Origin of the sequence: Pseudomonas sp. NPDC088429 (assembly GCF_044753305.1) — a bacterium.
In the GTDB taxonomy this organism is placed as follows: domain Bacteria; phylum Pseudomonadota; class Gammaproteobacteria; order Pseudomonadales; family Pseudomonadaceae; genus Aquipseudomonas; species Aquipseudomonas rustica.
In genome coordinates this window covers 24,593-80,020 of sequence record NZ_JBIVMX010000008.1, presented here as the reverse complement: position 1 = coordinate 80,020, position 55,428 = coordinate 24,593, and the positions used below count along the sequence as shown (strand labels likewise).

The 55,428-nt window shown below is 60.0% G+C and carries 55 protein-coding genes, 1 tRNA gene and 1 riboswitch (1 of these 57 running past the window's edge); of the genes, 26 read left to right on the top strand and 30 right to left on the bottom strand.

The genetic code is table 11. The features are described 5' to 3' along the window. The 5 genes from ACIP66_RS07485 to ACIP66_RS07465 form a co-directional block, all read left to right on the top strand. A protein-coding gene (locus tag ACIP66_RS07485; RefSeq protein WP_053117911.1) for a citrate-proton symporter crosses the window boundary here: on the top strand, positions 1-1,135 show its 3' portion. 176 nt of this gene lie to the left of the window's left edge; only the last 1,135 of its 1,311 coding nucleotides appear in the window; its start codon lies off the left edge, out of view; it ends in the stop codon at positions 1,133-1,135. After that, positions 1,132-2,589 (top strand): amidase, encoded by a 1,458-nt coding sequence (locus tag ACIP66_RS07480; protein ID WP_400646723.1) that lies wholly within the window; start codon positions 1,132-1,134, stop codon positions 2,587-2,589. The genes ACIP66_RS07485 and ACIP66_RS07480 overlap by 4 nt, the downstream gene beginning before the upstream one ends. 59 nt (positions 2,590-2,648) lie before the next feature. After that, on the top strand, positions 2,649-3,419 hold the full coding sequence (locus ACIP66_RS07475; RefSeq protein WP_400646721.1) for an IclR family transcriptional regulator: 771 nt from the start codon (positions 2,649-2,651) through the stop codon (positions 3,417-3,419). A 156-nt stretch (positions 3,420-3,575) separates the two neighbouring features. Further along, positions 3,576-4,166, top strand: coding sequence for a YceI family protein (locus ACIP66_RS07470; protein WP_212545252.1), 591 nt, complete (start codon positions 3,576-3,578; stop codon positions 4,164-4,166). Between the two features lies 1 nt (position 4,167). Beyond that, the gene (locus tag ACIP66_RS07465) at positions 4,168-5,325 is read left to right on the top strand and encodes a phosphatidylserine/phosphatidylglycerophosphate/cardiolipin synthase family protein (protein WP_159815362.1); all 1,158 of its coding nucleotides are present in this window, start codon (positions 4,168-4,170) and stop codon (positions 5,323-5,325) included. Between the two features lie 141 nt (positions 5,326-5,466). Here the strand turns inward: ACIP66_RS07465 and bglX are convergent, their stop codons facing one another. After that, the gene (bglX, locus tag ACIP66_RS07460) at positions 5,467-7,758 is read right to left on the bottom strand and encodes a beta-glucosidase BglX (RefSeq protein ID WP_159815361.1); all 2,292 of its coding nucleotides are present in this window, start codon (positions 7,756-7,758) and stop codon (positions 5,467-5,469) included. Positions 7,759-8,020: 262 nt separating this feature from the next. Here bglX and ACIP66_RS07455 point away from each other — a divergent pair, with 262 nt between their 5' ends. From ACIP66_RS07455 to ACIP66_RS07440, 4 genes are all read left to right on the top strand, one after another. Continuing rightward, a complete protein-coding gene (locus ACIP66_RS07455; RefSeq protein ID WP_053117924.1) occupies positions 8,021-8,629 on the top strand; it encodes a LemA family protein in 609 nt (202 codons plus the stop codon). Between the two features lie 115 nt (positions 8,630-8,744). Further along, entirely contained in the window at positions 8,745-9,497 is a 753-nt protein-coding gene (locus tag ACIP66_RS07450; protein WP_400646715.1) for a TPM domain-containing protein, read from the top strand. Between the two features lie 33 nt (positions 9,498-9,530). Further along, positions 9,531-10,148 (top strand): TPM domain-containing protein, encoded by a 618-nt coding sequence (locus tag ACIP66_RS07445; RefSeq protein ID WP_053117928.1) that lies wholly within the window; start codon positions 9,531-9,533, stop codon positions 10,146-10,148. Positions 10,149-10,316: 168 nt separating this feature from the next. Then, on the top strand, positions 10,317-11,534 hold the full coding sequence (locus ACIP66_RS07440) for a class I SAM-dependent methyltransferase (RefSeq protein WP_400646712.1): 1,218 nt from the start codon (positions 10,317-10,319) through the stop codon (positions 11,532-11,534). Positions 11,535-11,689: 155 nt separating this feature from the next. Here the strand turns inward: ACIP66_RS07440 and ACIP66_RS07435 are convergent, their stop codons facing one another. Further along, positions 11,690-12,580, bottom strand: coding sequence for a DMT family transporter (locus ACIP66_RS07435; protein WP_400646710.1), 891 nt, complete (start codon positions 12,578-12,580; stop codon positions 11,690-11,692). 324 nt (positions 12,581-12,904) lie between these two features. Here ACIP66_RS07435 and ACIP66_RS07430 point away from each other — a divergent pair, with 324 nt between their 5' ends. Then, on the top strand, positions 12,905-13,486 hold the full coding sequence (locus tag ACIP66_RS07430; RefSeq protein WP_159815792.1) for a DJ-1/PfpI family protein: 582 nt from the start codon (positions 12,905-12,907) through the stop codon (positions 13,484-13,486). 13 nt (positions 13,487-13,499) lie between these two features. Then, positions 13,500-13,805: a ribbon-helix-helix domain-containing protein gene (locus ACIP66_RS07425; RefSeq protein ID WP_159815793.1), complete on the top strand. Its 306-nt coding sequence runs from the start codon at positions 13,500-13,502 to the stop codon at positions 13,803-13,805. Positions 13,806-13,920: 115 nt separating this feature from the next. On the opposite strand, the gene ACIP66_RS07420 is transcribed toward ACIP66_RS07425, so the two are convergent. The 3 genes from ACIP66_RS07420 to ACIP66_RS07410 all read right to left on the bottom strand — a co-directional run bounded on the left by ACIP66_RS07420 (position 13,921) and on the right by ACIP66_RS07410 (position 18,095). After that, a complete protein-coding gene (locus ACIP66_RS07420) occupies positions 13,921-16,479 on the bottom strand; it encodes a TonB-dependent hemoglobin/transferrin/lactoferrin family receptor (protein WP_400646707.1) in 2,559 nt (852 codons plus the stop codon). A 123-nt stretch (positions 16,480-16,602) separates the two neighbouring features. Then, positions 16,603-17,562, bottom strand: a complete 960-nt coding sequence (locus ACIP66_RS07415) for a FecR family protein (protein ID WP_400646704.1) — start codon at positions 17,560-17,562, stop codon at positions 16,603-16,605. Next, positions 17,559-18,095 (bottom strand): RNA polymerase sigma factor, encoded by a 537-nt coding sequence (locus ACIP66_RS07410; protein ID WP_159815796.1) that lies wholly within the window; start codon positions 18,093-18,095, stop codon positions 17,559-17,561. Before ACIP66_RS07410 ends, ACIP66_RS07415 begins: the two co-directional genes overlap by 4 nt. 157 nt (positions 18,096-18,252) lie before the next feature. On the opposite strand from ACIP66_RS07410, the gene ACIP66_RS07405 reads away from it, so the two are divergent. Further along, the gene (locus ACIP66_RS07405; RefSeq protein WP_159815797.1) at positions 18,253-18,597 is read left to right on the top strand and encodes a YegP family protein; all 345 of its coding nucleotides are present in this window, start codon (positions 18,253-18,255) and stop codon (positions 18,595-18,597) included. A 132-nt stretch (positions 18,598-18,729) separates the two neighbouring features. On the opposite strand, the gene ACIP66_RS07400 is transcribed toward ACIP66_RS07405, so the two are convergent. Together ACIP66_RS07400 and ACIP66_RS07395 are read right to left on the bottom strand one after the other, a co-directional pair. Beyond that, positions 18,730-19,611 carry a dihydrodipicolinate synthase family protein gene (locus tag ACIP66_RS07400; RefSeq protein ID WP_400646699.1) on the bottom strand — a complete coding sequence of 294 codons (882 nt, stop codon included), beginning with the start codon at positions 19,609-19,611 and terminating at the stop codon, positions 18,730-18,732. 23 nt (positions 19,612-19,634) lie between these two features. Further along, positions 19,635-20,417, bottom strand: coding sequence for an aldolase (locus ACIP66_RS07395; protein ID WP_008076855.1), 783 nt, complete (start codon positions 20,415-20,417; stop codon positions 19,635-19,637). A gap of 106 nt (positions 20,418-20,523) precedes the next feature. On the opposite strand from ACIP66_RS07395, the gene ACIP66_RS07390 reads away from it, so the two are divergent. Continuing rightward, positions 20,524-21,066: a helix-turn-helix domain-containing protein gene (locus tag ACIP66_RS07390; protein ID WP_400646696.1), complete on the top strand. Its 543-nt coding sequence runs from the start codon at positions 20,524-20,526 to the stop codon at positions 21,064-21,066. Between the two features lie 111 nt (positions 21,067-21,177). Here ACIP66_RS07390 and ACIP66_RS07385 read toward each other — a convergent pair whose 3' ends face one another. Beyond that, the gene (locus tag ACIP66_RS07385; protein ID WP_400646693.1) at positions 21,178-22,197 is read right to left on the bottom strand and encodes a DUF4917 family protein; all 1,020 of its coding nucleotides are present in this window, start codon (positions 22,195-22,197) and stop codon (positions 21,178-21,180) included. 156 nt (positions 22,198-22,353) lie between these two features. Between ACIP66_RS07385 and yiaY the strand changes: the two genes are divergently transcribed. Then, positions 22,354-23,502, top strand: coding sequence for an L-threonine dehydrogenase (gene yiaY, locus ACIP66_RS07380; protein WP_400646690.1), 1,149 nt, complete (start codon positions 22,354-22,356; stop codon positions 23,500-23,502). On the opposite strand, the gene ACIP66_RS07375 is transcribed toward yiaY, so the two are convergent. Both ACIP66_RS07375 and ACIP66_RS07370 read right to left on the bottom strand, forming a co-directional pair. After that, positions 23,499-24,665 (bottom strand): MFS transporter, encoded by a 1,167-nt coding sequence (locus ACIP66_RS07375; protein WP_400646688.1) that lies wholly within the window; start codon positions 24,663-24,665, stop codon positions 23,499-23,501. The two genes, yiaY and ACIP66_RS07375, sit on opposite strands and share 4 nt — an antisense overlap. A 15-nt stretch (positions 24,666-24,680) precedes the next feature. Further along, a complete protein-coding gene (locus ACIP66_RS07370) occupies positions 24,681-25,925 on the bottom strand; it encodes an aminotransferase class I/II-fold pyridoxal phosphate-dependent enzyme (RefSeq protein ID WP_400646787.1) in 1,245 nt (414 codons plus the stop codon). A gap of 223 nt (positions 25,926-26,148) precedes the next feature. On the opposite strand from ACIP66_RS07370, the gene ACIP66_RS07365 reads away from it, so the two are divergent. From ACIP66_RS07365 to ACIP66_RS07350, 4 genes are all read left to right on the top strand, one after another. Then, positions 26,149-27,051, top strand: a complete 903-nt coding sequence (locus ACIP66_RS07365) for a LysR family transcriptional regulator (RefSeq protein ID WP_053117982.1) — start codon at positions 26,149-26,151, stop codon at positions 27,049-27,051. Between the two features lie 228 nt (positions 27,052-27,279). Further along, the gene (locus ACIP66_RS07360) at positions 27,280-28,473 is read left to right on the top strand and encodes a CaiB/BaiF CoA-transferase family protein (RefSeq protein WP_053117984.1); all 1,194 of its coding nucleotides are present in this window, start codon (positions 27,280-27,282) and stop codon (positions 28,471-28,473) included. Beyond that, complete coding sequence (locus ACIP66_RS07355) at positions 28,470-29,396, top strand: hydroxymethylglutaryl-CoA lyase (protein ID WP_400646685.1); 927 nt, start codon at positions 28,470-28,472, stop codon at positions 29,394-29,396. Before ACIP66_RS07360 ends, ACIP66_RS07355 begins: the two co-directional genes overlap by 4 nt. Positions 29,397-29,564: 168 nt before the next feature. Continuing rightward, the gene (locus ACIP66_RS07350; RefSeq protein ID WP_400646682.1) at positions 29,565-30,896 is read left to right on the top strand and encodes an MFS transporter; all 1,332 of its coding nucleotides are present in this window, start codon (positions 29,565-29,567) and stop codon (positions 30,894-30,896) included. 89 nt (positions 30,897-30,985) lie between these two features. On the opposite strand, the gene ACIP66_RS07345 is transcribed toward ACIP66_RS07350, so the two are convergent. Further along, a complete protein-coding gene (locus ACIP66_RS07345; protein WP_400646679.1) occupies positions 30,986-31,471 on the bottom strand; it encodes a DMT family transporter in 486 nt (161 codons plus the stop codon). 77 nt (positions 31,472-31,548) lie between these two features. On the opposite strand from ACIP66_RS07345, the gene ACIP66_RS07340 reads away from it, so the two are divergent. From ACIP66_RS07340 to ACIP66_RS07320, 5 genes are all read left to right on the top strand, one after another. Further along, on the top strand, positions 31,549-32,460 hold the full coding sequence (locus tag ACIP66_RS07340) for a LysR substrate-binding domain-containing protein (protein ID WP_400646676.1): 912 nt from the start codon (positions 31,549-31,551) through the stop codon (positions 32,458-32,460). Between the two features lie 74 nt (positions 32,461-32,534). After that, positions 32,535-32,951, top strand: a complete 417-nt coding sequence (gene fos, locus ACIP66_RS07335; protein WP_400646673.1) for a fosfomycin resistance glutathione transferase — start codon at positions 32,535-32,537, stop codon at positions 32,949-32,951. A 60-nt stretch (positions 32,952-33,011) separates the two neighbouring features. Beyond that, positions 33,012-33,650 (top strand): LysE family translocator, encoded by a 639-nt coding sequence (locus ACIP66_RS07330; protein WP_053117996.1) that lies wholly within the window; start codon positions 33,012-33,014, stop codon positions 33,648-33,650. 176 nt (positions 33,651-33,826) lie between these two features. Beyond that, positions 33,827-33,985 (top strand): KGG domain-containing protein, encoded by a 159-nt coding sequence (locus tag ACIP66_RS07325; protein WP_082341401.1) that lies wholly within the window; start codon positions 33,827-33,829, stop codon positions 33,983-33,985. A gap of 74 nt (positions 33,986-34,059) precedes the next feature. Then, entirely contained in the window at positions 34,060-34,563 is a 504-nt protein-coding gene (locus tag ACIP66_RS07320; RefSeq protein ID WP_053117998.1) for a DUF4142 domain-containing protein, read from the top strand. 185 nt (positions 34,564-34,748) lie between these two features. Here ACIP66_RS07320 and ACIP66_RS07315 read toward each other — a convergent pair whose 3' ends face one another. Beyond that, positions 34,749-35,159 carry a low affinity iron permease family protein gene (locus tag ACIP66_RS07315; RefSeq protein WP_212545232.1) on the bottom strand — a complete coding sequence of 137 codons (411 nt, stop codon included), beginning with the start codon at positions 35,157-35,159 and terminating at the stop codon, positions 34,749-34,751. Positions 35,160-35,298: 139 nt separating this feature from the next. On the opposite strand from ACIP66_RS07315, the gene tam reads away from it, so the two are divergent. Continuing rightward, positions 35,299-36,114: a trans-aconitate 2-methyltransferase gene (gene tam, locus ACIP66_RS07310; protein ID WP_400646784.1), complete on the top strand. Its 816-nt coding sequence runs from the start codon at positions 35,299-35,301 to the stop codon at positions 36,112-36,114. 222 nt (positions 36,115-36,336) lie between these two features. Here tam and ACIP66_RS07305 read toward each other — a convergent pair whose 3' ends face one another. The 17 genes from ACIP66_RS07305 to ACIP66_RS07225 form a co-directional block, all read right to left on the bottom strand. Then, positions 36,337-37,065, bottom strand: coding sequence for a class I SAM-dependent methyltransferase (locus ACIP66_RS07305; protein WP_400646669.1), 729 nt, complete (start codon positions 37,063-37,065; stop codon positions 36,337-36,339). A gap of 73 nt (positions 37,066-37,138) precedes the next feature. Next, entirely contained in the window at positions 37,139-37,546 is a 408-nt protein-coding gene (locus tag ACIP66_RS07300) for a type II toxin-antitoxin system HicB family antitoxin (RefSeq protein WP_053118006.1), read from the bottom strand. Between the two features lie 36 nt (positions 37,547-37,582). Continuing rightward, positions 37,583-37,762, bottom strand: a complete 180-nt coding sequence (locus ACIP66_RS07295) for a type II toxin-antitoxin system HicA family toxin (protein ID WP_159814214.1) — start codon at positions 37,760-37,762, stop codon at positions 37,583-37,585. Between the two features lie 236 nt (positions 37,763-37,998). Next, the gene (locus tag ACIP66_RS07290; protein ID WP_212545229.1) at positions 37,999-38,355 is read right to left on the bottom strand and encodes a type II toxin-antitoxin system HigA family antitoxin; all 357 of its coding nucleotides are present in this window, start codon (positions 38,353-38,355) and stop codon (positions 37,999-38,001) included. Next, positions 38,355-38,657: a type II toxin-antitoxin system HigB family toxin gene (locus ACIP66_RS07285; protein ID WP_400646664.1), complete on the bottom strand. Its 303-nt coding sequence runs from the start codon at positions 38,655-38,657 to the stop codon at positions 38,355-38,357. Before ACIP66_RS07285 ends, ACIP66_RS07290 begins: the two co-directional genes overlap by 1 nt. Positions 38,658-38,944: 287 nt before the next feature. Beyond that, positions 38,945-39,018, bottom strand: a tRNA-Gly gene (locus ACIP66_RS07280). Between the two features lie 156 nt (positions 39,019-39,174). Continuing rightward, complete coding sequence (locus tag ACIP66_RS07275; RefSeq protein ID WP_053118011.1) at positions 39,175-40,059, bottom strand: alpha/beta fold hydrolase; 885 nt, start codon at positions 40,057-40,059, stop codon at positions 39,175-39,177. A 318-nt stretch (positions 40,060-40,377) separates the two neighbouring features. Then, positions 40,378-41,070 (bottom strand): pseudouridine synthase, encoded by a 693-nt coding sequence (locus tag ACIP66_RS07270; RefSeq protein ID WP_400646660.1) that lies wholly within the window; start codon positions 41,068-41,070, stop codon positions 40,378-40,380. Between the two features lie 33 nt (positions 41,071-41,103). Continuing rightward, complete coding sequence (locus tag ACIP66_RS07265) at positions 41,104-41,334, bottom strand: cysteine-rich CWC family protein (protein ID WP_053118015.1); 231 nt, start codon at positions 41,332-41,334, stop codon at positions 41,104-41,106. Continuing rightward, the gene (locus ACIP66_RS07260) at positions 41,327-42,814 is read right to left on the bottom strand and encodes a diguanylate cyclase (protein ID WP_400646657.1); all 1,488 of its coding nucleotides are present in this window, start codon (positions 42,812-42,814) and stop codon (positions 41,327-41,329) included. The genes ACIP66_RS07265 and ACIP66_RS07260 overlap by 8 nt, the downstream gene beginning before the upstream one ends. 214 nt (positions 42,815-43,028) lie before the next feature. Then, the gene (gene atzF, locus ACIP66_RS07255; RefSeq protein ID WP_400646654.1) at positions 43,029-44,801 is read right to left on the bottom strand and encodes an allophanate hydrolase; all 1,773 of its coding nucleotides are present in this window, start codon (positions 44,799-44,801) and stop codon (positions 43,029-43,031) included. A gap of 24 nt (positions 44,802-44,825) precedes the next feature. Then, positions 44,826-48,473, bottom strand: a complete 3,648-nt coding sequence (gene uca, locus ACIP66_RS07250) for an urea carboxylase (protein ID WP_400646650.1) — start codon at positions 48,471-48,473, stop codon at positions 44,826-44,828. Positions 48,474-48,726: 253 nt separating this feature from the next. Further along, positions 48,727-49,368 (bottom strand): urea amidolyase associated protein UAAP2, encoded by a 642-nt coding sequence (locus tag ACIP66_RS07245; RefSeq protein WP_400646647.1) that lies wholly within the window; start codon positions 49,366-49,368, stop codon positions 48,727-48,729. Between the two features lie 11 nt (positions 49,369-49,379). After that, entirely contained in the window at positions 49,380-50,105 is a 726-nt protein-coding gene (locus ACIP66_RS07240) for an urea amidolyase associated protein UAAP1 (protein ID WP_400646781.1), read from the bottom strand. Positions 50,106-50,130: 25 nt separating this feature from the next. Then, positions 50,131-50,919: an ABC transporter ATP-binding protein gene (locus ACIP66_RS07235; protein WP_400646644.1), complete on the bottom strand. Its 789-nt coding sequence runs from the start codon at positions 50,917-50,919 to the stop codon at positions 50,131-50,133. Further along, positions 50,916-51,731 (bottom strand): ABC transporter permease, encoded by an 816-nt coding sequence (locus tag ACIP66_RS07230; RefSeq protein ID WP_077571513.1) that lies wholly within the window; start codon positions 51,729-51,731, stop codon positions 50,916-50,918. Before ACIP66_RS07230 ends, ACIP66_RS07235 begins: the two co-directional genes overlap by 4 nt. Before the next feature lie 18 nt (positions 51,732-51,749). Further along, the gene (locus tag ACIP66_RS07225; protein ID WP_400646642.1) at positions 51,750-52,817 is read right to left on the bottom strand and encodes a putative urea ABC transporter substrate-binding protein; all 1,068 of its coding nucleotides are present in this window, start codon (positions 52,815-52,817) and stop codon (positions 51,750-51,752) included. 63 nt (positions 52,818-52,880) lie between these two features. Continuing rightward, positions 52,881-52,981, bottom strand: a riboswitch (guanidine-I (ykkC/yxkD leader). Between the two features lie 285 nt (positions 52,982-53,266). Here ACIP66_RS07225 and ACIP66_RS07220 point away from each other — a divergent pair. Together ACIP66_RS07220 and ACIP66_RS07215 are read left to right on the top strand one after the other, a co-directional pair. Next, positions 53,267-53,539 carry a hypothetical protein gene (locus ACIP66_RS07220; RefSeq protein ID WP_400646640.1) on the top strand — a complete coding sequence of 91 codons (273 nt, stop codon included), beginning with the start codon at positions 53,267-53,269 and terminating at the stop codon, positions 53,537-53,539. Positions 53,540-53,719: 180 nt separating this feature from the next. Continuing rightward, positions 53,720-54,127, top strand: coding sequence for a hypothetical protein (locus ACIP66_RS07215; protein WP_400646637.1), 408 nt, complete (start codon positions 53,720-53,722; stop codon positions 54,125-54,127). Positions 54,128-54,181: 54 nt separating this feature from the next. Here the strand turns inward: ACIP66_RS07215 and ACIP66_RS07210 are convergent, their stop codons facing one another. Beyond that, positions 54,182-55,294: an enoyl-CoA hydratase/isomerase family protein gene (locus ACIP66_RS07210; protein WP_400646634.1), complete on the bottom strand. Its 1,113-nt coding sequence runs from the start codon at positions 55,292-55,294 to the stop codon at positions 54,182-54,184. Positions 55,295-55,428: the final 134 nt, after the last annotated feature.

Genomic DNA, 55,428 nt, shown 5'->3' with positions numbered 1-55,428 from the left:
CGGCGTCGGCTTCTTCATGCGCCCGGTGGGCGGCATCCTGCTCGGCATGTATTCCGACCGCAAAGGTCGCAAAGCGGCGATGCAGATGATCATTCGTCTGATGACCGTGTCCATTGCAATGATCGCTTTCGCGCCAAGTTACGCCGCCATCGGCATGGGCGCGCCGTTGCTGATTGTGGTTGCGCGGATGCTCCAGGGCTTTGCCACCGGCGGTGAATACGCCAGCGCCACGGCGTTTCTGGTGGAAAGCGCGCCGGCTCATCGCAAAGGTTTGTACGGTTCGTGGCAACTGGTCGGGCAATGCCTGGCGGTGTTTGCCGGCGCGGCGATGGTGGCGTTGGTCACCCACCTGTTTACCCCTGAGACGCTGGACAGTTGGGGCTGGCGGATTCCGTTCGTGCTCGGCCTGTTGATCGGCCCGGTCGGCTTGTGGATTCGCAAGCACATGGAAGAGCCGGAAGAGTTTCTCGAAGCGCGCAAAAAAGCCAAAGGCGCAGCGCCGGGCCTGTGGCAAGTGGTTCGCGAACATCGCCGCAGCCTGCTGGTGTCGATGGGCCTGGCCAGTGGTGCGACGGTGGCGTTTTACGTGGTGCTGGTGAACATGCCGACCTTCGCCCACACCAACCTCGGCTTGCCGCTGGATCAGGTGCTGCTGGTGCAGATGCTCGCGGTGGCGCTGATGACCGTGGTGATACCGTTCTCCGGCGCACTGTCGGATCGCGTCGGCCGGCGACCGGTATTGATGGCCTTTACCCTGGCGTTTTTCGTGATGATTTATCCGCTGTACGTGTGGGTCGCGGCAGCGCCTTCAATCGAACGTTTGCTGGTAATGCAACTGCTGCTGTGCGGCGCGATTGGCGGCTTCTTCGGCCCGGCACCGACGGCGCTGGCCGAGCAATTTCCCATCGAAGTGCGCTCCACCGGCGTGTCGATTGCCTACAACATTTCGGTAATGGTGTTCGGCGGTTTCGCGCCGCTGATCGTGACCTGGTTGAGCAAGGTGCTGGAAACCCCGGTGGCGCCTTCGTTCTATGTGTTGTTCGCTTGCCTGCTGACCTTGCTCGGGATTTATTGCATGCAAGAGGCGCCCCGCGCCAAAGCCCCCAGCGCGCTCAACCTTGGAGTGAAATCTTGAGTCCGTTAGCCATCGATCCGATTGTCGCGCTGGACGCCGATGCGTTGTCCCGCGCGATCCATGCCCGCAAAGTCTCGTGCCGTGAAGTGATGCAGGCGTATCTGCAGCACATCGAACGTTTCAATCCACAGGTCAACGCGCTGGTGTCGTTGCGTCCCGCCGAGGAGGTTTTGCGCGAGGCCGATGAATGTGATCGGCAACTTGATCGCGGCGAATCCCGTGGCTGGATGCACGGCATGCCGCAGGCGATCAAGGATCTCGCGGCCACCGCTGGACTGCGCACGACCATGGGTTCGCCGCTGTTCGCCGAGCAGGTGCCGCAGCACGATGCAATCAGCGTGGCGCGGGTGCGCAATTGCGGCGCGATCATCATCGGCAAGAGCAACGTGCCGGAATTCGGCCTCGGTTCGCAGACCTACAACAGCGTGTTCGGCACCACCACCAATGCCTACGATGCCAGCCGGATTGCCGGCGGCAGCAGCGGCGGGGCGGCGGTGGCGTTGGCTCTACGTTTGCTGCCGGTGGCCGATGGCAGCGACATGATGGGCTCGCTGCGCAACCCGGCGGCGTTCAATAACGTCTTCGGTTTTCGCCCGTCCCAGGGCCGCGTGCCGCACGGGCCGACCCCGGAAGTGTTCGTCCAGCAACTGGCCACCGAAGGGCCGATGGGCCGCAGCGTCACCGACGTCGCACGATTGCTGTCGACGCAGGCGGGTTACGATCCTCGAGTGCCGCTGTCCCTGAAAGATCAGCCGCGCAATTTTGCCGAAGGCCTGCAACGGGACTTCAGCGACGTGCGCATTGGCTGGCTCGGCGACTACAACGGCTATCTGCCGATGGACGACGGTGTGCTCAGTTTGTGCGAATCGGCGCTGGCGGATTTCACCGCGCTGGGCTGTCAGGTCGAAGCCTGTCAGGCGGATTTTTCCATGGAGCGTTTGTGGCAAACCTGGCTGACCCATCGGCACTTTCTGGTGCAGGGCAGTCTGGGTGCCGCGTATGCCGATCCGCACAAACGCGAGTTGCTCAAACCGGAAGCACAGTGGGAAGTCGAGGGCGGTCTGCGTCTGAGCGCTGCCGATGTCTACAAGGCCTCGGTCGACCGCAGTGAGTGGTATCGGGCGCTGAGTGAATTGTTCGAACGTTACGATTTCCTGCTGTTGCCTACCGCACAAGTGTTCCCTTTTGATGCACAACAGCCATGGCCGCGCGTGGTCGGCGGGCAGACCATGGACACCTATCACCGCTGGATGGAGGTGGTCATCGGCCCGACGTTGGCCGGGTTGCCGAGCATCAGCGTGCCGGTCGGGTTCAACCCGGCGGGGCTGCCGATGGGCCTGCAAATCATCGGCCCGGCGCAGGCGGATCGCGCAGTTCTGCAACTGGCGTATGCCCATGAACAGCTGACCCGTTGGGTTGAACGACGACCACCGCCATGCCTGCAATCGGCTTGAGCGGCCCGCATTTTGCTGCAAAAAGTGTTCATCCATCTGTGCGCAGGGAGATCGAACACATGGGCAGCAAAACAGATACCGGCAGCGTGCGTTCGGTCGAACGAGCGCTGGCGATCGTCGAATTGCTCGGCGAGCATCAGGCGCTGGGGCTGGAGGAATTGCACTACCTCACGAGTCTGCCGAAAGCCACGGTGTCACGCATGCTCGCGACGTTGCAGGAGCAGGGCTGGATCTATCGCGGTCTCAGCGACCGGCGTTATCGCCTGTGCGCCAAGCGTCTGTTTGGTGATCGTCAGCAACGTTTCAAACGGCATCTGGTGGAGAGCGCGGCGCCGATGCTGGTGGAGTTGTGCGAGCGCACCGGGCTGGTGGCGGATCTGTCGTGCTTCGATGGCGAGCGCGTTGAAGTGATGGAAAGCGCGATTCCGCAGGTGTTGCGCAAGCGTTATCCGAACAACTGCCAGATCGTCGGGCATCACGCGAGTTTGTTTCACTCAGCGATGGGCCGGGCGTGCCTTGGCGAGTTGGGCAGTGATGAGGTCGAGCGGCTGGCCCAGCGTGAGCAGTTGAGCGCGGAAAGTTTGTTCAGTGCGACAGAGCAGGCGTTGCATCAGGGTTTTGGTCAGCGCACGGAAGGTTATTGGGAATATCCGGTGCGTTTGCCGTTTCTGATTCGCGCGGTGGCGTTGCCGATTCGTGCTGAAGGCAAATTGGTGGGCAGCATGGCGCTGCACTGGCCGATGGATCAGGCGCCGGTGGAGCGGGTGTTGAGCCTGCATTTGAACAGTCTGGCGGCGACGATTGGCGATGTGCAGCAGGTATTGGCCTGACAGCCAAAAGATCGCAGCCTGCGGCAGCTCCTACAATATTTGAAATGCATTCCCCTGTAGGAGCTGCCGCAGGCTGCGATCTTTTGATCTGAATGTTTGCAATAACCCCATGGCCAGTTAAGGTTCGTGCAGGTTTATCGGCCCCACGAGTCCTCAATGTTCAACCGCTCCCTCATTGCATCCCTGTCCAGCCTGCTGCTCGCCGCTGTCGCGTTGCCGGCGCAGGCCAATTGGTATCTGGACGGCGAGTCGTCGCGGCTGTCGTTCGTCAGCACGAAAAACGCCAACATTTCTGAAGTGCAGCGCTTTCTGGTGCTGCACGGCAAGGTCGACCCCAACGGTCGTGCCGAAGTCGAAGTCGAACTGGATTCGATCAACAGCGGCATCCCGCTGCGCGATGAGCGTATGCGCAAGGAGCTGTTCCAGATCGAGCAATTCCCCGAAGCGACCATCACCACGCAGATTGACCTGCGCCCGATCAACGATCTGGCCCCCGGCGCGCAGCTGGAATTGCGCCTGCCGCTGACCGTCAACCTGCATGGCAAACAACACGAATACCCCGCCGAATTGCTGGCGACGCGGCTCGATGATCGACGCTTTCAAGTGGTCACCCTCGAGCCGCTGGTGATCAACGCCGAAGATTTTGATCTGGCGCCGGGCCTGGAAAGCCTGCGCAAACTCGCCGACCTGTCGGCCATCAGTCTGTCAGTACCGGTGGGTGCGGTGCTGATTTTCACGGCGCGCTGACATGCGCGGCGCGGTGTTCCCATGGCGTGACGGCAACCGGTTCGAGCTGTTGATCGACGGCCCGCAATTCTTCCCGCGCATGCTCGAGCAGATTGCTGGCGCTCAAGAGCAGATCGAACTCGAACTGTACCTGGTCGAGGCCGGCGCCTGTGCCGAAACCATCGTCCAGGCGCTGGTGCTGGCGGCCGAACGTGGGGTGCGCGTGCGCTGTCTGTTCGATGATTACGGCAGCCTCGCCTTCACTTTCAATCTGCGCCAACGCCTGACCCATGCCGGGGTGGAGCTGCGTTTCTACAATCGGCTGAACTGGCGGCGCTGGGTCGGTAATTTCTATCGCGATCACCGCAAGTTGCTGCTGGTCGATCAGCGTCTGGCGGTGGTTGGCGGCACCGGTGTCACCGATGAATTCTGGACGCCGGGGCATGACACCAGTGAATGGCATGAAGTGATGGTCGAGATCAGCGGCCCGTTGGTGATCGACTGGCAATTGCTGTTTGATCGTCAGTGGATTGCCAACCGCTACCGCCGCGCCTGGCGCCCGGCTGCGCATTTCGGTCTGCCACGGTTGCCGCGCGTGCCGGACAAGGGCGAGGGCATGGGCCGCGTGGCGTATGCCGATGCCCGTCAGCATCGCGACATTCTGCAGTCGCTATTCCGTGCCCTGAACAGTGGGCAAAAACGCGTGTGGATGGCCACGCCGTACTTCCTGCCAACGTGGAAAATCCGCCGCTCCCTGCGCAAGGCTGCCGCGCGTGGTGTCGACGTGCGTTTGCTGCTGACCGGGCCGCGCACCGATCACCCGTCAGTGCGTTACGCCGGGCATCGTTACTACCCGCGCCTGCTCAAGGCCGGGGTGCAGATCTTTGAATATCAGCCGTGCTTCCTGCATTTGAAAATGGTGCTGGTGGACGATTGGGTGAGCATTGGTTCGTGCAACTTCGACCACTGGAACCTGCGCTTCAATCTGGAGGCGAATCTGGAGGCGCTGGATCCGTCGTTGACGGCAGCGGTGGAGGCGAGTTTTGTGAAGGACTTCGGGCTGAGTCAGCTGGTGAGTCTGGAAGAGTGGCAGCGCCGGCCGTTGTGGCGGCGGGTGAAGCAGCGGGTCTGGGGGTGGGTGGATCGGGTGGTGGTGAACATCCTTGATCGCCGCGGCTGACGCTAATTTCGAAAACCACATAAGCCCAATGTGGGAGCGAGCTTGCTCGCGAATGCGGCCTGACAGTCAACATCAATGTTGAATGTGATGGCCTCTTCGCGAGCAAGCTCGCTCCCACAGGGTTTCGCAGTGTTGCTGCTGTTACAGCAGTTCAAAGCTCTGCTGTGTGACGTCCTGCGAATCCAGGCCGATCTGTACGTTGAACTTGCCGGGCTCGGCCGCGTATTTGAGCTGGGCGTTGTAGAACTTCAGGTCATCCTCGGTGATGGTGAAGTGCACGACTTTCTGTTCGCCGGCCTTGAGCATGATTTTCTGGAAGTTCTTCAGTTCTTTGACCGGACGGATCATCGAGCCGGTGACGTCCTGAATGTACAACTGCACCACGGTTTCGCCGTCACGCTTGCCGGTGTTTTTCAGCATGACACTGGCGTCGAGCTTGCCGGTGGCGTTCAGCGTGGTCGACGACAACGCCATGTCGCTCAGGGCGAAATGGGTGTAGCTCAGGCCATAACCGAACGGGAACAGGGGACCTGTGGTGTCATCGAAATACTGCGAGGTGTAGTTGCCCGGTTTGCCCGGCGTGAACGGCCGGCCAATGCTCAGGTGGTTGTAGTACGTCGGGATCTGGCCCACGGAACGCGGGAAGGTCACCGGCAGTTTGCCCGACGGGTTGTAGTCACCGAACAGCACGTCAGCGATCGCGTTGCCGCCCTCGGTGCCGCTGAACCAGGTTTCCAGAATCGCATCAGCCGACTGGTTCTCTTCGAGAATGGTCAGCGGACGGCCGTTCATCAGTACCAGCACCAGCGGTTTGCCGGTGGCTTTCAACGCGCGGATCAGCTCACGCTGGTTTTCCGGGATGTTCAGGTCGGTGCGGCTGGACGATTCGTGGGACATGCCACGGGATTCGCCGACAGCGGCAACGATCACGTCAGCATCCTTGGCGGCTTTCACCGCTTCGTCGATCAGCACGTTGGCCGGGCGCGGGTCATCGACCACTTCCGGTGCATCGAAGTTGAGGAAGTTCAGGTAATCCAGCACCTTCTTGTCGCTGGTGATGTTGGCGCCACGGGCGTAGATCAGGTTCGCCTTGTTGCCGATCAGCGAGCTCATGCCGTCGAACAGGGTCACCGATTGCGTCGGTTTACCCGCCGCTGCCCAACTGCCCATCATGTCGATCGGCGCTTTGGCCAACGGGCCGACCAGCGCGACTTTCGCGTCTTTCTTCAGTGGCAGGGTTTCGTTCTGGTTCTTCAGCAGCACCAGACTGCGACGCGCGACGTCGCGGGCCTCGGCGCGGTGCAGACGGCTTTCAGCGTAGGTGTCGGCCGGATCATCTTCAGCCTTGCCGATGCGCAGGTACGGATCCTTGAACAGGCCCATGTCGTACTTGGCCGCGAGGACTTCGCGCACGGCGTTGTCGATGTCTTTCTGTTCGATCTCGCCGGACTTGAGCAGCCCCGGCAGCTCTTTGCCGTAGAGGGTGTCGTTCATGCTCATGTCGATGCCGGCCTTGATCGCCAGCTTCGCCGCTTCACGACCGTCGCGGGCGACGCCGTGTTTGATCAGTTCGAAAATCGCGCCATGGTCGCTGACTGCCAGGCCTTTGAAGCCCCAGTCGCGACGCAGCAGATCGTTCATCAGCCAGGTGTTGGCGGTGGCCGGAATGCCGTTGATCGAGTTCAGCGCAACCATCACGCCACCGGCGCCGGCATCAATCGCGGCGCGGTACGGCGGCAGGTAATCCTGGTACATCTTCACCGGACTCATGTCGACGGTGTTGTAGTCGCGACCGCCTTCAACCGCGCCATACAGGGCGAAGTGTTTGACGCTGGCCATGATGCTGTCGGCCGCGCTCGGGGTGGCGCCCTGATAGGCACGAACCATGACGCCGGCAATGCGCGAGGTCAGGTAGGTGTCTTCACCGAAACCTTCGGAGCTGCGGCCCCAGCGCGGATCGCGGGAGATGTCGACCATCGGCGCGAAAGTGATGTCGAGGCTGTCGGCGGCGGCTTCTTTGGCAGCCACGCGGCCGGATTTGCCGATGGCGTCCATGTCCCAGCTCGAGGCGAGGGCCAGCGGAATCGGGAAAATCGTCCGGTGACCGTGGATCACGTCGTAAGCGAAAAACATCGGGATCTTCAGACGGCTGCGCATGGCGGCGTCCTGCATCGGGCGGTTTTCCGGGCGGGTGATCGAGTTGAACGTGCCGCCGATGTTGCCGGCGGCGATCTCTTTGCGGATCAACTCACGAGGCATTTCCGGGCCGATGCTGATCAGGCGCAACTGGCCGATCTTCTCGTCGAGGGTCATTTGCTTCATCAGGTTGCTGATGAACGCGTCCTTGTTTTCCAGGGGTACCGGGGTCGTGGCGGCCAATACTTGATGACTGGCCAGGCTGACGAACAGACCCAGCAAACACAGCTTCTTCATGAATGTTTTTCTCAAGGGCCCAAGCGGCGATGCAACGCCGGCCAGCCAAAATTTAGGGAGCGACTATTGTTGTTCGGGTGCAGGCTCAAAAAACCAGAGCCAAAAACGACAGCCGACACTGCGGCAGCGTGATCGCGCAGGGCACTTTTTAGCCCATTGGCGCGTCGTAATCCAGCGGCGCGGCCGATTATGCCCCAAGAGCCGGCGCAGAGTGTTTCGCGCTCGGTTTTTATAATGAAATGTGCCAAGGAGCATCACTGCGATGAATGTAAGCCCAACCAATCGCTCGCGTTTGCAGGTCGTCACCCTGCTGATGCTGGCCACGCTGTTGACCGCGTGCGGCATCAACAATATCCCGACCCTCGACGAACAGGCCAAAGCCGCGTGGGGGCAAGTGCAGAACCAGTACCAGCGGCGTGCCGACCTGATCCCCAATCTGGTGGAAACGGTGAAGGGGTACGCCAAGCATGAAGAAGAAACCCTGACCGCCGTGATCGAAGCGCGGGCGAAAGCCACGTCGATTCAGGTCGACGCCAGCACCCTCGACAATCCCGAGAAGCTCAAGCAGTTCCAGCAGGCGCAGGATCAACTGACCGGTGCGTTGAGCCGGTTGATGGTGGTCTCCGAGCGCTATCCGGATCTGAAGGCCAACCAGAACTTCCTCGCCCTGCAATCGCAACTTGAGGGCACGGAAAACCGCATCGCCGTGGCGCGCCGCGATTTCATTCTGGCGGTGCAGAAGTACAACACCGAAATCCGCACCTTCCCCGGTCGCCTCTGGCACAGCGTGATGTACAGCGACCTGCCGATCCGCGAAACCTTCGAAGCCACCACGCCGGATGCCGATAAGGCACCCCAGGTCAAATTCTGAAAACACACCTGTGTAGGAGCTGCCGAAGGCTGCGATCTTTTGATTTTGACCGTAAGAACAAGATCAAAAGATCGCAGCCTGCGGCAGCTCCTACAGGGATTGGTGGGGGTAATAGATGCGTGTGTTGAAGATGGGGCTGGTGTTGCTGTTGTGGGTATTCGCCCTCAGCGCTCGGGCCGAGTTGACGTTCCCGGCGCTGAGCGGGCGGGTGGTGGACGAAGCGCAGATGATCGAGCCGTCGGTGCGCGCGCAACTGGGCCAGCAGTTGCAGGCCCACGAGCAGGCGACCGGCGAGCAATTGGTCGTCGTCACTGTGCCGGATCTGCAGGGCACCACCATCGAGGATTTCGGCGTTCAGCTCGGCCGGCACTGGGGCATCGGCCAGAAGGACAAAAACAACGGCGCGCTGCTGATCGTCGCCCGTGACGAGCGCAAACTGCGCATCGAAGTCGGTTATGGTCTGGAGGATCGGCTGACCGATGCGCAGTCGTCAGTGATCATCCATCAAGTCATCACGCCCGCGTTCAAGACCGGCAATTTCAGCAAAGGCATCAGCGACGGCGTCGCGGCGATGCTGGTGGTGCTCGGCGGCAATCCGCTGGACGAGCCGTCGACGGTGTATGAATCGAGCGGTGATCCGTCCGATGATTTCATCTCGCGGCATCCCGGTCTGTTCGTGTTTTTGGTGATGTTGTTCATCCTGACCGTGTTTGTCTTCCAGATGCTCGGTATCCTGCCCGCCGGCCGGGGCGGTGGTGGCGGAGGCGGCTTTGGCGGTGGAGGTTTTGGTGGCGGCGGCGGTGGAGGCGGGGGCTTCAGCGGCGGCGGGGGCAGTTTCGGCGGCGGTGGATCGTCCGGCGGCTGGTGACATTAAAAGAATAATGAGCAGGCACTTTTCAACATGGCATTACTGACCGAACACGAACAACGCAAAGTCGCCGAAGCGATCGCCCGGGTCGAGCGCGACACCGACGCCGAACTGGTGACAGTGCTGGCCGCCCGCGCCGACGACTACGCGTACATCCCGCTGCTGTGGGCGAGTTTGCTGGCGCTGGTGGTGCCGGGCGTCGTGCACTACCTGACCGGCTGGCTGACCATGCACAGTCTGCTGCTGGTGCAGTGGGGCGCGTTTATCGTGCTGTGCCTGCTGTTTCGTTTGCCGAAAATCACCACGCATTTGATCCCGCGTCGCGTGCGCCACTGGCGGGCGTCGAACCTGGCGCGACGGCAGTTTCTCGAACAGAACCTGCATCACACGGTGGGCAGCACCGGGATGCTGATTTTTGTCTGCGAGGCGGAGCGCTATGTGGAGATTCTGGTGGATGAGGGGATTTCCAAGCGGCTGGATAACAAGAGTTGGGATGTGATTGTCGCGGCGTTTACCGAGCAGGTGCGGCATGGGCGCACGCTGGAAGGGTTTGTGACGTGCATTGAGGCGTGTGGGGAATTGCTCAAAGTGCATGTGCCGGTGACGCAAGTGCGCAATGAATTGCCGAATCGGTTGGTGGTGTTGGCCTAGATCAAAAGATCGCAGCCTTCGGCAGCTCCTACATTGGCCTCTGTAGGAGCTGCCGAAGGCTGCGATCTTTTGATTTGTGCCGTTCGGTAAATAAGAGCGTGTCCCCGACCCCCATCCCCCCTAAAATACCCGCCATTCCCGATTTCGCCCGTCCGAGGCCGCTTTTTCATGTCCGTTACCGCCCCGTCCACCAAGCCCGCGCCCGATCACCACGCCCAGTTCATCGAGCTGCTGCAAACCAGCCTCGAGCAGAACGGCTTCATCAAACTGGTGCTGGCCAAGTACGTCGGTGAAGAGGCGGAGCTGCAGCGGGTCATCATCAAAGCGGTCACCGTCAAAGCGCAGCCGAACCTGTCCTTCGTCTATCGCTACAAAACCCGCGACATCACCAAAAACCTGCCGCTGAGCGAAGGCGTGGCGACGATTGCCGCGCTGTTGCCGGCCTCGTTCAAAAATGCGCATTTGCTCGCCGTGACTGACGAAGCCCAGCTCGAATACAGCAAAAAGGGCAAGAGTTCGCTGTTTAAGAGCAAACCTCAGCAATTGCGTGAAGCACCGTCCGCCGAGCACAACCGTGAGAAAAACCGCTTTCTTGAGTTGAGCCGACCGTTCCTCAAGGATCTGGGCGTGACCAACGCGCAGCAAGAGCTGATCCCGGCGATGTCGCGCAAGTGGAAGCAGATCAACAAGTTCATCGAAGTGTTCAGCCATGCGCTGACCACCTCGCCGCTGGCGTTGGACAAACCGGTGCGCGTCGCGGATTTCGGCTCGGGCAAGGGTTACCTGACCTTTGCTATTCACGATTACCTGCGCAACACCTTGAAGGCCGAGGGCGAAGTCACCGGCGTCGAGTTGCGCGAAGAAATGGTCAACCTGTGCAACGCCGCCGCGGCGAAGCTTGATCATCCGGGGCTGTTGTTCAAGTGCGGTGACGTGCGCAGCGTGGCGCCGAGCGAACTGGACGTGATGATCGCTTTGCATGCCTGCGACATCGCCACTGACTACGCGATCCACACCGGCATTCGTTCGGGGGCGTCGATCATCATGTGCTCGCCGTGCTGCCACAAACAGATCCGCCTGCAAATCCAGAGCCCGGCGCTGCTCAAGCCGATGCTGCAATACGGTTTGCACCTTGGCCAGCAGGCGGAAATGGTTACTGACAGTTTGCGGGCGTTGTTCCTGGAAGCGTGCGGTTACGAGACAAAGGTGTTCGAGTTCATCTCGCTCGATCACACCAACAAGAACAAGATGATTCTCGCGGTGAAACGCGCCGAGCCGGTCGATCCGGCGCAGTTGTTGGTGAAGATTGAGGAATTGAAAGCGTTCTACCACATCAGCGAACACTGCCTGGAAACCCTGCTGCGCGCCGACGGTTACCTGGCCTGACGATTATTGCCTTGGAATACACATCCTGTAGGAGCTGCCGAAGGCTGCGATCTTTTGATCTTAAAAACAAAATCAAAAGATCGCAGCCTTCGGCAGCTCCTACATAATCAACCGTTCAACCGTTCAACCGTTCAACCGTTCAACCGTTCAACCGTTCATACGGTGGCAATGCGGGCTGGTTGCACCGTGGTTTTGCGGCCGAGCATGACCGTTGCTATGACACCACACGCAAACACCCAGGTAATCGGCTCGACGTGTTCGCCAAAGAACAACGCCGAAAACGCGATGGTGGAGAAGATCTGCAACAACTGGATCTGACTGACCCGAGCGATCCCGCCCATCGCTAGCCCGGCGTACCAGGCAAAGAATCCAAGAAACTGCGAAAACAGCGCGACATAGGCAAACGCCCACCAAGCCTTGGCCGACACTGCGCCGTGATGTTGCAGCGCCAGATACAGCACCGGCCCGATCAACAAAGGTGTCGACAGCACCAGCGCCCAGCAGATCACCTGCCAGCCGCCCATCTCCTTGGCCAACCGGCCGCCCTCGGCATAACCCAGACCACCCACGGCAATTGCGCCGAGCATCAGAAAATCCCCCGGCTGAATACTTCCTGCCCCGGTGTACAACGCATAACCGAGCACCAACGCACTGCCCAGCGCGGCGCAGGCCCAGAAGGCTTTTGACGGACGCTCGTGAGACAACCACGCGGCATACAGCGCCACGCACAGCGGCTGCAAACCGTTGACCAATGCCCCGTGCGACGCCGGCAGCGTTTGCATGGCCCACGCCGACAACACCGGGAAACCGAGGATCACTCCGGCGATCACCAGGCTCAGGCCTTTGACTTGCTGCCACGTCGGCCACTTTTCGCGGCGCCACAACAACAGCATCGCCGCCGGAATCGCCGCGAACAACGCGCGACCCAAGCCGTTGAGCAGCGGATGCAGTTCCTGCACCACGATGCGGGTGAAGGGCAGGGTGAGGCTGAAAATCACCACGCCGAGCAAGCCGAGGGCCATGCCGGTGTTTTCGCGCGAGGACATGAGGGGAGACCAGAATCGTAGAGAATTGGAAGGTGTCCTCATCTAGCCATAATCCGCGAATTTCGGGGTGTTACAGCTAGGCACGGACTTAGGCGTACAGTTGCGGGTAATCCCCGCAACGTAGGAACTGCCGAAGGCTGCGATCTTTTGATTTTGTTTTTAACGGCAATATCAAAAGATCGCAGCCTTCGGCAGCTCCTACAGTTATCCGAATCCGAATCCGAATCCGAATCAGTGATTGCGTGTAGTAGTCAGTTATTACCTCCCTCTCCGGATAAGGTCTACCTTGAACACTCCCAAGCATTTCCCAGAGGAGTCCTCCCCATGGCCGCGAAAAAGATTCTGATGCTGGTTGGCGATTACGTCGAAGACTACGAAGTGATGGTGCCGTTTCAGGCCCTGCAGATGGTCGGGCACACCGTCCACGCCGTGTGCCCGGACAAGCCATCCGGCGGCACCGTACGCACTGCGATCCATGACTTCGAAGGCGACCAGACTTACAGCGAAAAACCCGGTCACCTGTTCGCCCTCAACTTCGACTTCGCCAAGGTCAGCGAAGGCGATTACGACGCGCTGCTGATCCCCGGCGGTCGGGCCCCGGAATATCTGCGCCTCAACGAAAAAGTCCTCGACCTGGTGCGCGCCTTCGACAAGGCCGGCAAACCGATCGCCGCCGTCTGCCACGGTGCTCAGTTGCTGGCAGCGGCCGGCGTGCTCGAAGGTCGCGAGTGCAGCGCCTATCCGGCCTGCGCCCCGGAAGTGCGACTGGCGGGCGGTACGTACATCGACATCGCCGTGACGGATGGCCACGTTCAAGGCAATCTGGCCACAGCCCCGGCATGGCCGGCGCACCCGAACTGGCTGGCCGGTTTCCTCGGCTTGCTCGGCACTAAAATAACCCTGTAACGAGGATTCGCCGATGTGCGAGCTCTACGTCAAGGCCGACCCGATTCTCTACGAGTCACGCTCGCGCTCGCTGCGCATCTGCGGCGTGGTGACGACGTTGCGTCTGGAGAATCAGTTCTGGGACATCCTCAGCGAGATCGCCGAGGTCGACGGCATGACCACCAACCAATTGATCGCCAAGCTGTATGAAGAGGTGATGGATTATCGCGGGGAGGTGGTGAATTTTGCGTCGTTCTTGCGGGTGAGTTGTACGCGGTATTTAAGTCAGCGGCGGGGAGCGGTTCCGGAATTATCGGTGGTGCGGGCTGGGGTGAAGTAGGTAACAACCGGCTGACGCCATCGCGAGCAGGCTCACTCCTACAGGAGAAACTCATTCCAACTGTAGGAGTGAGCCTGCTCGCGATGGGGCCAATAGAGGCGCTATAAATCCAGGATCAGAAAAACCGCGTCAAACTCACCTTGGCATTACGCCCCTGGCTGTATGCCATGTCCCCGCTCAACGCCGGCCGGTAGCTTTCGTTGAACAGGTTATCGACGGTCAAATTGACCTCGGTGCCTTTCAGATACGGCTGTTGCGGTTTCCAGTTGGCGAACAGGCCCTGAACGTTGTAGCGGTCGTTGTCATAGTGATCGTAGTAGACGTCACCCAGCGAGTTTTTACTCTGCCCATACAGGTCGCTCGGCAGGCGATCGGTCTTGCGCACGAACTCACCCTGCCAGCCGACCTGCGCGTCCCAGCTCGGAATCTTCACGCCGACGACGGCGATCCATTTCGGCGGCGGAATGTCCCGCGCCCAGACGTCCGGGCCCCAGGGATTGGTGTAAGCGCCTTCGTGCTTGCCGGTCATCCACGAGTACGACAGCGAGCCGAACAGGTAGGTCGAGTCGTAGAAACTCTCGACCTCGAAACCCTTGATGGTCAGCCCGCCAATGTTGCGGTAGTTGCTCATCGGCCCCGAGCCTTTGCAGTCGGTGGCGATGCTGCCGCCCTTGTTCCACTGATTTTGGCAACCGATGCCGGTGGCTTTGAAAATCTCGTCGTCGATCTTGTTGCGGAACAGCGTGGTGCGGATCTGCACGTTGTCGTGGTCGGCGAACACGTTGGAAAAGTGGCTGATATTGCCCGCACGCCAACCGGTGATGCGCTCCGGATCGAGGTCGACGCTGGTCGCGGTGCGGCTGCCCAAACCCTGCACTTCATATTGTTCATCGAGCACCGGCGCGCGCCAGGTTTTGCTGTAGTCGACGAAGAATGCGACGTCCGCGGTCATTTTCCAGAACGCCGACAGGCGCGGTGACCAACCGGTGTAGGTGCGGTCGCCGTAGTCGTGGCCGATCGCTGGATCCTGACTGCTGTAGTACGGCGCGTCGTTGGCCTCGCCGCGATTGCGCACGTGGTCATAACGCACGGACGGCGTCAGGGTGAAGTCGCCGTAGGTGATCGCGTCTTGCAGGTAAACGCTGTTGGTGTCGACCTTGCCCTTGGGCATGAAGTACGGCTGGAAGTGGCCGAAGTTGTACTTGGGCACATCGTAAGTCGCGCCGGGCATCCACATGTCGGTGTTGCGCGCATGCTTGCGGATTTCCACGCCGCTGGTCATGGCATGTTCCAGTGCGCCGGTTTCGAAGCGGCTGATGTTGCGCAGTTCGACGATGCGATCCTTGTAATCGGTGTCCATCTTGCGTCCGCCAGACGCGGCCTGGAAAAACGCCGTGGCGTCGCGTTCGTCGGTCTGATCGGTGTCGGATTCCGAGTAGCTCAACTTCATGTCGATCAGACGGTTATCCAGCGGCTGGTACTGGTAGTACGTCGACCACGTGGTGTCGATGGTTTCGCGATTGGCGAGGAAGCGTTTCAGCGCACCGTCGTAGCCGTATTTTTTGATGTTGTCCGGCGTCGGCGGGTTCGGGTAGGTCGCCGAAGAGAACGGCGTCCAGCGCTGGCTTTCCGAATGCGAGTACATCATCCCGGCGCTGTGCTCGTCGTTCAGGTGCAGGTTGACCTTGACCAGTTGGCCGTCGAGATCCAGCGCACTGTTGGGCAAGCGCTTGGGGTTGATCGGGTAGTAGTTGTCCGGATTCGGCAGGTTGTCGGCGAGTTTCATGTCGCCGCCGTCGCGTTTGGTCAGGTACACCAGCGCGTCGGCGCGGCCATCGTCGGTGCGGCCGAACACGGCGCCGCTGTAGGTTTGCTGATGGTCGTTGCTGGCATAACCGTATTTGACCATCGCACCGCTGTTGCGGCCTTCCTGGAGCATGTCCGGCGCGTCTTTGGTTTCCATGTGCACGGTGCCGCCGAAACCACCGTTGCCGGTGAACAGCGAGTGCGGGCCTTTCTCCACTTCGATGCTGCGGATCAACTCGGGCTCGATGAAAATCGTCCCCTGCTGATAACGCTCGAAGCCGCTTTTGGTCGCACCATCGAGGGTCAGCGGAACGTCTTCGGCTTCGCCCAGGCCCCAGATATTGATCTTCTGGCCGCCGGGTTTCATCGAGCCGCTCATGCTCACGCCGGGCAATGTCGCCAACAGCGCAGGCACGTTGTTCGGTTGATGGCGATCAATGTCAGCCTGGGTCAGGGTTGAGCGGCCGACGGTGCTGGAGTCGACTTCAGTACCGGTGCCGATCACGCTCAACGCGTCGAGCTGAATGCTGTCGCTGCTGCTGGTGACCGATTCCACCGGGCGCACCACGTAGGTTTGATTGACCTTGATCAGGCCGAACTGGCTATTGTCGAGCAACTGGCGGATCGCCGCTTCCGCGCTGAATTCACCGTCGATGGCCGGCGCCTTGAGGTTGCGCAATTGCGCTTCGTCGAACAGCAACTGGATCTTCGCCTGCTGAGCGATTTGGCTCAGCGAGGTCGCCATCGACTGCGCCGGCAATTGCAGACGGATGGCCTCGGCCTGGGCTTGCACGCTGAACGCCAGGCAGGCGGCGAGCAAGGTCGGTCGAAGGCAGGTGAGCGGGTACGGCGAAAGCACGCGAAACATGGAATCCCCCAGGGCGGCGAAAAGGCCAAAAAGGCCTGCGTCAGCAACGCAGACCCGGAGGAAGACGCGGCAGGCAAAAAAAACCTCACATGCGAATGCAAAATATTCTCATGTGAAGTTGTTTCAGCGATTTTCGATGCGGATCCGGCCGTCGGCCAAGGCCACGGTTTTCACCGGGATCAACGCGGGGAGGGCACTGATCAACGCGTCGGGATCTTCGACGTCGAGGTTGCCGGAGACTTTGATCTGCCCCAGTTTTGCATTCGCCAGCAGCACCGGTTTCGCCCGGTACTGATTCAACTCATCGACCAGACTCGACAGTTCGCGATTGCGAAACGACAAATGCCCGGTGCGCCAATCGGCGACCTGACTGACTGCCAGCGTCTGCTGTTGCATGTCGCCACTGGCGAGATCGACCGCCACTTGTTGTTGCGCGCCAAGCAGCAGCGGTGCGCGTTTGTCCGGGGCGAACGCCACCTGACCGTGGGCGACGCTGACGACCAGTTGCTGATCGGTGCGCCGCACATCGAAACCGGTGCCGACCACACGCACCGTGGCGTCGCCCGTCTGCACCCACATCGGCCGTTCCTTGTCCGGCGCGACTTCCACATAGAACTGGCCGCGCTCGAGAAAAATCCGTCGCTGATGGCTGTCGAAGTCGATGCGCAACTGCGTGTTGGCGTTCACCGACAGCGTGCTGCCGTCCGGCAATTCGACGGTGTGCATGCCTTTCGATTGCGCGGTGATCTGTTGCTGATAAACCTCGTGGGACGTGCCCAGATGCGTGGCCAGCACGGCGCAAACCAGCGCGGCGGCGACCGCGAAGGCCGGGCGCCAGATGCTCTTCGGTTTGCGCGCGCGGATCGGCGTCGGTTGATTGAGTTGCTGCAAGGCGCCGAGGTCGGCCCACAATTCTTCGAAGGCGCGATAGGCCTTGGCGTGCTCCGGTTCGCGCAGCCAGCGCTCGAACGCCTGACGCACAGTCCTACCCTGTGGCTGGCGGTTGCGGGTGAACCACGCGGCGGCCTGGGCGTCGACGCTGTTATCGGCCTGGTCGCTGTCGAAATCGTAAGGGTGGTTCATGCTGGCTGCTCCGTGCCGTTGTCGTGATCCAGGCGTTGCTTGCAATGCATCAGGGCGAAGGCGATGTGTTTCTCCACCATGCTCAGGGAAATCCCCATGCGCTCGGCGATCTGCGCCTGACTCAAGCCTTCGAAGCGGTGCAGCATAAGGGCCTCGCGCCGACGTGGCGAGAGTTCGGCGAGGACTTCTTTCAACTGCTCAAGGCGTTGCTGGCGTTGCGCGGCGGCCATCGGCTCGTGATGTTCATCACTGACCGGCTCGGCATCGTTGTCGTGATGGGGCTGGACGATGTGCCGCACCTTTTGTTTACGCCAGTGATCGCGCAGCAGATTGCGCGCCATCTGAAACAGAAACGCACGCGGCTGCTCGACCTTGGCGCGATCGCGATAATCGAGCCATTGGGTGAACACGTCTTGAGTCATGTCCGCCGCGTCACTGGGATTTTCCGTGCGCTTGCGCAGGTAATGCAGGATGTCCCCGTAAAACCGGCGAAAAGCATCGGCCGACAGCGGATCGGGCGTGAGGCGAGGCATGGATATCCTTCTTGACGAAGCAGGGCGCAGAAAGCGCCGGATGATATCGAGAATTATTGTCATTTGTCATGTTGGCGATCACGTCTGTCATCGAACAGTGGCTAAACCGGCGAAACGGGCTTTACTTTCGGGGGTTCAAATCGACAGGAGCAGCGACATGTCCGGATGGTACGAGTTGAGTAAAAGCAGCAACGGCCAGTTCAGGTTCGTCCTGAAAGCGGCGAACGCCGAAACGATCCTGACCAGCGAGTTGTACACCACTCGCGCGGCGGCCGAAGGCGGCATCGCCTCGGTGCAAACCAACAGCGCGCTGGATGACCGTTACGAAAAAAAATCGACGAAGGACGGCCATCCGTACTTCAACCTCAAGGCGGCCAACCATCAGATTATTGGCAGCAGCGAGGCGTATTCATCGGATGCGGCGTGCGACAAAGGCATCGCCAGCGTCAAGGCGAACGGGCCGACAAAAGCCATCAAGGACAAAACCCTGCCAGTCCTCTAACCCTCAATACCTGGCACTTGTAGGAGCAAGGCTTGCCCGCGATGGCGGTGTATCTCTCAACATCAATGTTGAAGGATAGGGCCTCTTCGCGGGCAAGCCTTGCTCCTACGGGGTTTTGCGTTTTTCGGGAGATCAGCGCAGGGTTTTCAGGATTGTTTGTAGTTGGGTCTGGCCAGCCGCGCTCAATGCAAATACCGGCAGGCGTGGATCACCCACTTCCAGCCCGGTCTGGCGTAACCCGGCCTTGATCGTCGCCGGCAAGCCGCCCTTCAGAATGAAGTCCAGCAGCGGCAACTGGCGATAAAACAGATCCCGCGCGCGATCCAGATCGCCCGCCATCGCTGCTTCATACAGATCCAGATTCAACTGCGGAATCAGGTTCGGCGCTGCCGTGCACCAGCCCTTCGCCCCGGCCGCGAACGCTTCCAGTGCCAGTGGATTGCAGCCGTTGTAAAACGGCACCTGACCTTCGCCGAGCAATTGCAGCTTGTGCATGCGTTGGATGTCGCCGGTGCTCTCCTTGACCATGGTCACGTTTTCCACGGCATTGACGATGCGCAGAATCAGATCGACCGACATGTCGGTGCCGCTGGTGGCCGGGTTGTTGTAGAGCATGATCGGCACGCCGATGCTCTCGCCAATCGCGCGGTAGTGGGCGAGGATTTCCGCTTCGGTGAGTTTCCAGTACGAGGCCGGCAGCACCATCACCACGTCGGCGCCGTGGGCTTCGGCGAAGCGTGCGCGACGCACGGCTTTAGCGGTGGTCAGGTCGGACACGCTGACGATGGTCGGCACGCGTTTGGCCACGTGCTTGATACTGAATTCAGCAACTTGATCCCACTCCGCATCGCTCAGGTAAGCGCCTTCGCCAGTGCTGCCCAATGGCGCGATGGCGTGGACACCGCTGGCGATCAGGCGGTCGATCGATTGGCCGAGTGCTGGCAGATCGAGCCCTTCGCCATTGGCGCTGAACGGGGTGATGGTGTAGCCGATGATGCCGTGAATGTTGGACATGGGAGCGTCTCCGTAATGAGGTTTCAGTTCAGGCAATCGGCGTGTTGGCGCAGGTTCTGCCGAGCGTAATAGTTGAAGGCGGCGGCGTGGCGTTTCGGCTTGGCGATCCAGTCATGGGCTTCGCGGCCCAGCGCGGGGATGATCGGTTTGATCGTGCCTGCCGCCATCGCCAGTAGCTGCAACTTCGCCGCGCGTTCGATCAATTGGGCGATGACACACGCCTCTTCAATCGTCGTGCCGGTCGACAGCTGACCGTGGTGCGAAAGCAGAATCGCGCGTTTGTCGCCCAGCGCACCGGCGATCAACTCACCTTCTTCATTGCCCACCGGCACGCCCGGCCAGCCTTCGAGAAACGCGCAGTCGTCGTACAGCGGGCACAAGTCCATGTGGGAAATCTGCAGCGGCACTTCCAGCATCGACAACGCGGCAACGTGCGTCGGGTGGGTGTGGATGATGCAGTTCACGTCCGGCCGGGCGCGGTACACCCAGCTGTGAAAACGGTTGGCCGGGTTAGCCATGCCGTGACCTTCGAGAACCTCCAGATCTTCGTTGACCAGCAGCAGATTGCTTGCGGTGATTTCGTCGAAACCCAGGCCCAGTTGCTGAGTGTAATAGGTGCCGGGCTGCGGGCCACGGGCAGTGATTTGTCCGGCCAGGCCGGAGTCGTGACCGTTTTCGAAAAGAATCCGGCAAGTCAAAGCCAGCTTTTGCCGGTCTGTCCACGTATTATCCGCAAGGCTTTTTTGCATCTGGGTCAGCGCTTGCTTGACCAGTTGGTCTTTGGGTAGTGCTAATGTCTTGGCCATGTCTGTGTCCTTTGGGTGATTGCAAATGACACGAAAGAGGCTATATGACACAAAGTGTCATTGGCAAGCACAAATCGTCGCTTCCTTGATGGAATAACCGCTGCGCATGTCTATCCGTTTGAAATTGTTAAGAAAAAAACTTGGCGTAACCCTTGAGGCACTGGCCGAAAAATCCGGCATGACCAAGAGTTATCTGTCGAAAGTCGAGCGCGGGCTGAACACCCCGTCGATTGCCGCCGCGTTGAAACTGGCGAAAGCGCTGAATGTGAAGGTCGAGGAATTGTTCTCGGAAGACAACGTCAGCCTCGACAGCTACAGCCTGGTGCGCAGCCACGAGCGGCAGTCACTGGCGGCGAATGATCAGAGCCCGGGTTACGCGGTGCTGGCGCATCAGGTCAGCGAGCGCAATTTGCTGCCGTTCATCATCTATCCGCCGAGCGAATTCAGCGACAAGACCTTCAAGGAACATCTGGGCGAGGAGTTTCTGTTCGTTCACGAAGGGCAGGTGGAAGTGGATTTCATGAACGAGAAAGTGCTGCTGCAACGCGGCGATGCGCTGCACTTCAATGCACAGAAACCGCACCGAATCCGATCGGTGGGGGAGTTGCAGGCGCAGTTGCTGGTGGTGGTGCACAGCGCTGAGGAATGAACCCTGAAATCAAAAGATCGTCCGAACGCGGCCCGAGCCTTCGGCAGCTCCTACAGGGGAACGCATTGCAACTGTAGGAGCTGCCGAAGGCTGCGATCTTTTGATCTTGCTTCAAACCTCGACCGGCACCGACAATTTCGGACTGCCCAGCGCATGCGTCTTCGCATCAAAAAACCGCAACTCAACCCCCGTCCCCTCAAACACCTGCGCGTAGTGCCGCTTCTGATGCTGCACAAACGCCGCACTGCGCGGATAAATCGAGATGGCCACAGTCTTCGGTTTCGCCAAGCGTAGCGCCCGCACAATGTGCGCATCCTGCTCGGCCAACGCGTGGCCAAAGATGCACAAACTGTCGCCATGCCCGAGCAATTGCTCATAACAGAACGACAGATAATCCGAACTGCGAATGGTTTTGAGCTTGTCCGCGCTCGGCCCTTCGGTGACGAACAGCGGCACGTCATCCAGCGTCTTGATCGTATTGTTGATCGCGAAGCTGCCGAGCAGCGTGCCCTCGGTCGAGGTCAGTTTGCGCGCGGTGCCGTCCTGATTTCGCACCAGGTGCAGGCCACCGTGCAGGTACAGCAGACGCGGTTTGTCAGTGGCGCTTTCGCTCAGATCGAAACTCGCGTTGGCGCCGTTGAACAGGTCGTCGATGGCATCGCTTTGGTGTTGCAGCGCCCAGTAGTTGAGCAAGTCGTAATTGGTGGTGAACACTGTGCGATAGCGCGCCAGTTCTTCATTCAAAGTCGCCAGCGTCGAGGCTTTCACCAGTCGCCACGGAATGTGCACGGCGTGCACCGTGTTGATCAGGGCTTCCTTGATCGCGTAGTAGCGATTGCGCGGGGCGGCGGAGCTGACGGCCAGCGCCTTGTTGACCCGGCTGGTGGTTTTCAGCGCGCCGAGCACCTGCTCGAAACTGCGCGTCTGCATGGCGTCGAACACCGCCAGTTCCGACGCACTCAGCGGTTTCTCTTCGACGGTGCGGGCGTTTTCGAACAGCGAGTCGTAGCCGAAATCGTCCCACACCGCGCGGCTGGCGCCATTGCCCACCAGCAGGCCGTTGAAATCGGTCGCGGCGCGCAGGGTGTTCCAGTCTTCAAGGCTGGCGTCGACATCCAGAAAATCGGTCATTGCGTAGGCGGTCTCAAAACATAGGGGCTGATGGGCGGCGACTTTATCACGAGCGGGCATTGAGCCAGATCAACATCGGCGCTGACCGATCGGTCGATGCTGTGCTTATCCGCTGAATCGCAGCAGTCGATTCGGCCCCTGTCAGGAGACGCGCGCATGACCAGCACCTTTTTCATTCCGGCGGTAAACATCATGGGCAACGGCTGCCTCGACGAAGCCATGGTCGCGATCCGCAACTACGGTTTTCGCAAAGCGCTGATCGTCACCGACACTGGGCTGGCCAAGGCCGGCGTGGCGACGATGGTCGCCGAGAAGCTGGCCATGCAGGACATCGATTCGGTGATTTTCGACGGCGCCAAAGCGAACCCGAGCATCGCCAACGTCGAGTCCGGGCTGGGTTTGCTCAAGGAAACCCGCTGCGATTTCGTCGTGTCGCTGGGCGGCGGTTCGCCCCACGACTGCGCCAAGGGCATTGCCCTGTGTGCGACCAACGGCGGGGAAATCGGTGATTACGAAGGTGTTGATCAATCGAGCAAGCCACAACTGCCGCTGATCGCGATCAACACAACCGCCGGCACCGCCAGCGAGATGACCCGTTTCTGCATCATCACCGACGAATCGCGTCACGTGAAAATGGCCATCGTCGACCGCAATGTCACGCCGCTGCTATCGGTCAACGACCCGGAACTGATGGTCGCCATGCCCAAAGGCCTGACCGCCGCTACTGGTATGGACGCATTGACCCACGCCATCGAGGCTTACGTTTCGACCGCCGCCAACCCGATCACCGACGCTTGCGCGTTGAAAGCAATCACCCTGATCAGCAACAACCTGCGCCTGACCGTGCGCGACGGCACAGATCTCGCCGCGCGGGAGAACATGGCCTACGCGCAGTTCCTCGCCGGCATGGCTTTCAACAACGCCTCGCTCGGTTTTGTGCATGCGATGGCGCACCAGTTGGGCGGTTTCTACGACTTGCCCCACGGCGTGTGCAACGCCGTGTTGCTGCCGCATGTGCAGACCTTCAACGCGCTGGTCTGCGCCGATCGCCTGACCGATGTCGCCCACGCCATGGGTGCTGACATTCGTGGTTTCAGCGCCGAGGAGGGCGCGCAAGCGGCGATCACCGCGATCCGCACCTTGGCCAAAGACGTCGACATCCCGAGCGGTCTGCGCGAACTCGGCGCCAAGCTCAGCGACATCCCGATCCTCGCCATCAACGCACTGAAAGACGCCTGCGGCATTACCAATCCGCGCGCGGCGGATCAACGGCAAATCGAGGAAATCTTCCGCAACGCCTTCTAACGCTTGCCATCCCCCGGCGCGAACTTCACGCAGAGCATCGCGCCGACGGCCAGCAACGTGCACAGCAACGATAACGGCCAAGCCTGTGGACTGGCGATCAGACTGGCCATCGCGCCGATGATCGCCGCCATCAATTGATGGATAAAACCGCTCAGTGCCATCGCATAAGCACCGGCAATCGGCGCGCCATCGTTGGCGCGTGACAGGCTGATCGGGTAGTTCAACGACTGCCCGAACACCGCCACGCAATACGGCAGCCAAAACAGTAGCGCGATGGAACTGGCCGCCAGACTGCCCAGCAACATCACGCCGCTACCGGCCAGCACCAGACCGACGCCAACGGTCATCAACCACGCCTGACCGGTGCGCAACACGAAGTGATTGACCGCCAGCGCACCCAGAAAATACGCCGCGCTGATTGGCCAGCCGAGCAAACCGTAATCCACCGTCGACCAGGCGAACGGCCCCTGCAAAACCAGCGGCGCTGCGGTGTTGAAGGCGATGATCACGCCGTAGCCCAAACCACCGGCCAGCGCCGGCAAAAGAAATGCCCGATGCAGCAGAATCAGCCGATAAGCCGACCATGACGAAGCGCTGATCGGTTCGTCAGCGACAGCAGGGAAAGCCACCCGCGAGACGATCAACGCCATCACCAGGCAGACCACGCCGAGCAGGTAGAAAATCGCCTGCCAGCCCAGCGTCACCTCGATGATCGAGCCCAGGTATTGGCCGATGCCCAGCGCCACTACGAACGAAATCGAAATCCACGACAATGCCTTGGCCAGCAGATCGCCGCGAAAGCTGTCGCGGATCAGCACCCGCGCCATCACCGAAATACCGCTGGCACCGATGCCTTGCAGCAGTCGCAGCAGCAAAAACGACTCAAGCGTCGAACCCAGCGGCAACGCCAGATTGGCCAAGCCGTAAATCGCCAGCGCCGCCAGCAACACCGGTTTGCGTCCTATGCGCTGGGCCAGACTGCCCCAGAACAACATCGGCAGCGCCATGCCAATCAAATAAAGCGACAACCCCCACGACACCTGCGCAGGTTCCGCCGCCAGATAGCGGGAGATCTCCGGCAGTGCCGGCAAATAAATACTCATGCCCAACTGGGCAAGAAAAACCGTGCTGCAGGTGATCAGGAGAGTGACGCTGGCGTTCATGAGTCGTCCCTGTTTTCAGTCGTCGAGATCACAACGGTGGGTGCGTAACAGCTCGGTGATCAGTTCACAGAAGCGCCGGATCAGCGCTGGCGGCATGTCGGCGCGCAGCGTAATGCGGATGGCTGCCTTGCCTTGTGCAACCACCGGAAAAAACACCGCACTGGTGAAAAATCCCTGTTCGGCCAGTTCGCTGGCCACTCGATTGGCCACCGCCGCCTGCCCGCATTTGATCAAGCGGATGGCCATGTTGCTGTGGCATTGATCGGTGCTGATCAGGCTGTCGAAGAGGCGGATATTAGCCTGAAGGTTGCTTTGCAGCGCGGCGAATTCGGCGCTGCGATGCAGGCGGATCGACGCTCTGCCGGCACCGATCGCCGCGCAGTTGAGACTCTGCGACCAGTTGCTTGGCCCGCCGTAACGCTGGATCAGGGTTTTCTGCCGCTCACTGCCCAGCATCACCAAACCGCCGCTGGCACCAAACGACTTGGCCAGTGACGCGACGATCAGGCAATCCTCTTCCAGCGCCGCCACCCGTGGCCGCACAAGCCCGGCGCCGTGCTGACCGACCGCCGACAACGCATGGGAATCATCCAGATACAGAAACAGCCCGTAGCGATCCTTCAGATACAACAGACCTTCCATGTTGGCGACGCCGCCCATGCTGTACGCGCCGTCAGCGACATACGCCACGCGACCGTGTTGCTGGCAGGTGCGTTCGAGAAAATCCATGTCGTTGTGCGGCGCGGTGACCACGCGGGTTTCATCGGCGCACGCGGCTTTCAAATGATTCATCGAGTAGTGCGCGTGGCGGTCGAATACCATCACCGGCGGCTGACCTTCGGTGAACACGCCGCTGGCCAGCAACGGCAGGATCCCCGCGCTGGCAGCGCTGCACGACAAAGTGCTCAGACAGACCGTATCAAAGAGTTGCGACAGCTCGTTTTCGTACTGCTCGAGAATCGCCAGTTTGCAGCGGTTCTTCGAATTGGCGACGCGCAAGCTGCCGGTTTCACGCAGGGCGGCGATGGCGCCTTCGAGCAGGGCCGGGTGATGATCGAGCCCCAGATAAGAGGTCGTGCAGAAGTGATGGAATTCACGCCCGTACTGATCGAGCAGGTGATTCGGACTTTTTACTTCGACATTGAGGCCAGCGACTTTGCCCTGTTCGGCGATGTCCCAATCGTAGTCGGCGAGGGCGATGATCTTGCGGAAATTGGAATACTGATTCGTGGTGTGCAACGGAAGATTCACAGGCGACATTCCTTGAGCGTAGCGATCCATGGGGTGTTGCAATTTGTGTGTGTTGCCAGACTTTACAGAGCGAAAAGTCGCACAAAAATCGGCCGTTTCCGTGAATCCTGAGAGGCGACGGAGTTTTGTTTGTAGGGCGAAGCCACGAAAGTAGACGGATTAATCACATGTCTGACTTCAACGAAAACCGGGCTATCCTGCCGACTCGAATGTCCCCGCCAGCGAGACTTCCATGCTGCAAAAAAGCCTGATTCGCCGCCTCGACCTGATCACCCTGCAACTGTTTGTCGCCGTGCATGAAGAGGGCACGCTGACCCGCGCCGCCGCGCGCGAAGCCATTGCGGTGTCGGCGGCGAGCAAGCGCTTGATGGAACTGGAAGAAGCGCTGGGCATCAGCCTGTTCGTGCGCCAGGCCAAGGGCATGACGCTGACGCCGGCGGGGGAAACGCTGCTGCACCATGCGCGGCAGATGTTGTTTAACGTCGAGAAGATGGGCCTGGAACTGGGCGAGCACAGCCACGGTGTGCGCGGCTATGTGCGCATGCTGGCGAACCTGTCGGCGATCATTCAGTTTCTGCCGGAAGACTTGCGCGACTTTTCCGCGCGGCATGCGCAGGTCAAGACTGACCTTGAAGAACGGCCCAGTGCCGGGGTGATTCAGGGTGTGCTCGATGGCGTCGCGGATCTCGGTATTTGTTCCAACGACAGCGACATCAAGGGCCTGCACAGCGTGCTGTACCGCGAGGACAAACTGGTGGTGGTGATGTTGCCGGAGCATCCGTTGGCCGCGCGTGAATCGGTGGCGTTTGCCGAAACGCTGGACAGTGATTACGTCGGTTTGCACGCGGCCAGTTCGATCAACATGCGCACCCACGCGGCGGCGCGGCAGGCGGGCAAGGTGCTGCGCATTCGCATTCATGTGCCGGGGTTTGATGCGGTGTGCCGGATGGTGCAGGCCAACATGGGCATCGGGATTTTGCCGCAGCGGGCGTATGAGTTGTTTGGTCAGGCGCTGGGGCTGCACGCGGTGCCGTTGACCGATGACTGGTCGGATCGCGCGTTGATTGTGGTGGTGCGCGATGAGGCGGGGTTGTCGCCGGTGAGCCGGTTGCTGTTTGAGCATTTGCGAGGCTGATATACCTATCATTTGTGTCGCAGATACCCCCTGTAGGAGCTGCCGAAGGCTGCGATCTTTTGATCTTGCTCTTGAAACAACAGATCAAAAGATCGCAGCCTTCGGCAGCTCCTACAGGGGCGGTGCGTTCGCATTTCGCGAACGCCCTTTGCCGAACGAAGGTTGGATTCCTTCATCACCGCGCCTCTAGTCTTGCCGGCATATTCCAAGAACAAGAGGTACCCCGCGATGACTGCCCCCCTGAGTGCGATCAAAGTGATCGAAATCGGCACCCTGATCGCCGCGCCGTTTGCCGCGCGCATGCTTGCCGAGTTCGGCGCCGAGGTGATCAAGATCGAAGCCATGGGTCAGGGCGACCCACTGCGCAAATGGCGCAAGCTGCACGAAGGCACGTCGCTGTGGTGGTACCTGCAATCGCGCAACAAGCAGTCGCTGGCGCTCAATCTGAAATCCCCGGAAGGCATCGAGCTGGTCAAACAACTGGCGACCGACGCCGACGTGATCATCGAAAACCTGCGCCCCGGCGCGCTGGAAAAACTCGGCCTCGGCTGGGACGTGCTCCACGCGCTCAACCCCAACCTCACCCTCGTGCGCATCTCCGGTTATGGCCAGACCGGCCCCTACCGCGATCGCCCCGGTTTCGGCGCGATCGGCGAGGCGATGGGCGGTATCCGCTACACCACCGGCACCCCCGGTTCGCCACCGGCGCGAGTGGGCGTCAGCCTCGGCGATTCGCTGGCCTCCTTGCATGCGGTGATCGGCGCGTTGATGTCGCTGCTGCGGGTCAAAACCGGGCAGGGCGGTGGCCAGATCGTCGATGTGTCGCTGGCCGAAAGCGTGTTCAACGTCATGGAAAGTCTGGTGCCGGAATACGACATGCTCGGCCACGTTCGCGAACGCAGCGGCGGCGCGTTGCCGGGCATTGCACCGTCCAACACGTACCTTACGGCTGACGGCGCTTACGTGGTAATTGCCGGCAACAGCGATCCGATCTACAAGCGGTTGATGCAAACCATCGGTCGCGATGATCTGGCTGACGCCGAAGAATTCGCCCACAACGACGGCCGTGCGGCCAAAAGTGGCATGCTTGACGCCGCGATCACTCACTGGACGAGCAGCCTGCCGATCAACGACGTGCTCGCCGCTCTCGAAGCTGCCGAAGTCCCGGCCGGGCGCATCTATTCGGTGGCCGACATCGTCGCCGATCCGCACTATCAGGCGCGCGGCATGCTGCTCGACGCCGAACTGCCCGGCGGCGCAACCGTGAAGATGCCCGGTATCGTGCCGAAACTCTCGGAAACCCCCGGCGGCGTGAACTGGTCTGGGCCGACCCTCGGCCAGCACACCGACGGTATTCTCGCCGGTCTCGGCCTGACTGAACTCGACATCGAACGCCTGAAAAGCCAGGGAGTAGTGCAATGATTTCCGACTATTCGCAAACCTTGATCGTCCAGGAAGTCTCGCCTCGCGACGGCTTGCAGATCGAGCCGACGTGGGTGGAAACCGTCGACAAAATCGCGCTCATCGATCAACTGTCGCTGGCGGGTTTCAGCCGCATCGAAGCCGGCTCGTTTGTGTCGCCGAAAGCCATTCCGGCGCTGCGTGATGGCGAGCAGGTGTTCCAAGGCATTCAGCGTCAACCGCAGGTGATTTACGTCGCGCTGATCCCCAATCTCAAAGGCGCGCAGCGCGCACTGGAGGCCGGTGCCGATGAGCTGAATCTGGTGATGTCCGCCAGTCAGACGCACAACCTCGCCAACATGCGCATGCGTTGCGAGGATTCGCTGGCGGCGTTTGCTGACATTGTTGCGTTTGCCGATGGCTCGGGTGTGCGGCTCAACGGCAGTATCGCGACGACGTTCGGTTGCCCGTTCGAAGGCAAGATTGACGAGGATCGGGTGCTGCAGATTGTCGACGCTTATCAGGAAATCGGCATTCAAGGCATCACCCTCGCCGACACCACTGGCATGGCCAATCCGCGTCAGGTGGATCGCTTGGTACGGCGGGTTTTGCAGCGGCTTTCGGCGGCGGATCTGACCCTGCACTTCCACAACACCCGGGGTTTGGGGTTGTGCAACGTGCTGGCGGCATACGAGGCAGGAGCGCGGCGATTTGATGCAGCGCTGGGCGGTCTCGGTGGCTGTCCGTTTGCACCGGGGGCGTCGGGCAATATTTGCACTGAAGACTTGGTGAATTTGTGCGATGAAATCGGCATTCATACCGGCATCGACTTGCCGCTGCTGTTGAAGCTGTCGCGCGGATTGCCGGATCTTCTCGGCCACGAAGTGCCCGGCCAACTGGCCAAGGCCGGGCGCAATTGCGACCTGCACCCGATCCCCACCTGAATCCCCCTCTGTAGGAGCAAAGCTTGCTCGCGAATGCGGTGTGTCATTCAGCAGTGATGCGACTGCCCTGACGCCTTCGCGAGCAAGCTCGGCTCCTACAGGAACAGCGTCATAACCAGACAACAAAAACAATCGGACGCCCACCGGCAGTCCGCCTGGAGAAAAGCTATGAGCCTCAATGTAATGGAGGCGGGCGCGAGCTCGTCTGTCGATCACGACGCCGAAAAAGCCCTGGTCAGCAAAGTCGCCTGGCGCCTGATGCCGCTGATCATGGTCTGCTACCTGTTCGCCTTTTTCGACCGCATCAACATCAGCTTCGCCAAGTTCCAGCTGCAAGCCGACCTGAGCCTGAGCGACACCGCTTACGGCCTCGGCGCCGGGCTGTTTGTGGTCGGTTACGTGCTGTTCGAAGTGCCGAGCAACATGATGCTCTACAAGGTCGGCGCCCGGCGCTGGATCGCGCGGATCATGATGTCGTGGGGCGTGGCGACGGCGCTGATGGTCTTCGTCACCAGCGAATGGCAGTTCTACGCGCTGCGCTTTTTGATCGGCGCGATGGAAGCCGGTTTTGCGCCGGGCGTGTTGTATTACCTGACGCTGTGGTTCCCGCAGCAGTTCCGTGGACGAATCACTTCCCTGTTGTTTCTTGCCTCTGCATTCGCCGGGTTGGTCGGCGCACCGTTCTCCGGGCTGGTACTCGAACATCTCGACGGTGTGATGCAGATGCGTGGCTGGCACTGGCTGTTTCTGCTCGGTGGTCTGCCGTGCATCGGCCTAGGGTTTCTAGTGCTGACGCTTCTCAAGGATCGCATCGAGGACGCGCACTGGCTGACCGCTGACGAGAAAAAATTGCTGTCCAGCCGCATTGCCCATCACGAACCGCACAAGAGCGGCGGTTCGTTGCTGGCGGCGCTACGGATTCCGGGTTTTCTGACCTTGGGGCTGATCTACTTTTTGATTCAGGTCGCGTCTTACGGACTGAATTTCTGGGCGCCACAACTGATTCGCAGCGCCGGCACCGAGAGCCCGGTGATGATCGGTCTGCTGACCGCCATTCCGTACATCTGCGGTGCGATCACCATGATCGTGATCGGGCGGTTGTCGGACGCAACCGGCGAGCGCCGCAAGTTTGTCGCGGGGTTGGTGGTGGTTGGCGCGATCGGGTTCTTCAGTGCGGGGATTTTCGCCGATCACACCACGTTCCTGATCGTCGCCCTCGGCTTGCTCGGCGCCGGCATCATCGCCGCTATTCCGAGCTTCTGGACGCTGCCACCGAAGTTGCTGGCCGGTGCCGGCGCAGGTGCGGCGGGCGGGATTGCGGTGATCAATACGCTGGGGCAATTCGGCGGCATCGTCAGCCCGGTGATGGTCGGGCGGATCAAGGATCTCACCGGCAGCACCACCCCGGCGCTGTATGTCATCGGCGTGGCGGCGTTGATTGCAGCGGCGCTGCTGTTGTGGGGGTTGCCGCAGAAATTGCGCACGCTCGATAAATATTGAGCCGCTGAAAAGATCGCAGCCTTCGGCAGCTCCTACAGAGTGCGAATCCAATCCTGTAGGAGCTGCCGAAGGCTGCGATCTTTTGATCTTTATTGCGGTGCCAAAACTCTTTCCGGCGAGTTGCCAAACTGAATCAACACCACCCCCGCAATCAACAACACCGCGCCAAACACCCGCGGCAACGTCAGCTGTTTCTCCACCAACCCAAACAAGCCAAAGTGATCCAGCAGCATCGAAGCCAGCACCTGCCCAGCCAGCGCCAACGCCACAAACCCCGAAGCCCCGAGCTTAGGCAGCAACACCACCGCCAGCGCGACAAAACAAACCCCAAACGCACCGCCGGCCCACATCCAAATCGGCGCCTTGCTGATAAACGCCAGCGACGGCAGCGGCAGCCGCAACGCCAAAATCACCGGCAACAACACCAGCACACTCACCAGCAACGACGCCAACGTCGCCCACAATGGATGGCCCAATCCGCGCGCCAGGTTGCTGTTGATCGCGCTCTGAAACGGCACCACCGCCCCGGCAAACGCGGCCAACGCCAACAGACCGGCCCACTGCAACGTACTCATGATCATTCTCCAACAGGTTTTGCTGGACTCTAGAGTATTCGTCGCGCAGATTTAAATTCCGTTTCGTCATCAAGAACATGCATCAGATGAATGATCTGCGCCGCATCGATCTCAACCTGCTGGTGATCCTCGACGCCTTGCTCAGCGAGCAGCACGTCACCCGCGCCGCCGAGCGCCTGCACCTCAGCCAACCGGCGGTCAGTCATGCGCTGGCGCGTCTGCGCGATTTGCTCGGCGATCCGCTGCTGGTGCGCGCCGGCGCAACCCTGGCGCCCACCGCGCGAGCGCTGGAACTGGTCGCGCCGCTCGCCGAAGCGCTGGCCCAAGTGCAATCGCTGCTGGCACCAAACACCTTCGATCCGGCCAGCGCCCGACGCACCTTTCGCGTAGCAATGTCGGACTACGGCGCGGCGATCATCCTCCCCGATCTGATCCGAACCCTGCGCCGCGAAGCGCCGGGCATCGACCTGCAAATCAGCCATGCCAGCCGCGAAGGCATGCTCGAAGGCGTGCTCAATGGCGATATCGACGTCGCCGCCGGCGTCTTCCCGGAAATGCCCCACGAATTGCGCAGCACGCTGCTGTTCGAAGAACGCTACGTCTGCCTGCTCGACCGCCATACCCTGCCGGCCAACGGCGTGCTCGATCTGCCCACCTACCTGTCGCGCCCACACGTACTGCTGGAAATGCGCGGCAGTGGCACACCGGAAATCGAGCGAGCCCTGACGACACTGCGCGAACGCCGTCGCGTCGCGATCAGCCTGCCGCACTGGAACGTCGCGCCGCAGTTGATCAGTGGCACGGATTTGATTCTCACCGTGTCATCGCGCAGCGTGCGCGATTTGGTGCATGGGGATTTGATTGTTGTGCCGCCACCGTTTGATATTCCGCCGTTTACGTTTGTGCTGGCCTGGCACAAGCGACGGGGTGGGGATCAAGCGTTGAATTGGTTGAATCGGAAGATTGAGGAGGGGATAGTGCGCGGCTGAACAGTCATCAAGGAGTGGGACGTGACAGTGAAGTCTGAACCTTACTTCCGAAGACCTCAGAGGTTACTGATCCGATGCTCACTGGCCTCAACCACCTGACCCTCGCCGTCAGCGATCTGAACCGCAGTCTGGCGTTTTATCGTGACGTATTGCAGTTGCGCGTCGAGGCGACGTGGGACGCCGGTGCCTATCTTTCGCTTCCGGGGCTGTGGCTGTGCCTGTCGCTCGATCCATTACGCACAAGCGAGCCGGGCGCCGACTACACCCATTACGCCTTCAGCCTCAACGCTGCGGATTTTGCGCTATTCGTACAAACGCTAAAAGTAGCAAACGTGCGGGAATGGCGCGATAACCGCAGCGAAGGTGCGTCGTTCTACTTCCTCGATCCTGATGGCCACAAGCTCGAAGCTCACGTCGGCGATCTGGCCTCGCGACTCGCAGCGTGTCGGCAGAAACCGTACACCGGCATGCGTTTTTACGACGGGCAGTGATCAGGCGCAATCGGCTGATATAGGCTGGCCGCCACGTGTTCTGGCGCTTGCAGGTTTTCCATGACTCTATCGTTGCTAATGGCCGTTCTGGCCTCGGGTTTCATTTACGGCATCACGCCGGGGCCGGGTGTGCTGGCGGTGTTCGGTATTGGCGCGGCCCATGGGCGACGGGCCGGGGCGGGGTTTCTCTGCGGGCATCTGCTTGGCGATGTGGTCTGGTGCAGTACGGCGCTGATCGCGATTGTTGGTGCGCGGGAAATCGGCAGCACGGCATTCGACGTGCTCGGCGTGCTCAGCGGTCTGTACTTGTTCTGGCTCGGCTGGCGCGCGGTGCGGGCGCAGCGACGCAATGCGGACGAGCCGCAGGGCGCGGCGCGCAATCCATTCTGGCACGGCATTCTGTTCGGGCTGACCAATCCCAAGGCGTACCCGGTGGCGGTGGCGACGTTTACTGCGCTGCTGTCGAGCCGTGCCGAGTTGCTCAACTGGTCGATGCTGCCGGCGCTGATCGCCCTGAGCTTCCTTGGCGGGCTGCTCGCCTACGCTATTCTCATTGGTGTTGTCGGCGCGCAGCGGGTGCGCACGCTGTATCAGCGCCACGAGTTGCTGATCACCCGGTTGTGCGGGGTGATGTTCATCGGTTTCGCCATCAACGCGCTGGTGCATGCGTTGCCGGGGCTGATGCCGAACAAGGCTTGAAGGTGACTGTACATCGCGCAGCGCGGCAATCATCGGGCGCTGCATTAGCTTATTAGCTTATTGCGCTTCACCGTTCGTCAGTGCATCGACAACTTTTCTAAACCTTTGCCGGCCAGAAAATTCTCAATCTAGGCGGGCACCTGCTCGCCACGATCATTACCAAGAGGTAGAGAATCATGCCTAATTCAAGAAACTCGAACTCGGGAAACTTCGCTAACGATCGAACGAAGGCGTCTGAAGCCGGTCGCAAAGGTGGGAAAACCACTACAACGACTGTCGACAAAGACCCTGCGAAAACAGAAATGGGCCGCAAGCCCGGTCAGAAATCGAAGTAGTCAGTGAAGTCGTTTTGATTGAGAGGCGGGGGCGTAAGCTCCCGCTTGAATTTTGAGAAAAGGAGGGCGCGACCATGAGCCGGATGGCCACCCGTTTACGCAATTTGAGTGTTGTTTCGCTGTTGAGCCTGTGCGCCACCAGTGCTTTTGCCCAGTCGCCTGCCGATTTCATCAACGATGCGTCGGCCAAAGGCATGGCTGATATCGAAGCCAGCCGCTTGGCCCACGGGAAAACCGAATCCAAAGAGGTCAAGGATTACACCATCGTGGTGATCAATGACCGCACCACCGCCAATCAGCATCTGGCGAAAATTGCCAAGAAGCTCGATTTGCCGATCGCGCCGCGCGAAGAAATCGCCGACAAGGCTAAAGAGCTGATTCCAGAGGTGAAGGACGGCGCGACGTTTGACCAGGCCTATGCCGCGAGTCAGGTTAAAGCCACCGAAGAGGCCATTCAGCAGATCGAGCAGGAAGCGCAGACCACCGATGTGCCTGAGATCAAAGCCTTCGCCGACGAAACCCTGCCGAAACTGCAGAATCACCTGGAAATGGCCCGAGCCTTACAGGCCAGCCGCTAATCTCACAGACAACACAGATCCCCTGTGGCGAGGGGATTTATCCCCGATGGGCTGCGCAGCAGTCGTTAAACCATTCAATGCAGTGTGTCAGGTTGAATTCGGTAGCAGGATAAGGGGCTGCTTCGCAGCCCAACGGGGATAAATCCCCTCGCCACAAGTGTTTTGTTTTCATTCGCCCGATAAACCTAGCACTCATTCAAATCCTGCTTCGACTTGCTCTTCTCACCCAGCCCTTCAAGGTTAAACACCTCGCCCTCGCCCAACGAGCGGTAATGCCTGCGCAACGCCTCCAGCTGTTTCAAATCCAGCGCTTCCAGCCCGAGCATCGCGTTCTGCGCTTCCTTGGTCACCAGCAGCAACTCATCAATCTTCAAATGCAGAATGTCAGTGTCACGGTTCTGCGTGTTCTGGATCAGAAATACCATCAGAAAGGTGATGATCGTGGTCGAGGTGTTGATGATCAGTTGCCACGTATCGTTGTAATTAAAGATCGGCCCGCTCAACCCCCATAGCCCTATCAGGATCAACGCCCCCATAAACGTCTTCGGGCTACCGGCCCACAGAGCAAGCTTCTGGGAAATCTTCGCGAATTTCATAGCCGTATTCCTTATTGGGGGGAGTGCATGAAATTCAGACAATGACGGCGTTGTGAAAATTCTAATTACAAATCAGCGAATGGAACCGGACGTTGGTAGGACAGCGCCGGCCAGTTGGATCACGGTATGGTAGCGGCAGCTGTTTTTTCCAGGTTTTGAAGCAAACGCCTTACAGGAGAACGCAATGAGTTGGTCCGCCAAGCAATACGTCGCTTTCGAAGATGAACGCACCCGTCCGGCCCGCGATCTGCTGGCGGCGATTCCCACGGCAGAAGCGCGATCGGTAGTTGATATCGGTTGTGGCCCGGGCAATTCGACGGAGCTTCTGCTGCAGCGTTTTCCTGAGGCGCAGGTCTGCGGGCTGGACAGCTCGCCGGACATGATCGACGCGGCACGCAAGCGTTTACCGCAGTTGCAGTTCGAAGTGGCTGAGATTGATCAATGGGCGGACGCCGGGCCGTTTGATGTGATCTTCGCCAATGCCGTGTTGCAATGGGTGCCGGATCACGCAGCGTTGTTGCCCGCGTTGGCCAACAAGTTGTCGGCGGGCGGCAGTCTGGCGATTCAGATGCCGGATAACCTCAACGAACCGTCTCACCGCTTGATGCGTGAAGTCGCCGCGAATGGCCCATGGGCCGCGAAGCTCGCCGGCGCGGCGGGGCAGCGAACGGACATGGCGAGTGCCAGCGATTATTTCTCGATGCTGCGGCCGCATTGTGCGCGGGTCGATGTCTGGCGCACGACGTATCACCATCAATTGTCGGCTGGCGCGGCAGGGGTGGTTGAGTGGTTCAAGGGTAGCGGGTTGATTCCGTTTTTGAGTCCGCTGACTGAAGCGGAGCGGGCGGAATATCTGGAGCAATACCTGAGGGAAGTCGCGAAGGCTTATCCGGCGTTGGCGGATGGGTCGGTGCTGTTGCCGTTTCCGCGGTTGTTTATTGTTGCTACTCGCTGAAACGAACGAATGCTTTGTTCGACTTGAGAGCGGTGGGGTGGCGTCAAGCGAGCCCCTCACCCCAGCCCTCTCCCAAGGGAGAGGGAGCTGAATTGGGTGTTTTTCAGAATTTCAGTTCGGCTGAATATCCCAGGTCGATGTAGCTCGAACAGGCATCTCGGTCAGTTCCTTCTCCCTCTGGGAGAGGGCTAGGGTGAGGGGCTATTCCAAGGTTGAATCCGTTCAGCGCTGCACCGCGACCAGCATCATCATCGGTCGCTCCCGCTCTTCCGCCAGCGCCGGTTGTGCCGCCACCTCGGCATCACTCGGCCCCCATTCATTGACATGACGAATGGTGAACCCCGCCTCAATCAACGAATTGAGTAGCGTCCCGATCGTGCGATGCTGCTTGATCACGCCCTCCGCCAACCAATGGGTCACCCGCTCACCTTCCATCTGATAACCGTCCAGCGGCCAACGCTTGTTGCCCTCGCTATCAACCAGCCACCCTGGATTACGCGGGGCCATAAAGATCGGATGCTCGATGGAAAACACAAAGTGCGCACCCGGTTTCAACGCCGCATACAGATGAGCAAACAGCCCCGACAAGTTCTTGATGTAGTGCAGCGCCAGTGAACTGTACGCCAGATCAACACTGCAAACCGGCAGGTCGAGCTGCTCAAGATCGGCACGTTCATAACGGATATTCGTCGCCACCGTTGTCTGCCGCGCGCGCTCCAGCATCTTCTCCGAAACATCCAGACCCAGCACATTGGCGGCACCGTTCTCACTCGCCCAACGGCTGAACCAGCCATAACCACAACCCAGATCGACCACATTCAAACCATGCATGGCCGGCAACAATGCCTTGAGCGCCGGCCATTCCGGCGCGGCATCAAGCCCGCCGATGGAGCGGTTCATCTGGCTGTAGCCCTGGAAAAACTCGGGATCGTCGTAGATGTTTTGCGTCATGGGATGAGTACTCTTTCAAAATGTTGTTGCAGTGAATGGCTCAGTTCCAATGCCTGTTAAGACAAAGACGAATTCAACCCTGCTGCAACACCTTCAAAGCCGCCGACGCGAGAAACCCCGAGCGGCTCTTTTCTTCCGGATGGTGCAACACATACTCATCAATACGATTAAGCAGGTGCCCCGGCAGGGTGATGTTGAGCTTCTGGGCTTTGCCCAAATATTTGACCACGTCGATGTCCACCACCGCCCACGCGCAACCGGCATATTTCGGATTGGCCACATTCACGCCCAGTTTGCTGGCAGACGGGATAGGCGCACCGTCCTCGGCCAGAATCTCGAAATGGCCTTCGATCGCTTCGCGAGCCATGGCGACAGCATCGTCGAGGTCATCACCTGCGGAAAAACAGCCAGGAATGTCCGGCACTTCCACGCCCCAGGCGTGTTCGTCATCACCTATTGAAATCGCAATCGGATAAAGCATGTGTGTAGTCCTCCATGGCGCAACTGACTGAGTGAGTCAAAGCAGCGCCTGCTGCAAAATACTGATGGCCGTTTTTTTGAGCAGATCCTTCTTCGGATGCGGCACAGTGACCAAGCCGGGTTTGCTCGGATGCTTGAAGTGATGGTGACTGCCTCTGATCCTCACCAGATACCAACCGTCTGCGACGAGTTGGCCGATTAAAAAACGGCTATTCACAACACCTCCTTGTGGTGTGCTTGGTGGGTACTATACCTACTGAATTATCGTGATCAACATGCTAATCCCTGAGCGGTCATCGTCCTTTGATGGGCGCATCGGCTTAGTGCAGTCTAGGTAAGGCTCAGGGGAGGGTGAGGAGGGTGTGTTTCAAGGATTTGCGCTCGATTTTTTACCAAACCCCAGACACAAAAAAACCGGCCTTTAAAACCGGTTTATCTTGCAGCCAGAAGCATTCAAGCCCCTGCAAGCAAGCTCTCATAGGGGATTCGCAAGCCTTCATGCAAGCGCTTGATCATCGACAGGCTCAGTTTGCGCTTGCGATTCAATACCTCGGATACGCGTCCACTGGTGCCAATGAACGGTTCCAGATCACGTGGCGTCAACCCCTGCTGTTCCATGCGAAATTTAATCGCTTCAATCGGGTCGGAAGGTGGCATTGGAAAATGCTGGTCTTCGTACTTCTCGATCAGCAATGCGAGAATTTCCAGCTCGTCGCCCTCAGGCGAATTGAGTTCGGCGCCCCACAGCTGCTCCATGCGTACAAACGCGGCGGCGAGGTCTTCCGGACTCCGAATGGGTTTGATGTTCATTACACGGTCTCCGCGTTGATCTGGTCATATTGGGCATGGCTGCCAACGAAGCGGATGAAGCCGAGCTGCCGTTGATAGTCGATCGCCAAAATCACTCGATACTTGTTACCGCCGATATTGAACACCACTCTTGCGCCTTTAAGGATGCTTGCGGTTCTCAGTTCGGCTTTTACTGCCTGTGGCGTACGGTATTCGGCCTTTTCCATGTGGCGATACCATTCAACAAGCGGTGTCTCGGAGTCAGCGAAAGCAGGATGGCTTTCCCAGAATTGCCGCAAAGTTGATCTTGCCATTATCCGCATCCATGCCTCCTCCCGTTTTGGGAGATGTTAGTCGTCAATGTCCAGTGATGCAATCACTGATGTCAAAGGAACAGGGCGAGGTAGCAGCCCCAGCTTCAGGTTAGAAGGCATCTGAACTAGAAAACCGAGGTTTGTTTTGCAAGGAGTGACAAGACGAGGCGAGGAGAGAAAACCTACGGAATATCGAACTCTACAAACCCCAGACACAAAAAAACCGGCCCTATAGGCCGGTTTTCTGTATTCCTGCATCCCCCGTCAAAAAATCACGACGTGAGACAAAATCTGATTGGAGCGGGTAGAGGGAATCGAACCCTCGTCGGAAGCTTGGGAAGCTACTGTTCTACCATTAAACTATACCCGCTCAGAGCGGCTGACTTTGTACCAGACTCGGCCACGGATTTGAAGTTTCTTTTGCAAAATAAGCCTTTGAAGCGTTGAAAACGCTCAATCGCGGGCGAGCACTGCGGGTCGCAAATCAAAAGCTCAACCCCGCAGGCTCGCGCGCGACGACACTTTTTCAAATAGCCAATGCATGTTGATCCTGAACAAACGAGTAACGCGTTCGGCTGGTTTGCTGCGCCGGTTTCAGAAAGCCGAGCAAGGCGTTCTGGCTATCGCGGCACGCCGCTTTGTGCTCCATATCGAGAAAATGCCCGGTGGCTTGCAGGGTGGTGAAGGTGCTCTGCGCGACGTGGTTGCCGAACAGGCGCGCATCGTCGGCGGCGGTGTATTCGTCCCATTCGCCGTTTAAAAACAGCACTGGCACGTTGATCTTTTTCGCCGCGTTCAAGTAGCACTGCCGGTCGCTGTGCAGCACGTCGCTGATGTGGAAATGCATCTGCCCGTATTCGTGCTCGGCCAGACTGCTGACGTGGCGATAGTTGAAGCGCTTGAACAGCGAAGGCAAATGTTTACCAATGGTGTCGTTGACCAGATGGCCGACGCGGTCGCCGTCGCGCTGGCCGAGGTAGTCGACGCCACGTTCAAGGTAGTCGAGCATGTGCGCGTTGATCACCGGCGAGAACGAGCTGATCACCGCCCGTTCGATACGCCGAGGCTGGTGGGCGAGGGCGACCAGGGTCGCAGCACCGCCCCAGGAAAACGACAGCACGTGCTCTGCGCCAAAGTGGTCAATCAGCTCCAGCAGGATTTGCCCTTCGACTTCCTTTGTCAGATGTTTCTCGTGGCGGTTGTGGGCTTTTGACCGACCCGCGTAGGGCTGGTCGTAGCAGACCACGTTGAATTGCGGGTGCAGGTTCTTCACGGTTTGTGCAAACGACGCAGTCGTGGCCATCGAGCCGTTGACCAGAATGATGGTCTTTTCTGCGGCGTCTGCGCGATAGAACTCCGTGTAAACCCGATACTGACCCTGTATATCCAGCACAGCGATTTCTGGCCTCATGTCATAAGACTCCTGGCAAGCAAGCGGGTATGCGCGCAATGGTGAGATTGCACGAGCTTTGTGACAGGTAGGCATACGCCTGGAATTTGCTTGGCCCATGTCGATCCGATAAGGCAGGTCGACGGGTATTGTTATTGGCGGGCAGTTTGTCGGCTGAGGCGCAGCCCTTGGGGCTGACGACCGACAAAAAGTTTCTTAGAGGTATGTTGTGACTCGTCGGTCACATTTCGGCCGACGTCCTGATTCAAGCAGGGGAGGCAGGATCGCGCAAGTGCCGTTGGTAAATTGTTCGACAACTTCTGCTGAGCGGTCGCGGGCTTAGAACAAATGAATCTCTTCGGTGCGCAAAGCGCGGTACTCGCCCGGTTTTAGCGCGTCATCAAGCTGCAACAGCCCCATGGATTCACGGTGCAAGCGCAGGACTTTGTTGTTGAAGAAACCAAACATGCGCTTCACCTGATGGTAACGCCCCTCGACGATGCTCAACCGCGCCGAGCGTGGGCCGAGCAGCTCCAGTTGCGCCGGCTGCGTGGTCAGATCCTCGAACGCGAAGTAAATCCCCTCGGCAAAGGTGATCGCATATTCCGCGCCAATTTCCTGCTCGGTCTCGACGTAATAGACCTTCGGCAGTTTGGTCTGTGGCTGGGTCAAGCGCCGCGACCATGCGCCGTCGTTGGTGATCAGCATCAGCCCGGTGGTGTTGAAGTCCAGACGCCCGGCGATATGCAGGTCGTCCTTGTCCGGCTCATCGATCAGGTCGAGCACAGTCGGATGCTGCGGATCGCGGGTTGCGCTGACGCAACCGGGCGGTTTGTGCAGCATGAAATAGCGTGCCGGTTTGCCGACTTGCAGCACTTCGTCATCAACCTCGACACGACTGAATTCCAGCACCTCGCTGTGCGGATCGCTGACGACTTTTCCGTCAATCCGCACGCGCTTTTCCACCAGCAACAGGCGCACCTGTTGACGGTTGAAGCGCGGTAGATTGCTGAGGAAACGGTCGACGCGCATGTTCAGTGTTCGATCAATGAAGGGGCGCGCATCTTACGGGATCGGCCGCTTGGCCGCTTGCAGTTGCGCCTCGACCTGCGCGCAACGCGGGCACAGGCACGATTGGTTGCGCAGTGCTGGCGGCAGCGCTTCGAGCACCGCCGGGTCGATGCTCACGCCGTAGCACCAGCATTCGCGGTCGGCGGTACGCGGGTCGGCCAGGCTGCAGTCGTTGCGGGCGCCGCAGGCCGGGCAATGGTCGGGTTTAACGTCGGAATCAGGCATAAGTCGAGTGAGGCATTTCCACGCAGGTGCGGTTGCGGCCGGTTTGTTTGGCCCGGTACATCGCATGATCGGCCCGCGACAGCAGACTGTGCAAGGTGTCATCGCGTTGCAGGGTGGTGGCGCCGATGCTCACCGTCAGATTCAGGGTGTGACCGTTGTAGGCATATTCCTGTTGTTCGACGTGCTGACGAATTTTCTCGGCGATGTTCTGACCGGTGTCGCCGTCGGTGTCTTTCAGCAACACGATAAATTCCTCACCGCCCCAACGGCAGACGATGTCGGCGTGGCGCAGGCAACTTTGCAGATCGCGGGCGAAGCCAATCAACACCTGATCACCGGCCATGTGCCCGTAGGTGTCGTTCAGCGCTTTGAAGTGATCGAGGTCGATCAGCAACGCCGTCAGCGGTTTGGTCTCGCGTTGCGCTTCGTGCAGGGCTTGCGCGGCGAGCAGGTCGAAGCCGCGACGGTTGGGCAGTTCGGTAAGGCTGTCGAGGGTCGCCTGCGCCTGGATCTTGCGCTGATAGCGTTTGATCACGCGATTGAGCAACGCCAACACGCTCAGCGTCACCAGCAAGCAGATCAACAGATTGAGATAGAGCGACTGACGGATTTCGCTCAATGCACCGTCTTCGCGTTTATCGACGAACAGGTACCAGTTCAGCTCGGGAATGAAGCGCACGTTGAGAAAATGCCCCTGGCCTTCAGCGGAATACTCGTAGCTGCCGCTGTGCGGTTTCGGCAACTGACTGACCAGACTTTTCATGCTCTCGATTTCGCCAAGACCCTGGCCGATGTGTGCGCCTTCCGGGCCACCTTCGGCGCCGGTCAGCACCAGTCGGCCAAAGGTGTCGACGAAGTACACGCTGCGTTGATAGCGCTGCTGGTATTTGTCGATCAGCTTGATCACTGCGTCGACGGTCAGACCGACGCCGGCCGCGCCGATGAATCGGTCGTGGTAGTCGTAGACTTTGTAGTTGATGAAGAAGGTCAGGTTGTCCTTGTTGGCCAGATCCGGGTCGACGTTGATCTCGTAGGGATCCTTCATGTCGCGCACGCGGAAGTACCAGGCGTCGCGCGGTTCTTCGACTTTGATCTGCTTGAGCACGCCTTTGGCGTGGTAGTAGGTGAGGGTGCTGTTGGAGACGAAAAACGCGGTGTAGGCGCCGTAATGGGTCATGACCTCGTTGAGGTAGCGGGTCATTTGCTCGGGGTTTTGTTCGCCGTTGACCACCCAGTCGCGCATGAAGGTGTCGCGGGACATCATCGAGGAAATCAGGATCGGTCGGACGAGGTCTTTCTGGATTTCCGAATAGACCGTGTCGGAGGTCAGCGGCAGCTCGGTGTTGACGATGTTGTCGCGGATCGAGGCGCGCGAGGCGTAGTAGCTCAGCAGGGACGTGGCAAGGAAACCGGCGCCGAGCAGGGCGATCAGCGTGAGTACCAGCGAGCGTTGGGAGTACAGCGCAGATCGATGCGGCATGGCAGTTCCGTTGGCAGTGGCCCGATGGCATGCATTCTAGTGGGACTGCGGGGAAATAACTGCTTCATGTGCGGCGCGAATGGTCGTTCCTGTCTTTCCATGTTGCTACGCTGTCCCTGTAGGAGTGAGCCTGCTCGCGATAGCGGTAGATCAGTCACATCTTCGGTGAATATCATACCGCTATCGCGAGCAGGCTCACTCCTACAGATGGCGGTCAGGCCTGGGTTTTCAGGTAGGCCCGCCAGCCGCCGAGGTGGCTGATGTCTTTGGCGCCTTCAAGACCATACTGCTCACAAATAAACCCACTCTCCCAGCGCCCATCCGCCAATTGCACCTTACCCAATCCCAGCGGCGCCGGAATCCCGGTCAGAAACGAACCCAACTCGCTGCTCGGCAACTCCCACACCTCCACCGCAATCGCCACGCCGCCGTCTTTCACCCGCACCATTCCCGGACGCAATGGCGGGCTGCCGGCCAAGGCATGCAGTTGATAATCCGGCGAGCTCAGCGTGGTTTCCAGCAACTGCCCACCGCGCTGCGTCAGTTGCCAGTTCAACGCCAACCCTTGCAGATGCGCGCCACACACGACGATTCGCGCACGATCATTGCGCGCTACGTTCGCGGGTTTCGGCAATGCAGTGTCCTGCTGACGCTGCATCGCATCCGCCACACTCAACAGATATTGATCGGTAAACACCCGCCCAAACAACGTCACGCCCCACGGCATCCCGTTAGCCATAAATCCGCTCGGCACGGCGACGGCGGCGTAGTCGAGCAGGTTCATGAAGTTGGTGTAGTAACCCAGTTCGGAATTGCGCAGCACCGGTTCGGCGTGCAGTTCGGCGAGTGTCACCGGGCGGCCGATGGTCGGCGTCAGCACACAGTCGAGACCTTCGAGTGCTTGATCGCACAGCGCTTTCAACGCTTGCAGTCGGTACTGCGCGCGGAAAGTCTGCACGCCGCTCACCGCCGGGGCTTTGGCCAGCACGGCGCGGATCACCGGCAAAACGGCTTGCGGATTCTGTTCCATCAATTCGCCGGCAACGCTGTAACGCTCGGCGACCCACGGCCCTTCGTAAAGCAAACGCGCCGCTTCAAGAAATGGCGTCAGATCCAGTTCAACCGCTTCGCCACCCAAGGCTTTGAGTTGATCAATGGCATCGCCGAACAACAGCGGCCCTTCGACACAGCCGAAAAACTGCAGATCCTGCGCACGCGGCACACCGAAACGAAACGGCCGCGGCGCACCAAACGCCGAGGCGTCATTCCACGACGGATTGCGGCGACTGTACTCATCGCGCGGATCGAGTTTCGCCGTTAACGCCAACAACTGGCTGGCCTCACGCGCCGTTGCGGTAAACGTGGTCACGCAATCCAGCGTACGGCACGCCGGCACCACACCGGCGGTGGAGATCAGCCCCTTGCTGGCCTTCAATCCGAGCAGATTATTCAACGCCGCCGGCACCCGACCGGAGCCTGCGGTGTCGGTGCCCAAAGCAAAACTCGCCACGCCCAAGGCCACCGCCAGCGACGAACCGGCGCTGGAACCGCCCGATGGATATTCCGGCAATACGCTGTTCGGGCAGGCGCCATAAGGCGAGCGGCTGCCATTGAGCCCCGTGGCAAATTGATCGAGGTTGGTCTTGCCCAGCGGAATCGCGCCCAACGCGATCAGTTGCTCGACGATGGTCGCCGAGCGCTCCGGCACATAAGCAAAATCCGGGCACGCGGCGGTGGTCGGAATGCCGGCCAGATCGATGTTGTCCTTGATCGCAAACGGCACGCCGTACAGCGGCAGACTGTCGGGATCACGACCATCGAGGGCCGCCAGATACGGCTCCAGTTCGGCGACGCTGAGCAGGTGGATGAACAGGTGATAATCCGGGTTCAGCGCGGCTGCTTTGTCGCGCAGTGTCGGCAGCAGTTGACGCGGTGTGGTGTCACCATTGCGGTACGCCTGGCGCAGAACATCGAGTTGCAGATTCATGAGTTGATCCTTATTCAATTGGCTTCAGTCGAGTTCCAGCACCACGACCCGTTGTCCCGCACGCACCGCCGAACCGGGTTGCACACGGATCTCGCGCACCACGCCGGCCATCGGCGCGAGCAGCGGGATTTCCATCTTCATCGACTCGAGAATCACCAGCACATCGCCGGCCGCAACACGGCTGCCAGCCTCGACCTGCACCTGCCAGAGATTGCCGGCGATGTGGCTGTCGACGCTGTGTTCACCCTCCGCCAGCAGCGCGTCCTCGCTGGATTCGACCACCGCTTCTTCACTGTCGAAATGCGCCTGACCACTGGCGATCCAGCGTTCGCGTTCGGCATTGAAGGCACCCTGTTGCTGAGCGCGAAAGGCGCTGATGCCCTCGGCTTCACGACTGAGAAACGCTTGGTAATCGGCGAGGTTGAGCTGGCTGTGTTCGATGTTCAGATCGAAGCGCCCCAGCGGAAAATCGCGGCGGATGCGCAGCAGTTCTTCAGCGCTGACCGGGTAGAAACGGATCTGATCGAAGAAGCGCAGCAGCCACGGTTTACCGTCAAACGCCGCCACTTCGCGGTAGCGATTCCACATCTGCAAGGTACGCCCGACAAACTGATAACCACCCGGGCCTTCCATGCCGTACACGCACATATAAGCGCCGCCGATGCCCACCGAATTCTCGGCCGTCCAGGTGCGCGCCGGGTTGTATTTGGTGGTCACCAAACGGTGGCGCGGATCGAGCGGCGTGGCCACCGGCGCACCGAGGTAGACATCGCCGAGGCCCATCACCAGGTAGCTCGCATCGAATACGGTGCGCTGCACTTCGTCGAGGTTCGGCAGGTCGTTGATGCGGCGGATGAACTCCAGATTGCTCGGGCACCACGGCGCATCCTTGCGCACGGTGGTCATGTATTTCTCAATCGCCAATTGGCAGGCCGGATCATCCCAGGACAACGGCAAATGGACGATGCGCGACGGCACTTGCAGGTCGTTGGCGGCGCACACCGCGTCCCATTCGCCGGCGATGATGCCGAGCAGATCGGCGAGCGGCAGTTGCTCCGGCTGGTAATGGATTTGCAGCGAGCGAATGCCGGGGGTGAGGTCGATCACGCCGTGCAGGGCTTTGTGTTCCAAGGCTTGCATGAGGGCGTGGGCGCGGAAGCGCAGGACGAGATTGAGCTCCGGCTCGCCGATTTCCAGCAATAGATGCGTATCCCCAGAGACACGCGCAACAAGCCGCACATCCCCCTGACCCAACGCCAACACCACAGGCGACACCAAACCCTGTGGGAGCGAGCCTGCTCGCGAATGCGGTGGATCAATCAATACTGACGTGTCTGAAATATCGCGTTCGCGAGCAGGCTCGCTCCCACAGTGGGAATCCCATTTCAGGGCGAGGTTGCGGGCGGTTTTGAGGCCGATCGGAATGAACTGGACTTTATCGCCAGCCTTGAGCTGCCCGAGTTGCCACAAATCCGCCTCGATCACCGTCACCGGGCAGACAAATCCGCCAAGGCTCGGGCCATCCGGGCCGAGGATCACCGGCATGTCCCCGGTGAAATCCACCGCGCCGATGGCGTACGGATTGTCGTGAATATTCGACGGATGCAACCCGGCTTCACCTCCGTCCGCGCGTACCCATTCCGGCTTCGGCCCAATCAGCCGAACACCGGTGCGGCTCGAGTTGAAATGCACTTCCCACTGGGTTTCAAAGAACGTGCCGATGTAGTGCTCAGTGAAATACTCCGGCGCCGCGTGCGGGCCGTAAATCACCCGAATCTGCCGCACGGCGGGCAGCGCGGTGACGTGTTCTTCAGCCAGTTGTTGACCGCTGCTGCGATCATTCAGAGCAGGCACATGCAACACATCACCCGCGCGCAACGCGCGACCACCGTGGCCACCAAACTGACCCAACGTGAAAGTGCTTTTGCTACCCAGATAATCCGGCACCTGCAAGCCACCACGCAGGCACAGATAGCTGCGCGCCCCGGCACCGCTGATGCTACCCAGATGCAACGTCGCACCCGCCGGGATCAGCAGGGCGGTATTCATCGGCACGCTGTCACCCTCAAGCGTCAGCGCGATCGGCGCACCGGTCACCGCGATCACCGCTGCACAATTGAAGCGCAGCAACGGCCCGCTCATGGTGATTTCCAGCGCCGCCGCGCCTTCAGCATTGCCGAGCAAGCGATTGCCCAGACGCAGCGCGCGGCTGTCCATCGGCCCCGACGGCGGCACACCGACCGCCCAGTAACCGAGGCGACCGGGATAATCCTGCACGCTGGTTTGCGTGCCTGCGCTGAGCACTTCAAAAGTGTTGGCGCGATAGTCCAGACCTTCCAGACAACGCGTCCACGGCTCACCGCTGGCGAACGGCGTGTCGAGGAGAATCTGCCGCAGGTAATCACGGTTGGTTTCCACGCCGTACAACAGACTGTCGCCCAGCGCTTGATGCAATTCGGCCCGTGCCTGCTCGCGGGTGGGCGCCCAGGTAATGACCTTGGCGATCATCGGATCGAAATACGGCGGGATCTCGCAACCCGCCTCAACCCACGTGTCGATGCGCAGTTGAATGCCGTTGGACGGCGGAAACTGCACAGCCGTCAGCAGGCCCGGGCTCGGCTGAAAATCACGTCCTGGATCCTCCGCATACAGCCGCGCCTGAATCGCATGGCCTTCGGGTTTCAACTGACGAGACAACTCGTTCAGTGGCGGCAGATCACCGGCGGCCAGCTCCACCATCCAGCGCACCAGATCCACGCCCCAGACCTGTTCGGTGACACCGTGCTCGACCTGCAAGCGCGTGTTCACTTCGAGGAAATAGAAGCGCTGCGCCTCGCTGTCGAAAACGAATTCCACGGTGCCGGCGCTGCGGTAGTTAACGGCTTTCGCCAGTTTGATCGCCGCCGCGCACAGCTCTTCGGCCATGCCGTCGGGCAGGTTTGGTGCCGGGGTTTCTTCGAGGACTTTCTGATTGCGCCGTTGCACCGAGCAGTCGCGCACGCCGAGGGCGATGACTTCACCGCGACCGTCGCCGAACACCTGCACTTCCAAATGGCGGGCGCGCTGGATGTACTTCTCGATGAACACGCCGGCGTCGCTGAAGTTGTTCTGACCGAGGCGTTTGACTGCCTCGAACGATTCGCTCAATTCGCTGGCGCTGCGGCACACGCGCATGCCGATGCCGCCACCGCCAGCGGTGCTTTTCAGCATCACCGGGTAGCCGACTTGTTCGCCAGCGATCAGCGCAGCGTCGAGGCTGTCGAGCAGTTCGGTGCCTTCGAGCATCGGCACGCCGTGTTGTTTGGCCAGGGCGCGAGCGGTGTGCTTGAGGCCGAATACGCGCAGCTGCTCTGGCGTCGGGCCAATGAAGGCGATGTTCTGCGCCTCGCATGCTTCGGCGAACGCGGCGTTCTCGGACAGAAACCCGTAGCCGGGATGGATCGCCGTGGCACCGCTGTGCTTGGCGATGGCGAGGATCTTGTTGACGGCCAGATAGGTGCCGGCAGCGGCGCCTTCACCGAGACTGTGCGCTTCATCGGCTTGCAGGATGTGCAGGCTGGCGGCGTCGGCTTCGGAATACACGGCCACGCCTTTGACCTGCAATGAGGCGAGGGTGCGCAGGATGCGGCAGGCGATGGCGCCACGGTTGGCGATGAGGATTTTTTCGAACATGGCATAACCCCTGAAGGGGAAGCGGGCCGTCCCGCCGTTTTTTGACAGACATCCGGGCCGTCCCGGATGACTTAAATCCACGCTGCACCTGTAGGAGCTGCCGCAGGCTGCGATCTTTTGATCTTGAGTTTTCAAAAAGCAAAATCAAGAGATCGCAGCCTGCGGCAGCTCCTACAGGGGAGCGGTTATTTGATGCACTGCCCGGAGCGCGCCTGGCACAGGGCGAAAAGCAAGCGGCGTAAACGACGGATAGTCAGTTCCATACCAGCAGCTCCGCAGGTGTCGGGTTGTAGGCATTGCACGGATTATTCAACTGCGGACAATTGGAAATCAGCACGATCACGTCCATCTCCGCGCGCAAATCGACGTACTTGCCCGGCGCCGAAATGCCGTCCTCGAACGTCAGTCCGCCGTCCGCCGTGACCGGCACATTCATGAAGAAATTGATGTTCGGCCCGATGTCGCTTTTGCCCAAGCGTCCGTCATGCACACACGCGCGCAGGTAGTTGTCGCGGCAGCTGTGCATGTAGCGTTTTTCCAGGGCGTAACGCACGGTGTTGCTCTCTTGCGCGCACGCACCGCCGAGGGTGTCGTGGCGTCCGCAGGTGTCGGCGACGATGGTCAGCATCGCGTGGCCGAGGTTGGAATAGAGCACGCTGCCGGTGCTCAGGTAGACGCTGTTCTGTCGGCGCAAAGTGCGTTGCACGTCATAGCGTTCCTTGGTATTGGCGACGCTGTAGAACAACGTATCGACCGCTTGATTACCTTCCAGATCAAGGATGCGCAGGGTCTGCCCGGCCTTGACCTCCATCAGCCACGGCTCACCGGCCGGGATCGTGGCGCGGTACACCGCTGCATCGGGTTGTTTTTGCGAAGTGGCGATAGCAACTGACATGGCAGCGATCCTCAGGCGAACAAACGGTCGGTGTTGATAAAGCCGCGCTCATTTTCCGGGCGCGAGTTGCGGCAATGCTCGGCGACGCTGGCGTCGGCGTTCATCCAGCTCAGCTTCAGCGGTTTCGGTGCATATTCCGGCGCCGGATCCATCGGGTGTTGCAGTGCGGTGAGCACCACCAGCGTGTCCATCGGCGCGTACAGTTCGATGTAGTCGCCGGCCTTGGAATTGCCTTCGACGAAGTGGAAACGCCCGGCCTCATCGACGTTGACGCGGCTGAACAAATTGAGGGTCATCAACAGGTCGGACAGGCCCAAACCCCACTTGCCGAGTTCCACCAACAGGTTGTCGGTGCCGTTGCGGAAGAAGCCGTTGCGCAGTTCCTGATAGCGGCCCTGACCGTACTTTTGCGCGACCTCTTCGGCGCAGAGCACACCGCCGAGGCTGTCGCTCCAGCCGCACGTGTCGGCGGTGATTGCGGCCAGCACGCGGCCCATGTCCGAGTACAGGCAGTGACCGCTGGTGAGCTTGGCGGTGTGTTGGCATTTGAGGCTGTCGGGCAGGTTCAGCCTCTCGGTTTTTTCGTTGGCGTTGAGCAGGGTCAGGCTGACGTTGGCGCCGCCGCGCAGATCGGTCAGGCGCAGCAATTGGCCGCGCTTCAACACGAAGGAACGGTGGCCGCCACCGGGGAGCATTTCTTCGGCGAACGGTGGAAACAGTTGGGTCGAATCAGTCATCGGCTTATTCATCAGAGCAGTCCTCTCAAGCGGTGCGAAGGGCGCCTGCCAGTGGCAACGGCAGGGCGTCGACGGCGGCGCGTTGGGCGCGGCGGTCGCTGTTCAAAGGGATGTCGTAGGTGATGCGTGCGCCATAGGCGCCGGGGGCGTGCGGGTCTATGCGCACTTTGTCGAACACCAGCAAACGCGTGCCGAGGCTGAAGCCTTCGGACAGATCATGGGTGACCATGAACACGGTCAGTCTGGTCTCGCGCCATAGCTCCAGCAGCAAGGCGTGCATGTCTTTACGGATGCCCGGATCGAGTGCGCCGAACGGCTCGTCGAGCAGCAGCACGCGCGGCTTCATGATCAGCGCCTGAGCAATCGCCAGCCGCTGCTGCATACCGCCGGACAACTGCGCCGGATACTTGTCCAGCGCATGACCGAGGCCGACTTTGTGCAGCAATGCCGCAGCCTGTTCGCGCGCGTCACGTTTGCCGCTGCCGAACAACCGCCCCAGCAGCGGCGCACGCGGCAGTTCAAGGCCGAGGGCGACGTTGTCGAGCACGTTCAAATGCGGGAACACCGAGTAGCGCTGAAACACCACGCCACGGCTGGCATCCGGCTCACTGGCCAGCGCTTGACCGTCGAGCAGAATCTCGCCGCGACTCGCCGTTTCCTGACCGAGCAGCAGACGCAGGAAGGTCGATTTGCCGCAACCGGAGGCGCCGACCAAGGTGCAAAATTCGCCTTCGTTGACGTTCAGGTTCAAGCCTTCGAGCACCACTTGATCGGCGTATTGCTGCCAGACGTTTTTCACGGTGATGAAGCTCATTTGGCCGCCCCCTCATACCAAGGGAACGCCCGCCGCGTCAGGTATTTCAGGCCCCAATCCATCAGCCAGGCGAGGAGGGTGATCCACACCACGTACGGCAGAATCACGTCCATCGCCAGATAACGCCGCACCAGAAAAATCCGGTAGCCGAGGCCGTCAGTGGAGGCGATTGCTTCGGCGGCAATCAGGAACAACCACGCCGAGCCGAGCATCAGCCGCAACGAGATCAGCAAACGCGGCAACAGTTGCGGCAGCACCACGCGCAGCATCAGCGTCCAGGTCGAAGCACCGAGGGTCTGCGCCTTGATCAGCAGTTCGACCGGGATTTCGCGGGCACGCTGCTCCAGATCACGAGCAAGCGCCGGGGTGATGCCGATGACGATCAGCATGACTTTCGACAACTCGCCCAAACCGAAAACGATGAACAGAATCGGCAGAATCGCCAACGGCGGCACCATCGACAACACCGTCAGCAGTGGCGACAACGGCGCGCCGAAGAGCGGCAGTGTGCCGGCAGCGATGCCCAGGCACAGTCCGGCGAGTGCAGCGATGCCGAGCCCAATGGCCAAGCGCCGCAGACTCGACGCGGTGTCCTGCCACAACAGGTAGTCACCGGTGCGGCTGTCGGCATTGAAGGCCAGACGTTTGACCGCATCGGTCATCTGCACGGCACTGGGCAGCAGTTTGTCGTTAGGGTTGTCCGCCAGGCGCTCGGCCGAGCCCATGAAATAGGCGAACAGCAGCAGAGCGAACGGCAGGATCACCAACAACAGGCGACTGGGGCGATCCGGGTGGCGATTGATCAGGCGCATGGCCAAATCCTCCGTGGCTTACAGCTTGGCGTCGGCGGCCATCTGCACGTAAGTCGGATCGAAACGCAGCTTGAGGTTGCCGGTGTCGCCGCTGGTCACGCCGTTGGCGAAGGCCATGCCGACCGCGCTGGTGTCTTTTGCGCCTTCACCGAGCAAGCCGTGCTGGAAGGAAAATTCGGCGACTTTGCGCATGGTTTCCGGCAGTTGTTGGCTGGTGGCGAAGTTCAGCGCTTCGCTTGGCGTGGCGAACAGTTTGGTGGTGTCGAGTTGTGCCTGGAATCCAGCGAGGTCGGTGCCCGAAGCTTTGGCCATGTGCTCCAGCGCAGCCTTGCTTGCGGCGTTCTTCGCGTTCATCAGCTCGACCACTTCGAACCACGCGCCGGTCAGCGCTTTGCCCAGCGCCGGGTTGTCTTTGAGGGTGGCGCTGTTGACCACCATCATGTCCATGATCTCGCCGGGAATCTGGCTGGAGTTGAACACTTCGGTCACGCCCGGTTTGGCCTTGATGTCCGAGAGCATCGGGTTCCAGGTCGTCACTGCGTTGACCTGTTCGGTGTTGAAAGCGGCGGAGATGTCGGCGTCGGAGGTGTTGACCACTTTCAGGTCTTTTTCGGTGAGGTCAACCGAGTCCAGAGCGCGGGCCAGCAGGTAGTGCGAGACCGACAGTTCAACCAGATTGACGTCCATGCCCTTGAGGTCGGTGACCTTTTTGCCGTCGCCCTTGAGGACGATGCCGTCGTTGCCGTTGGAGAAATCGCTGACAATCAGCGCCGTGCTGTCGACGCCGCCGGCAGCCGGAATGGTCAGCGCATCCATGTTGGTCATGGTGCAACCGTCGAACTGGCCAGCGGTGTATTGATTGATCGATTCGACGTAATCGTTGAGCTGTACGACGTCGATCTTGATCCCGTATTTCTTCGCCCATTTATCGACGATGCCCTGGCTGCCGGCGTATTCCCATGGCATCCAGCCGGCGTAAATCGTCCAGCAGACGCTGAAGTGATCTTTCTGAGCGGCGGGGGCTTGGCTGCTGATGAGCGCGGCGAACGCGGCGGCGAGCAGGGCGGGCAAACGTAGTCGGGTCATGGCGGATTCTCCAGTTGATCAAGGGCGGACAGGAAGGCAACGCGGCACCGCGAACGGTGGCTTGTCTCCCGGGCTTTTGTCCCGCCGTGTAACCTCAACTGGAGGTCGCCAACTCTCGGACCAGTCACTCGCGATTGCGAGCCGGAACCCTAGTCAGCCATTGCAAATTGTGGTGCCGCGAACCTGTGATATGACTCCTGCACGGGTTTGCTAAAGCGAGAGGCGTGCCAAGTCACGGAGAGCGCTCTGGAACGGGGCTGAGGGTCGGATCGGATTTGGCGCGACGACGGGGCGGCGCTTTGTGTTGGTGCGCCGATGCACCGCGATGCAGCGTGAATGCCGCTGATCCGATGTCATCTTGCGGCTGGCACTTGGTTTGCGAATGCCAGTCAAAACAGGTGTCAGCCGGCCTGCGCCGACTGCGCTCGCAGGTCTTTCAGGAGGCCGCCATGCTCACTCACAAAACGTTGCGTCGGGTGCTGCTGTGCGCAGTGCTCGGTCTGGGGCTGTCCGGTTGTTATGACTACGGGCCACCCGCCGATGTGTATTACGCACCTTCCTACTATCCCGGTTACTACTCGCCCTATTACTACGGTGGTTATTACGGCCCGCGCTACTTTTACGGCGGCCCGCGTTATTACTACGGCGGGTATGGCTACGGTTATCGTGGCGGTTACGGACGCGGTTATCACGGCGGCGGATATCACGGTGGCCACCATTAATCAGCGGCTGAATGACCGCGTCTGGCGGATGAACAAGCTTTCATAAATCACTTGTTTCAACTTGTTGCAGGGTCGCACCAGATTCGGAAAACGCTGTCTGATTTTTCGACAGTCACCGATTAAATGACTGTCGCCTGCCAGCGTCGCTGGTATGGCCAACCCGCGGTCCAGGAGGCCGCCATGTATAGACGAATTCTTCTGCTTGCTGCGTTGATGTTTTCGGTTACCGGTTGCGCCCCTTACTCCTACGCGGACTCGTATTACAGCTCCGAGGTTTACACGTCACCGGCACCGGCCTACTACAACACAGGCGGCACTTATTACAACGGCGGCAGCCGCTATTACGCCCAGCCGCGTTACTATCAACCGGCACCGCGCTACTACCAGCAACCGCGTTATTACCAATCGGCGCCGCGCCACTATCAACCGGCCCCACGCTACTACGAAAGCCGTCGCTGGCACGGCAATGACCGCGGCAACTGGGACGGCCACCGTCGCGGCGGTTGGGACAATGATCGCCGTGGTCGTGGCAACTACGACCGACACAGCGGCCGCGGCGACCACAACGGACGTGGCAACCGCTGGTAATCACCCGCAAACAGAAAGCGGCGCATGAAGCGCCGCTTTTTTTGTGCGCGAATTTTAATACTGCGTCAAATCCGCCAACGGGTGCCGACCTTCCCAAACCTTGTGAAAGTGCGCCTCAACCACCGCTTCCGGCACATTGTTGATGTCCGGCCAGTGCCAGTGCGGTTTCTGATCCTTATCGATCAAGCGCGCGCGCACGCCTTCGCTGAACTCCGGATGCCGGCAGCAATTGAGGCTCAGGGTGTATTCCATCTGGAAAACCTCGGCCAGCGACAGGTGCCGCGCACGAATAATCTGTTCCCAGACCAGATGCGCGGTCAGCGGCGAGCCTTCGCTCATGGTCTTCGCGGCCCGGGCGATCAACGGATCGCTGCTGTCGCGTTGCAGGCTGATGGCTTTCCAGGCGCAGGCCACATCGCTGACGTCGAGCAATTCGTCGATCTGCTGACGACGCGGCAGCCACTGCGCTTCGGGCATTTGCGCCACGGCTTCCTGCTGCAAAGCCTTGAGCAGACTGTTGAGCTGCCGATCGATCTGTTCCTGCCAGTTGAGCTGGAGCAGGCCTTCGATCAGTTCCGGTTGCTGTTCGTCGAGCAGGAAGCGGTCGGCCAGATCCAGATCGATCGCATCGCGCCCATTCATGTGCGCACCGGTCAGGCCGAGGAACAAACCGAGCTTGCCCGGCAGCCGCGCGAGAAACCAACTGGCGCCGACATCCGGATACAGACCAATGGTGATTTCCGGCATCGCCAAGCGGCTGCTCGGCGTGACGATCCGCGTGCTCGCGCCTTGCAACAGGCCCATACCGCCGCCCAGCACATAACCGTGGCCCCAGCAGATCAGCGGTTTCGGATAAGTATGCAGGTTGTAATCCAATCGATATTCCGCGCTGAAAAACTGCGCGGCCAGCGGCGGCACTTCTCCGGGGTGGGCACGGCAGGCTTCAACCAGACTGCGCACTTCACCGCCGGCGCAGAAGGCTTTGGCGCCGTTGCCGCGCAGCAATACGCAGACGATTTGTGGATCCTTGGCCCAGGTGTCGAGTTTGTCGCTCAGGGCGTTAATCATCGGCAGGGACAGCGCGTTCAGCGACTTTTCAGCATCCAGGCTGGCGATACCGATGCGGGCGCCGTCGGTGCCGGTGAGTTCTTCGAAGTGCAGATTCATCGTGACCTCGATCGGGAATTTGAACGATCAGTATGATCGTTGTGGGGGAAAGTGCCGGATCTGCATCAGATCAATTGACAAGCGTGGTCGGCTTTCGTTGGGTTCGGCCCATGGTGGTTGGCGGGTCTGAGCAT

Bases quoted from the DNA above. Each gene is read 5' to 3' on its own strand.
- ACIP66_RS07415 (WP_400646704.1), bottom strand. From the start codon at position 17,562: ATGAACCACCCTTACGATTTCGACAGCGACCAGGCCGATAACAGCGTC.
- ACIP66_RS07420 (WP_400646707.1), bottom strand. From the start codon at position 16,479: ATGTTTCGCGTGCTTTCGCCGTACCCGCTCACCTGCCTTCGACCGACC.
- ACIP66_RS07390 (WP_400646696.1), top strand. From the start codon at position 20,524: ATGTCTATCCGTTTGAAATTGTTAAGAAAAAAACTTGGCGTAACCCTT.
- ACIP66_RS07355 (WP_400646685.1), top strand. From the start codon at position 28,470: ATGATTTCCGACTATTCGCAAACCTTGATCGTCCAGGAAGTCTCGCCT.
- ACIP66_RS07465 (WP_159815362.1), top strand. From the start codon at position 4,168: ATGCGCGGCGCGGTGTTCCCATGGCGTGACGGCAACCGGTTCGAGCTG.
- ACIP66_RS07395 (WP_008076855.1), bottom strand. From the start codon at position 20,417: ATGGCCAAGACATTAGCACTACCCAAAGACCAACTGGTCAAGCAAGCG.
- bglX (WP_159815361.1), bottom strand. From the start codon at position 7,758: ATGAAGAAGCTGTGTTTGCTGGGTCTGTTCGTCAGCCTGGCCAGTCAT.
- ACIP66_RS07450 (WP_400646715.1), top strand. From the start codon at position 8,745: ATGCGTGTGTTGAAGATGGGGCTGGTGTTGCTGTTGTGGGTATTCGCC.
- ACIP66_RS07265 (WP_053118015.1), bottom strand. From the start codon at position 41,334: ATGCCTGATTCCGACGTTAAACCCGACCATTGCCCGGCCTGCGGCGCC.
- ACIP66_RS07385 (WP_400646693.1), bottom strand. From the start codon at position 22,197: ATGACCGATTTTCTGGATGTCGACGCCAGCCTTGAAGACTGGAACACC.
- ACIP66_RS07470 (WP_212545252.1), top strand. From the start codon at position 3,576: ATGTTCAACCGCTCCCTCATTGCATCCCTGTCCAGCCTGCTGCTCGCC.
- ACIP66_RS07370 (WP_400646787.1), bottom strand. From the start codon at position 25,925: ATGTCGCCTGTGAATCTTCCGTTGCACACCACGAATCAGTATTCCAAT.
- ACIP66_RS07315 (WP_212545232.1), bottom strand. From the start codon at position 35,159: ATGAAATTCGCGAAGATTTCCCAGAAGCTTGCTCTGTGGGCCGGTAGC.
- ACIP66_RS07270 (WP_400646660.1), bottom strand. From the start codon at position 41,070: ATGCGCGTCGACCGTTTCCTCAGCAATCTACCGCGCTTCAACCGTCAA.
- uca (WP_400646650.1), bottom strand. From the start codon at position 48,473: ATGTTCGAAAAAATCCTCATCGCCAACCGTGGCGCCATCGCCTGCCGC.
- ACIP66_RS07330 (WP_053117996.1), top strand. From the start codon at position 33,012: ATGACTCTATCGTTGCTAATGGCCGTTCTGGCCTCGGGTTTCATTTAC.
- ACIP66_RS07475 (WP_400646721.1), top strand. From the start codon at position 2,649: ATGGGCAGCAAAACAGATACCGGCAGCGTGCGTTCGGTCGAACGAGCG.
- ACIP66_RS07405 (WP_159815797.1), top strand. From the start codon at position 18,253: ATGTCCGGATGGTACGAGTTGAGTAAAAGCAGCAACGGCCAGTTCAGG.
- ACIP66_RS07360 (WP_053117984.1), top strand. From the start codon at position 27,280: ATGACTGCCCCCCTGAGTGCGATCAAAGTGATCGAAATCGGCACCCTG.
- ACIP66_RS07455 (WP_053117924.1), top strand. From the start codon at position 8,021: ATGAATGTAAGCCCAACCAATCGCTCGCGTTTGCAGGTCGTCACCCTG.
- ACIP66_RS07290 (WP_212545229.1), bottom strand. From the start codon at position 38,355: ATGAACATCAAACCCATTCGGAGTCCGGAAGACCTCGCCGCCGCGTTT.
- ACIP66_RS07300 (WP_053118006.1), bottom strand. From the start codon at position 37,546: ATGCTTTATCCGATTGCGATTTCAATAGGTGATGACGAACACGCCTGG.
- ACIP66_RS07410 (WP_159815796.1), bottom strand. From the start codon at position 18,095: ATGCCTCGCCTCACGCCCGATCCGCTGTCGGCCGATGCTTTTCGCCGG.
- ACIP66_RS07400 (WP_400646699.1), bottom strand. From the start codon at position 19,611: ATGTCCAACATTCACGGCATCATCGGCTACACCATCACCCCGTTCAGC.
- ACIP66_RS07365 (WP_053117982.1), top strand. From the start codon at position 26,149: ATGCTGCAAAAAAGCCTGATTCGCCGCCTCGACCTGATCACCCTGCAA.
- ACIP66_RS07430 (WP_159815792.1), top strand. From the start codon at position 12,905: ATGGCCGCGAAAAAGATTCTGATGCTGGTTGGCGATTACGTCGAAGAC.
- ACIP66_RS07260 (WP_400646657.1), bottom strand. From the start codon at position 42,814: ATGCCGCATCGATCTGCGCTGTACTCCCAACGCTCGCTGGTACTCACG.
- ACIP66_RS07235 (WP_400646644.1), bottom strand. From the start codon at position 50,919: ATGAGCTTCATCACCGTGAAAAACGTCTGGCAGCAATACGCCGATCAA.
- ACIP66_RS07240 (WP_400646781.1), bottom strand. From the start codon at position 50,105: ATGACTGATTCGACCCAACTGTTTCCACCGTTCGCCGAAGAAATGCTC.
- atzF (WP_400646654.1), bottom strand. From the start codon at position 44,801: ATGAATCTGCAACTCGATGTTCTGCGCCAGGCGTACCGCAATGGTGAC.
- ACIP66_RS07340 (WP_400646676.1), top strand. From the start codon at position 31,549: ATGCATCAGATGAATGATCTGCGCCGCATCGATCTCAACCTGCTGGTG.
- yiaY (WP_400646690.1), top strand. From the start codon at position 22,354: ATGACCAGCACCTTTTTCATTCCGGCGGTAAACATCATGGGCAACGGC.
- fos (WP_400646673.1), top strand. From the start codon at position 32,535: ATGCTCACTGGCCTCAACCACCTGACCCTCGCCGTCAGCGATCTGAAC.
- ACIP66_RS07425 (WP_159815793.1), top strand. From the start codon at position 13,500: ATGTGCGAGCTCTACGTCAAGGCCGACCCGATTCTCTACGAGTCACGC.
- ACIP66_RS07435 (WP_400646710.1), bottom strand. From the start codon at position 12,580: ATGTCCTCGCGCGAAAACACCGGCATGGCCCTCGGCTTGCTCGGCGTG.
- ACIP66_RS07210 (WP_400646634.1), bottom strand. From the start codon at position 55,294: ATGAATCTGCACTTCGAAGAACTCACCGGCACCGACGGCGCCCGCATC.
- ACIP66_RS07345 (WP_400646679.1), bottom strand. From the start codon at position 31,471: ATGAGTACGTTGCAGTGGGCCGGTCTGTTGGCGTTGGCCGCGTTTGCC.
- ACIP66_RS07440 (WP_400646712.1), top strand. From the start codon at position 10,317: ATGTCCGTTACCGCCCCGTCCACCAAGCCCGCGCCCGATCACCACGCC.
- ACIP66_RS07350 (WP_400646682.1), top strand. From the start codon at position 29,565: ATGAGCCTCAATGTAATGGAGGCGGGCGCGAGCTCGTCTGTCGATCAC.
- ACIP66_RS07225 (WP_400646642.1), bottom strand. From the start codon at position 52,817: ATGACCCGACTACGTTTGCCCGCCCTGCTCGCCGCCGCGTTCGCCGCG.
- ACIP66_RS07220 (WP_400646640.1), top strand. From the start codon at position 53,267: ATGCTCACTCACAAAACGTTGCGTCGGGTGCTGCTGTGCGCAGTGCTC.
- ACIP66_RS07215 (WP_400646637.1), top strand. From the start codon at position 53,720: ATGTATAGACGAATTCTTCTGCTTGCTGCGTTGATGTTTTCGGTTACC.
- ACIP66_RS07285 (WP_400646664.1), bottom strand. From the start codon at position 38,657: ATGCGGATAATGGCAAGATCAACTTTGCGGCAATTCTGGGAAAGCCAT.
- ACIP66_RS07305 (WP_400646669.1), bottom strand. From the start codon at position 37,065: ATGACGCAAAACATCTACGACGATCCCGAGTTTTTCCAGGGCTACAGC.
- ACIP66_RS07230 (WP_077571513.1), bottom strand. From the start codon at position 51,731: ATGCGCCTGATCAATCGCCACCCGGATCGCCCCAGTCGCCTGTTGTTG.
- ACIP66_RS07375 (WP_400646688.1), bottom strand. From the start codon at position 24,665: ATGAACGCCAGCGTCACTCTCCTGATCACCTGCAGCACGGTTTTTCTT.
- ACIP66_RS07245 (WP_400646647.1), bottom strand. From the start codon at position 49,368: ATGTCAGTTGCTATCGCCACTTCGCAAAAACAACCCGATGCAGCGGTG.
- ACIP66_RS07445 (WP_053117928.1), top strand. From the start codon at position 9,531: ATGGCATTACTGACCGAACACGAACAACGCAAAGTCGCCGAAGCGATC.
- ACIP66_RS07325 (WP_082341401.1), top strand. From the start codon at position 33,827: ATGCCTAATTCAAGAAACTCGAACTCGGGAAACTTCGCTAACGATCGA.
- ACIP66_RS07320 (WP_053117998.1), top strand. From the start codon at position 34,060: ATGAGCCGGATGGCCACCCGTTTACGCAATTTGAGTGTTGTTTCGCTG.
- ACIP66_RS07275 (WP_053118011.1), bottom strand. From the start codon at position 40,059: ATGAGGCCAGAAATCGCTGTGCTGGATATACAGGGTCAGTATCGGGTT.